Origin of the sequence: Ramlibacter rhizophilus (assembly GCF_004681965.1) — a bacterium.
Taxonomy (GTDB): domain Bacteria; phylum Pseudomonadota; class Gammaproteobacteria; order Burkholderiales; family Burkholderiaceae_C; genus Ramlibacter; species Ramlibacter rhizophilus.
In genome coordinates, this window is the sequence record NZ_SMLL01000003.1 from 665,862 (window position 1) to 722,558 (window position 56,697).

The 56,697-nt window shown below is 69.8% G+C and carries 51 protein-coding genes and 1 tRNA gene (2 of these 52 running past the window's edge); 43 read left to right on the forward strand and 9 right to left on the reverse strand.

Going from position 1 to position 56,697, the window contains the following annotated elements; genetic code table 11:
- Positions 1-1,386: the 3' portion of a 30S ribosomal protein S12 methylthiotransferase RimO gene (gene rimO, locus EZ242_RS09540; RefSeq protein ID WP_135284900.1), read on the forward strand. The gene continues 15 nt to the left of window position 1, outside the view; the window shows 1,386 of its 1,401 coding nt (coding positions 16-1,401); its start codon lies off the left edge, out of view; it ends in the stop codon at positions 1,384-1,386.
- Between the two features lie 172 nt (positions 1,387-1,558).
- Here the strand turns inward: rimO and EZ242_RS09545 are convergent.
- A tRNA-Leu gene (locus EZ242_RS09545) sits at positions 1,559-1,643 on the reverse strand.
- Between the two features lie 18 nt (positions 1,644-1,661).
- Between EZ242_RS09545 and rnr the strand changes: the two genes are divergently transcribed.
- Together rnr and EZ242_RS09555 are read left to right on the forward strand one after the other, a co-directional pair.
- Positions 1,662-3,935: a ribonuclease R gene (gene rnr / locus EZ242_RS09550; protein ID WP_135284901.1), complete on the forward strand. Its 2,274-nt coding sequence runs from the start codon at positions 1,662-1,664 to the stop codon at positions 3,933-3,935.
- Between the two features lie 37 nt (positions 3,936-3,972).
- Positions 3,973-4,725: an SDR family oxidoreductase gene (locus tag EZ242_RS09555; RefSeq protein WP_135284902.1), complete on the forward strand. Its 753-nt coding sequence runs from the start codon at positions 3,973-3,975 to the stop codon at positions 4,723-4,725.
- A 3-nt stretch (positions 4,726-4,728) separates the two neighbouring features.
- Here EZ242_RS09555 and EZ242_RS09560 read toward each other — a convergent pair whose 3' ends face one another.
- From EZ242_RS09560 to EZ242_RS09570, 3 genes are read right to left on the reverse strand one after another with little or no spacing between them, the layout of a single operon-like run.
- Positions 4,729-6,183: an NAD(P)H-hydrate dehydratase gene (locus EZ242_RS09560; protein WP_135284903.1), complete on the reverse strand. Its 1,455-nt coding sequence runs from the start codon at positions 6,181-6,183 to the stop codon at positions 4,729-4,731.
- A gap of 24 nt (positions 6,184-6,207) precedes the next feature.
- A complete protein-coding gene (locus EZ242_RS09565) occupies positions 6,208-7,479 on the reverse strand; it encodes an FAD-dependent oxidoreductase (protein WP_135284904.1) in 1,272 nt (423 codons plus the stop codon).
- Complete coding sequence (locus EZ242_RS09570) at positions 7,480-8,838, reverse strand: amidase (RefSeq protein WP_135284905.1); 1,359 nt, start codon at positions 8,836-8,838, stop codon at positions 7,480-7,482. It abuts the gene before it with no gap.
- A 189-nt stretch (positions 8,839-9,027) separates the two neighbouring features.
- Here EZ242_RS09570 and rpsB point away from each other — a divergent pair, with 189 nt between their 5' ends.
- The 21 genes from rpsB (at position 9,028) to EZ242_RS09675 (ending at position 31,352) form a co-directional block, all read left to right on the forward strand.
- Positions 9,028-9,783, forward strand: a complete 756-nt coding sequence (gene rpsB, locus EZ242_RS09575) for a 30S ribosomal protein S2 (protein ID WP_135284906.1) — start codon at positions 9,028-9,030, stop codon at positions 9,781-9,783.
- Positions 9,784-9,869: 86 nt separating this feature from the next.
- Positions 9,870-10,763 (forward strand): translation elongation factor Ts, encoded by an 894-nt coding sequence (gene tsf / locus EZ242_RS09580; RefSeq protein WP_135284907.1) that lies wholly within the window; start codon positions 9,870-9,872, stop codon positions 10,761-10,763.
- A 119-nt stretch (positions 10,764-10,882) separates the two neighbouring features.
- Positions 10,883-11,602: a UMP kinase gene (gene pyrH / locus EZ242_RS09585; RefSeq protein WP_135284908.1), complete on the forward strand. Its 720-nt coding sequence runs from the start codon at positions 10,883-10,885 to the stop codon at positions 11,600-11,602.
- Positions 11,603-11,639: 37 nt separating this feature from the next.
- Entirely contained in the window at positions 11,640-12,203 is a 564-nt protein-coding gene (frr, locus tag EZ242_RS09590) for a ribosome recycling factor (protein ID WP_135284909.1), read from the forward strand.
- Complete coding sequence (gene uppS, locus EZ242_RS09595; protein WP_135284910.1) at positions 12,203-12,973, forward strand: polyprenyl diphosphate synthase; 771 nt, start codon at positions 12,203-12,205, stop codon at positions 12,971-12,973. The genes frr and uppS overlap by 1 nt, the downstream gene beginning before the upstream one ends.
- 17 nt (positions 12,974-12,990) lie before the next feature.
- Positions 12,991-13,842: a phosphatidate cytidylyltransferase gene (locus EZ242_RS09600; RefSeq protein ID WP_135284911.1), complete on the forward strand. Its 852-nt coding sequence runs from the start codon at positions 12,991-12,993 to the stop codon at positions 13,840-13,842.
- A complete protein-coding gene (gene ispC, locus EZ242_RS09605) occupies positions 13,842-15,032 on the forward strand; it encodes a 1-deoxy-D-xylulose-5-phosphate reductoisomerase (protein WP_135284912.1) in 1,191 nt (396 codons plus the stop codon). The genes EZ242_RS09600 and ispC overlap by 1 nt, the downstream gene beginning before the upstream one ends.
- A gap of 16 nt (positions 15,033-15,048) precedes the next feature.
- Entirely contained in the window at positions 15,049-16,422 is a 1,374-nt protein-coding gene (rseP, locus tag EZ242_RS09610; RefSeq protein WP_135284913.1) for an RIP metalloprotease RseP, read from the forward strand.
- A gap of 61 nt (positions 16,423-16,483) precedes the next feature.
- Positions 16,484-18,778, forward strand: a complete 2,295-nt coding sequence (gene bamA, locus EZ242_RS09615) for an outer membrane protein assembly factor BamA (protein ID WP_135284914.1) — start codon at positions 16,484-16,486, stop codon at positions 18,776-18,778.
- The gene (locus EZ242_RS09620; protein ID WP_135284915.1) at positions 18,778-19,287 is read left to right on the forward strand and encodes an OmpH/Skp family outer membrane protein; all 510 of its coding nucleotides are present in this window, start codon (positions 18,778-18,780) and stop codon (positions 19,285-19,287) included. Before bamA ends, EZ242_RS09620 begins: the two co-directional genes overlap by 1 nt.
- 1 nt (position 19,288) lies before the next feature.
- Positions 19,289-20,263 (forward strand): UDP-3-O-(3-hydroxymyristoyl)glucosamine N-acyltransferase, encoded by a 975-nt coding sequence (gene lpxD, locus EZ242_RS09625; protein WP_135284916.1) that lies wholly within the window; start codon positions 19,289-19,291, stop codon positions 20,261-20,263.
- Positions 20,260-20,703 (forward strand): 3-hydroxyacyl-ACP dehydratase FabZ, encoded by a 444-nt coding sequence (gene fabZ / locus EZ242_RS09630; RefSeq protein WP_135284917.1) that lies wholly within the window; start codon positions 20,260-20,262, stop codon positions 20,701-20,703. Before lpxD ends, fabZ begins: the two co-directional genes overlap by 4 nt.
- A 10-nt stretch (positions 20,704-20,713) precedes the next feature.
- Positions 20,714-21,514 carry an acyl-ACP--UDP-N-acetylglucosamine O-acyltransferase gene (lpxA, locus tag EZ242_RS09635; RefSeq protein ID WP_135284918.1) on the forward strand — a complete coding sequence of 267 codons (801 nt, stop codon included), beginning with the start codon at positions 20,714-20,716 and terminating at the stop codon, positions 21,512-21,514.
- Positions 21,511-22,647, forward strand: coding sequence for a lipid-A-disaccharide synthase (lpxB, locus tag EZ242_RS09640; RefSeq protein ID WP_135284919.1), 1,137 nt, complete (start codon positions 21,511-21,513; stop codon positions 22,645-22,647). Before lpxA ends, lpxB begins: the two co-directional genes overlap by 4 nt.
- Positions 22,619-23,335: a ribonuclease HII gene (gene rnhB / locus EZ242_RS09645; protein ID WP_135284920.1), complete on the forward strand. Its 717-nt coding sequence runs from the start codon at positions 22,619-22,621 to the stop codon at positions 23,333-23,335. Before lpxB ends, rnhB begins: the two co-directional genes overlap by 29 nt.
- Positions 23,332-24,123: a TrmH family RNA methyltransferase gene (locus tag EZ242_RS09650; protein ID WP_135284921.1), complete on the forward strand. Its 792-nt coding sequence runs from the start codon at positions 23,332-23,334 to the stop codon at positions 24,121-24,123. The genes rnhB and EZ242_RS09650 overlap by 4 nt, the downstream gene beginning before the upstream one ends.
- A 98-nt stretch (positions 24,124-24,221) precedes the next feature.
- On the forward strand, positions 24,222-25,610 hold the full coding sequence (gene yjjJ, locus EZ242_RS09655; protein ID WP_135284922.1) for a type II toxin-antitoxin system HipA family toxin YjjJ: 1,389 nt from the start codon (positions 24,222-24,224) through the stop codon (positions 25,608-25,610).
- 177 nt (positions 25,611-25,787) lie between these two features.
- Positions 25,788-26,957: a glutamine-hydrolyzing carbamoyl-phosphate synthase small subunit gene (gene carA, locus EZ242_RS09660; protein WP_135284923.1), complete on the forward strand. Its 1,170-nt coding sequence runs from the start codon at positions 25,788-25,790 to the stop codon at positions 26,955-26,957.
- Between the two features lie 5 nt (positions 26,958-26,962).
- On the forward strand, positions 26,963-30,229 hold the full coding sequence (carB, locus tag EZ242_RS09665; RefSeq protein ID WP_135284924.1) for a carbamoyl-phosphate synthase large subunit: 3,267 nt from the start codon (positions 26,963-26,965) through the stop codon (positions 30,227-30,229).
- A 110-nt stretch (positions 30,230-30,339) separates the two neighbouring features.
- Positions 30,340-30,819, forward strand: a complete 480-nt coding sequence (gene greA, locus EZ242_RS09670; protein ID WP_135284925.1) for a transcription elongation factor GreA — start codon at positions 30,340-30,342, stop codon at positions 30,817-30,819.
- 125 nt (positions 30,820-30,944) lie between these two features.
- The gene (locus EZ242_RS09675) at positions 30,945-31,352 is read left to right on the forward strand and encodes a DUF4149 domain-containing protein (RefSeq protein ID WP_135284926.1); all 408 of its coding nucleotides are present in this window, start codon (positions 30,945-30,947) and stop codon (positions 31,350-31,352) included.
- 117 nt (positions 31,353-31,469) lie between these two features.
- Here the strand turns inward: EZ242_RS09675 and EZ242_RS09680 are convergent, their stop codons facing one another.
- Positions 31,470-31,943 (reverse strand): YhbY family RNA-binding protein, encoded by a 474-nt coding sequence (locus EZ242_RS09680; protein ID WP_135284927.1) that lies wholly within the window; start codon positions 31,941-31,943, stop codon positions 31,470-31,472.
- Positions 31,944-31,977: 34 nt separating this feature from the next.
- Between EZ242_RS09680 and EZ242_RS09685 the strand changes: the two genes are divergently transcribed.
- From EZ242_RS09685 to EZ242_RS09740, 12 genes are all read left to right on the forward strand, one after another.
- On the forward strand, positions 31,978-32,640 hold the full coding sequence (locus EZ242_RS09685) for an RlmE family RNA methyltransferase (protein WP_135284928.1): 663 nt from the start codon (positions 31,978-31,980) through the stop codon (positions 32,638-32,640).
- Positions 32,641-32,757: 117 nt separating this feature from the next.
- Complete coding sequence (gene ftsH / locus EZ242_RS09690; RefSeq protein WP_135284929.1) at positions 32,758-34,668, forward strand: ATP-dependent zinc metalloprotease FtsH; 1,911 nt, start codon at positions 32,758-32,760, stop codon at positions 34,666-34,668.
- A gap of 117 nt (positions 34,669-34,785) precedes the next feature.
- Positions 34,786-35,706 carry an aldose 1-epimerase gene (locus EZ242_RS09695; RefSeq protein ID WP_135284930.1) on the forward strand — a complete coding sequence of 307 codons (921 nt, stop codon included), beginning with the start codon at positions 34,786-34,788 and terminating at the stop codon, positions 35,704-35,706.
- A 37-nt stretch (positions 35,707-35,743) separates the two neighbouring features.
- On the forward strand, positions 35,744-36,601 hold the full coding sequence (gene folP / locus EZ242_RS09700; protein ID WP_135284931.1) for a dihydropteroate synthase: 858 nt from the start codon (positions 35,744-35,746) through the stop codon (positions 36,599-36,601).
- Positions 36,598-37,932: a phosphoglucosamine mutase gene (gene glmM, locus EZ242_RS09705; protein WP_135284932.1), complete on the forward strand. Its 1,335-nt coding sequence runs from the start codon at positions 36,598-36,600 to the stop codon at positions 37,930-37,932. Before folP ends, glmM begins: the two co-directional genes overlap by 4 nt.
- 21 nt (positions 37,933-37,953) lie before the next feature.
- Positions 37,954-38,979, forward strand: a complete 1,026-nt coding sequence (locus EZ242_RS09710; RefSeq protein ID WP_135284933.1) for a M14 family zinc carboxypeptidase — start codon at positions 37,954-37,956, stop codon at positions 38,977-38,979.
- Complete coding sequence (locus EZ242_RS09715; RefSeq protein ID WP_135284934.1) at positions 38,976-39,857, forward strand: alpha/beta fold hydrolase; 882 nt, start codon at positions 38,976-38,978, stop codon at positions 39,855-39,857. Before EZ242_RS09710 ends, EZ242_RS09715 begins: the two co-directional genes overlap by 4 nt.
- A gap of 87 nt (positions 39,858-39,944) precedes the next feature.
- On the forward strand, positions 39,945-40,766 hold the full coding sequence (locus tag EZ242_RS09720; protein ID WP_135284935.1) for a GNAT family N-acetyltransferase: 822 nt from the start codon (positions 39,945-39,947) through the stop codon (positions 40,764-40,766).
- Between the two features lie 6 nt (positions 40,767-40,772).
- A complete protein-coding gene (locus EZ242_RS09725) occupies positions 40,773-41,648 on the forward strand; it encodes a UDP-2,3-diacylglucosamine diphosphatase (RefSeq protein ID WP_135284936.1) in 876 nt (291 codons plus the stop codon).
- Positions 41,645-42,727, forward strand: coding sequence for a glycosyltransferase family 4 protein (locus EZ242_RS09730; RefSeq protein WP_135284937.1), 1,083 nt, complete (start codon positions 41,645-41,647; stop codon positions 42,725-42,727). Before EZ242_RS09725 ends, EZ242_RS09730 begins: the two co-directional genes overlap by 4 nt.
- Before the next feature lie 6 nt (positions 42,728-42,733).
- A complete protein-coding gene (gene ppk1, locus EZ242_RS09735) occupies positions 42,734-44,866 on the forward strand; it encodes a polyphosphate kinase 1 (RefSeq protein WP_135284938.1) in 2,133 nt (710 codons plus the stop codon).
- Positions 44,857-45,318: a SixA phosphatase family protein gene (locus EZ242_RS09740; protein WP_135284939.1), complete on the forward strand. Its 462-nt coding sequence runs from the start codon at positions 44,857-44,859 to the stop codon at positions 45,316-45,318. The genes ppk1 and EZ242_RS09740 overlap by 10 nt, the downstream gene beginning before the upstream one ends.
- On the opposite strand, the gene EZ242_RS09745 is transcribed toward EZ242_RS09740, so the two are convergent.
- The gene (locus tag EZ242_RS09745) at positions 45,319-45,762 is read right to left on the reverse strand and encodes a hypothetical protein (RefSeq protein WP_135284940.1); all 444 of its coding nucleotides are present in this window, start codon (positions 45,760-45,762) and stop codon (positions 45,319-45,321) included.
- Positions 45,763-46,169: 407 nt separating this feature from the next.
- Entirely contained in the window at positions 46,170-47,657 is a 1,488-nt protein-coding gene (ppx, locus tag EZ242_RS09750; protein WP_135284941.1) for an exopolyphosphatase, read from the reverse strand.
- 190 nt (positions 47,658-47,847) lie between these two features.
- Here ppx and pstS point away from each other — a divergent pair, with 190 nt between their 5' ends.
- The 7 genes from pstS to phoR all read left to right on the forward strand — a co-directional run bounded on the left by pstS (position 47,848) and on the right by phoR (position 54,487).
- A complete protein-coding gene (gene pstS / locus EZ242_RS09755) occupies positions 47,848-48,900 on the forward strand; it encodes a phosphate ABC transporter substrate-binding protein PstS (RefSeq protein ID WP_135284942.1) in 1,053 nt (350 codons plus the stop codon).
- 76 nt (positions 48,901-48,976) lie between these two features.
- Positions 48,977-50,008 (forward strand): phosphate ABC transporter permease subunit PstC, encoded by a 1,032-nt coding sequence (pstC, locus tag EZ242_RS09760; RefSeq protein ID WP_135284943.1) that lies wholly within the window; start codon positions 48,977-48,979, stop codon positions 50,006-50,008.
- The gene (gene pstA, locus EZ242_RS09765; protein ID WP_135284944.1) at positions 50,005-50,901 is read left to right on the forward strand and encodes a phosphate ABC transporter permease PstA; all 897 of its coding nucleotides are present in this window, start codon (positions 50,005-50,007) and stop codon (positions 50,899-50,901) included. Before pstC ends, pstA begins: the two co-directional genes overlap by 4 nt.
- 10 nt (positions 50,902-50,911) lie before the next feature.
- Positions 50,912-51,694, forward strand: coding sequence for a phosphate ABC transporter ATP-binding protein PstB (gene pstB, locus EZ242_RS09770; protein WP_135284945.1), 783 nt, complete (start codon positions 50,912-50,914; stop codon positions 51,692-51,694).
- A 26-nt stretch (positions 51,695-51,720) separates the two neighbouring features.
- Positions 51,721-52,422 (forward strand): phosphate signaling complex protein PhoU, encoded by a 702-nt coding sequence (gene phoU, locus EZ242_RS09775; protein WP_135284946.1) that lies wholly within the window; start codon positions 51,721-51,723, stop codon positions 52,420-52,422.
- A gap of 8 nt (positions 52,423-52,430) precedes the next feature.
- Positions 52,431-53,141 carry a phosphate regulon transcriptional regulator PhoB gene (gene phoB, locus EZ242_RS09780; protein ID WP_135284947.1) on the forward strand — a complete coding sequence of 237 codons (711 nt, stop codon included), beginning with the start codon at positions 52,431-52,433 and terminating at the stop codon, positions 53,139-53,141.
- Positions 53,141-54,487, forward strand: coding sequence for a phosphate regulon sensor histidine kinase PhoR (phoR, locus tag EZ242_RS09785; RefSeq protein ID WP_135284948.1), 1,347 nt, complete (start codon positions 53,141-53,143; stop codon positions 54,485-54,487). The genes phoB and phoR overlap by 1 nt, the downstream gene beginning before the upstream one ends.
- Here phoR and EZ242_RS09790 read toward each other — a convergent pair.
- Both EZ242_RS09790 and EZ242_RS09795 read right to left on the reverse strand, forming a co-directional pair.
- Positions 54,447-55,805, reverse strand: a complete 1,359-nt coding sequence (locus EZ242_RS09790; protein ID WP_276606536.1) for an MATE family efflux transporter — start codon at positions 55,803-55,805, stop codon at positions 54,447-54,449. The two genes, phoR and EZ242_RS09790, sit on opposite strands and share 41 nt — an antisense overlap.
- Positions 55,802-56,697 carry the 3' portion of a hypothetical protein gene (locus EZ242_RS09795; RefSeq protein ID WP_420821241.1) on the reverse strand. It continues 775 nt past the right edge of the window, so 896 of the gene's 1,671 nt are visible here — the last part of the coding sequence; its start codon lies beyond the right edge, outside the window — the gene reads right to left on this strand; its stop codon occupies positions 55,802-55,804. The genes EZ242_RS09790 and EZ242_RS09795 overlap by 4 nt, the downstream gene beginning before the upstream one ends.

Below are 56,697 nucleotides of genomic sequence, written 5' to 3' on the forward strand. Positions count from 1 at the left end.
GTCCTGCCGAACACCACTCCCGCGCCCAAGGTCGGCTTCGTGAGCCTGGGCTGCCCCAAGGCCCTGACCGATTCCGAACTGATCCTCACCCAGCTCTCGGCCGAGGGCTACCAGACGTCCAAGACCTTCGAGGGCGCGGACCTGGTCATCGTGAACACCTGCGGCTTCATCGACGACGCCGTCAAGGAAAGCCTGGACACCATCGGAGAGGCCCTGGCCGCCAACGGCAAGGTCATCGTCACCGGCTGCCTGGGCGCGCGGGCGGGCGCCTCCGGCGACAACCTGGTCCGGCAGATGCACCCCTCGGTGCTGGCGGTGACCGGTCCCCACGCCACCCAGGAGGTGATGGACGCGGTCCACGAGCACCTGCCCAAGCCGCACGACCCCTTCATCGACCTGGTGCCCGGCGCTTTCGGCGAAGCCGGGGTCAAGCTCACGCCGCGCCACTACGCCTACCTCAAGATCAGCGAAGGCTGCAACCACCGCTGCACCTTCTGCATCATCCCGTCCATGCGCGGCGACCTGGTCAGCCGCCCCATCGGCGACGTGCTCAAGGAGGCGCGCGCACTGTTCGAAGGCGGGGTGAAGGAGTTGCTGGTGATCAGCCAGGACACCTCCGCCTACGGGGTGGACACCAAGTACCGCACCGGCTTCTTCGACGGCCGGCCCGTGCGCACGCGCATGCTCGAGCTCGCGCAGGCGCTGGGCGAGCTGGCCGAGCCGCACGGTGCCTGGGTGCGGCTGCACTACGTGTACCCCTATCCCTCGGTCGATGAAGTCATCCCGCTCATGGCCAGCGGTCGCGTGCTGCCCTACCTGGACGTGCCCTTCCAGCACAGCCACCCCGACGTGTTGCGCCGGATGAAGCGGCCCGCCAGCGGCGAGCGCAACCTGGAGCGCCTGCAGCGCTGGCGCGAGGCCTGCCCGGAGCTGGTCGTGCGCAGCACCTTCATCGCCGGTTTTCCGGGCGAGACCGAAGCCGAGTTCGAGCACCTGCTGGACTTCATGCGCGAGGCGCGGATCGACCGGGCCGGCTGCTTCGCCTACAGCGACGTGGCGGGCGCGGTCGCCAACGAGCTGCCCGGCATGCTGCCGCTGGAAGTGCGCGAGGAGCGGCGCGCGCGCTTCATGGCCGTGGCCGAGGAAGTCTCGGCCGCCAAGCTGCGCGAGCGCGTGGGGGCGACCATGCAGGTGCTGGTGGACTCGGCCCCGGCGCTCGGCCGCAAGGGTGGGGTGGGGCGCAGCTATGCGGATGCGCCCGAGATCGACGGCGTGGTGCGGCTTCTTGCGCCGCAGAAGATCAGCAAGCAGCTGAAGGTGGGCGAGTTCACGCAGGCGCGCATCGTCGACACGCAGGGCCACGACCTGGTGGCGGTGCCGGTCTGACGCGGCGTCTCGCGCGGAAAGAACAAGCCGGCTCGCGCCGGCTTCGGACCTGGGCCTTTGCAGGCTTGGAATTCACAAGCCCGGGAATCACGAGTCCGGGAATCAAGGGCCCGGGAATGACGAGCCCGGAAACAAACAAAGCCGGCGAAGCCGGCTTTGATGTCTTTATCATTGGTGCCCAGGAGAGGACTCGAACCTCCACGATGTTACTCGCTAGTACCTGAAACTAGTGCGTCTACCAATTCCGCCACCTGGGCATTTCAGGAAAAACAAGATTGTATATCAAGAACACAGCCGCTCCCGACAAGAACCTGCTCGAAGAAATCGAGGGCGTGATCCAGGGGCATCGCGACGGTCATGGCTTCGTCGTGCGCGATGACGGCGAAGCCGACATCTACCTGCCTCCCAACGAGATGCGCGCCGTCCTGCACAAGGACCGCGTCAAGGCCCGCGTGGTGCGCCACGACCGCCGCGGCCGCCCCGAGGGGCGCGTGGTGGAGATCGTCGAACGCCCCCCCAGTCCCATCATCGGCCGCCTGCTGCACGAAAGCGGCGTCTGGCTGGTCGCGCCCGAGGACAAGCGTTACGGCCAGGACGTGCTGATCCCCAAGGGGCTCACCGGCACGGCCAAGCCCGGGCAGGTGGTGGTGGTCGAACTCACGGAACCGCCCAGCCTCTACGGGCAGCCGGTGGGGCGGGTCAAGGAAGTGCTGGGCGAGATCGACGACCCCGGCATGGAGATCGAGATCGCCGTGCGCAAGTACGGCGTGCCGCATGTCTTCTCCGACGCCTGCATCGCCCAGGCGCGCAGCCTGCCGGACAAGGTGCGCCCGCAGGACAAGAAGCGGCGCGTGGACCTGACCGACGTGCCGCTGGTCACCATCGACGGCGAGGACGCGCGCGACTTCGACGATGCCGTCTACTGCGAGCCCGCCAAGGTGGGCCGCGGCAAGGGCTGGCGCCTGCTGGTGGCCATCGCCGACGTGAGCCACTACGTGGAGACCGGCAGCGCCATCGACATCGACGCCTACGAGCGCGCCACCAGCGTGTACTTCCCGCGCCGCGTCATCCCCATGCTGCCGGAGAAGCTCTCCAACGGCCTGTGCTCGCTCAATCCCGACGTGGACCGCCTGTGCATGGTCTGCGACATGCTGGTCACGTCCACCGGCGAGATCCAGGCCTACCAGTTCTATCCGGCGGTGATGCACAGCCACGCCCGCTTCACCTACACGGAAGTGGCCGCCATCCTGGCCAACACGCGCGGGCCGGAGGCGCAGCGGCGCCGCGATCGGGTGCAGGACCTCATGCACCTGCACGACGTCTATGGCGCCCTGCTCAAGGCGCGCCAGACGCGCGGCGCGGTGGATTTCGAGACCACCGAGACGCAGATCGTGTGCGACGAGAGCGGCCGCATCGAGCGGATCGTTCCGCGCGTGCGCAACGATGCGCACCGCCTCATCGAGGAGGCCATGCTGGCGGCCAACGTCTGCAGCGCCGACTTCATCCAGCTGGGCAAGCACCCGGGCCTGTACCGCGTGCACGAGGGGCCGACGCCGGAGAAGAAGGAGATCCTGCGCAACTACCTCAAGGCACTGGCGGTCGGCCTGTCCATCTCCGACGAGCCGCATCCGGCCGAGTTCCAGCGCATCGCCGCCGCGACCAAGGACCGGCCCGACGCGCAGCAGATCCACACCATGCTGCTGCGGTCCATGCAGCAGGCCATCTACACCCCCATCAACAGCGGGCACTTCGGCCTGGCCTACGAGGCCTACACCCACTTCACCAGCCCCATCCGCCGCTATCCGGACCTGCTGGTGCACCGCGTGATCAAGGCCATCCTGAGCCGCGAGCGCTACGCGCTGCCCGCGCTGCCCACGCCGGGCGAGGCGCAGGAGAAGCTGGCCCGCCGGCTGGCGGCGCGCGTGGCTGCGCCCGGGCAGAAGCCGCGCAAGGCGGCCGCGCCGCCCAGCCGCGAGGTCCAGGCCTGGGAGGCCGCCGGCCTGCACTGCAGTGCGAACGAACGCCGCGCGGACGAGGCCAGCCGCGACGTGGAGGCCTGGCTCAAGTGCAAGTACATGCGCGAGCACCTCGGCGAGGAGTATTCCGGCGTGGTCACCGCGGCCACCAGCTTCGGCATCTTCGTCACGCTGGACGCCATGTACGTCGAAGGACTGGTGCACATCACCGAACTCGGCGGCGAGTACTTCAAGTTCGACGAGGCGCGCCAGGAGCTGCGCGGCGAGCGTACCGGCATCCGCTACGCCATCGGCACGCGGGTGCGCGTGCAGGTCAGCCGCGTGGACCTGGACGGGCGCAAGATCGACTTCCGCCTGGTGCACGACAACGAGGACCTCGCCAGCCGTGCCATGCGCGACAAGGGCGTCACGTCGTCCGGCGGCAAGTCCCGCGACAAGGCCGCCGGAAAACGCGCCGCGAAGTCCGCAGCCGAGCCCGGTGAGCAGGCGCGCTCCCCGATCCAGGCTTTGAAGGCCGCGGTCAAGAAGGCCGCGGGCAAGAGCAGCGGCAAGTCGCGCAAGTCTCGCCGATGACGCATCCACGACACGAACAAACAAGAGGAGATTTTCCATGGCAGGCCAACCCAGGATCGCGATCGTCACGGGCGGCGGCACCGGCATCGGCAAGGCGGCGGCGCTCGCGCTGCTCGCGGACGGCTGGCACGTCGCGCTGGCCGGCCGCCGCCGCGAGGTGCTTGAGCAGACCCTGGCCGAGTGCGCGGCCGACCGCACGCTCATCGTGCCCACCGACGTCACCGACCCGGCCTCCGTGAAGGCGCTCTTCGAGACCACCGTGCGCACCTGGGGCCGGGTGGACCTCCTGTTCAACAATGCCGGGATCGGCGCGCCGGGCGTGCCGCTGGAGGACCTGTCCCTCGACGACTGGAAGCGCGTGGTGGACACCAACCTGAGCGGCATGTTCTACGGCATCCAGCAGGCCTTCCGCGTGATGAAGACGCAGTCGCCGCGCGGCGGGCGGATCATCAACAACGGCTCCATCTCCGCCCATGCGCCCCGGCCCAATTCCATCGCCTACACCGCCACCAAGCATGCCGTGGCGGGCCTGACCAAGGCGGCCTCGCTGGACGGCCGCAAGTGGGACATCGCGGTGGGGCAGATCGACGTGGGCAATGCCGGCACCGAGCTGGCCATGCGCATGACGCAGGGCGTGCCGCAGGCCAACGGCGAGATCGCGGCCGAGCCGCTGATGGACGTGAAGCTGGTGGGCGAGTCGGTGCGCTACATGGCCAGCCTGCCGCTGGAAGCCAATGTGCTGTTCCACACGGTGATGGCGACCAAGATGCCCTTTGTAGGAAGGGGCTGAGCCTCAGTCGGGCGCGATCGAGCGGGCCAGCGCCGCAGCCGTGAGCGTCTCGCCCGCGGGCCAGTGGTCCGCGAGCTCGCCATGCGCATGCACCGCGTCACACGCTGCCGCGAACGGCGCCTGTCCCCGCGCCATCCGCGTCGCGACCATCCCGGCCAGCACGTCGCCCGTTCCGGCGATCGCCAGGCGGGCATTGCCGGTCGGGTTGATGCGCGGCACCTCGCCCGGTGCGGCGATCACGCTGCCGGAGCCCTTGAGGACGACGACGCAGCCGAAGGCCTCGACCAGCTTGCGCGCCGCGCTCAGCCGGTCCTGCTGCACTTCGCCGGCCGTGAGCTGCAGCAGGCGCGCGGCCTCGAGGGGGTGCGGCGTGATCACGCTGGGGCGGTCCGCCCGCCCGGAGCGCGCGCGCAGGAGCTTGCCCAATGACGCGTCGGCCGCGATGGCGTTGAGGGCGTCGGCATCCAGCACCAGCGAGCGCGCGCTGCTGATGATCCGCGGCAGCACGGCCCGCACTGCGTCGCCCCCGCCGCATCCACACACGATGTGAAGCCGGGGCAGGTCCAGGGCTTCGGGATCGCGGAACATCAGGTCGGGTTGGAAGGGGTCGAGCGTGGGCTCGCCGCTTGCCTGCAGCGGCGCCACGAAGACGCGGCCCGCACCTGCGTGCAGCGCAGCGCGCGCCGCCAGCAGCGCCGCGCCGCGCAGGCCCGCCGCACCGCCCACGACGGCCACGTCGCCCCAGCTGCCCTTGTGCGATGCATGGGGACGCAGGACCGGCTCGGGCCGTGCGCTCAGCATCGCCGAAGCCGGCTCGCTCGCGGTGACGCCCAGGTCGTCGAACCACACCTGCCCCGCCGCATCGCGGCCCTGCGCCGTGAACAGCCCGGGCTTGAGGGCCAGCAGGCTGAGCGTGTGGTCCGCGCGCACGGGCTGCTCGCCGGTGCCGGTGTCCGCATCCAGGCCCGAGGGCAGGTCCACCGCGAGCACGGGCGTTCCGGCCGCCGCCAGCGTGGCGAGCGCGTCGCGGCACTGCGCCGCGCGTCCCGCCAGCGGCCGCCGCGCCCCGAGGCCGAAGAGGGCGTCGATGGCCAGGCCGCAGCGCGGCGGCGGTGTGTCCGTGAACACCACGCCCGCATGCCGTGCGCGTTCCAGCGAGGCGCGCGCATCGGCCGGAACGCTTTGCTCGTCCCCCAGCCAGGTCACGACCGGCGAGCGCCCCCAGGCCTTCAGGTGCCAGGCCGCTTCGAGCCCGTCGCCGCCGTTGTTGCCCGGGCCGCAGGCCAGCCACACCCCCGGCTCGTGCGGGGCGAGCGCAAGCGCCAGGCGCGCGACCGCGAGGCCCGCACGCTGCATGAGGGCGTGAGGGGGCAGGCCGAGCGCGGCGGCGGATTCGATGCGGCGGATCGCCGCGATGTCGTGCAAGGCCCAGGGAGGGCCGGCGGTCACGCGTTGCATCGGACGATTGTGCCGCCCGGAGTCTTATCGACCCCACCACCTCGTGGCGCCCAGCGGCCCGAAATCGTCGTCGCCCTGGCCGTCGATGGCCTGCGCCAGCCGGCCTGCGCAGCCGAAGGCCAGCGCCCAGCCACAGGCGCCGTGGCCGAGGTTCAGCCACAGGCCCGGCAGGCCGCTGGGACCGAGAACCGGTGCCCCATCGGGCAGCATGGGACGCGCGCCTTTCCACTCCTGCACGGTCACACACTTGCCGGCCAGGCGCGCGGCAGCAGGAAACCATTCCTGCAGCACGCGGTACAGGGATTCGATCACCCGGGGATCGCGCTCGTCGGGCCGCCCGCCGAGCTCGGCCCCGCCGCTCACGCGGACCCGATCGCCCAGGCGCGTGATGAGGACCTTGTGACGTTCGTCGAACACCGCGCTTGCGGGCGCGTTCAGTGGCTCGCCGATGCGCGCGGTGACGCTGTAACCCCAAAGCGGCGCAATGGGCAGGCGCAGGCCGAGCGGGCGCAGCAGCTCTGCGCCCTGGACGCCTGTGCACAGAACCACGGCGTCGAAGCGGTGCGAGCCCGCCCCGCCATCGCCGCGTTGGAGCTGCAGCCGGCGCGGCTCGCCGCGCTCCAGCGGCAGCACCGCGCAGTCGAAGTTGAACTGCACGCCGAGCTGCTGCGCCTGCCGGCGCAGCAGCTGCGCCACCTCGCGGCTATTGGCCACGCCCTCGTCGGGCAGGTGCAGGGCCGATACGAAACGCGCCCGGGCATCCAGTGCCGGTTCGATCGTGCGCGCCTCCTCGGGTGAGACCTCCTCGTGGCGAACACCCATGGCGTCCCATTGGGCTCGCACCGCTGCGAACTGCCGGCGTTCGCGCGCAGACCTCAGCAGGACGAGCAGCCCGGGGCTGCGGTCGTAGTCGAGCTCGAGGGCCAGGGTGAGTTCGTGCAGGCGGACGCGGCTGACCTCGGCGAGCTGCTGCATGGCCTGCCGCCGCTCGTGCCATCCGGTGCCTGCGTTCGCGCGGCGCCAGTCGCGGCGCCACGCCAGCTCGCGCCAGCCGAATGGCCACCGCAGCAGCGGGGCCGGGTGCGGCTCCAGGAAGCTGCGCAGGGTCCGGGCGGAAGCACCCATCGGCGCGCCGGGCGCGAGGCAACCCGGCGCGATCAGGCCGCCGCCGGCGAAGCTCGATGCCTCGGCCACGCCGCCGCGGCGCTCGAAGACGCTCACGGCGTGGCCGCGCAAGGCAAGCTCGTAGGCCGTTGTGACGCCGACCACGCCGGCGCCCACGATGGCGATGTTCATTCAGTGGCCGCGCAGGGGAGCAAGCAGCGCTTCGAGCTGCGAGGCGATCTGCAGCACGGTGTCGTCGCGCAGCGCGCCGTGCCAGACCATGATGCCCGCGGGCAGCTCGCCCGGCACGTGGCAGGGCAGACTGATGGCGCAGCCGTCGAGCATGTTGACCACGCTCGGGTTGCGCAGCAGCAGCGCGTTGGTACGGAAGAAGGCCTGGTCCCGCTGCGCGTCGGCGGCCGGGTCGCGCCCGTCGGCCGGCGCCAGTGAGGCGATGGGCGGCGCGACCATGGGCACGGTGGGCGAGAGCAGGGCGTCGAAGCCGCCGGTGGCGCGCTCCATGTCCGCGATCCAGGCCCGCCGCGCCTTGACCAGATCGAGGTACTCCCAGGCCTTCATGCCGGCGCCGCGCTCGATGCGAAGCCGCACGCGCGGGTCGTATCGCTCGCCCTGCGTGGCCAGCAGTTCACGGTGCCAGGCGTAGCTCTCGGCCGCGGCGAAGCCGCCGCTGGCCTGCAGCCCGGACAGGCCTTGCAGGGCCTCCAGCGGAACTTCCTCGACGCGGGCGCCGCCCTCCCGCAGCAGGCGCAGGCAGCGCTCGAAAGCCCTTGCCACCGTCTCGTCCAGGTCGTCGAGCAACTGCGTGGACGGCACCCCGAGTCGCAGCGACGGCAGCGGACGCGCCTCGCGGCTCACCGTGCGACCGCTCAGCACTTCGTGCGCGAGCACCGCGTCGCGCACCGAGCGGGTGATGGCGCACACCGTGTCCAGCGTGGTGGACAGGGGCAGGGCGCCTTCGGTGGGCGTGAGGCGCGCGGTGTTCTTGAAGCCGACCAGCCCGCACAGCGCAGCAGGAATGCGGATCGAGCCGCCGGTGTCCGAGCCCAGCCCGACGAAGGCCGCGCCGCAGGCGACGCTCACCGCCGCGCCCGAGGACGAGCCGCCGGGGATGCGCGGTACATCGGTGGCGGCGGGGTTGGCCGGCACGCGGAAGTGCGGGTTCGTGCCCACGCCCGAGAAGGCGAACTCGGTCATGTGCGTTCGGCCGACCACGACGCCGCCGGCGGCCTTCAGGCGCGCGACGGCCGGGGCGTCCTGCGCGGCGGGCGGCGCGTCGCGCAGCACCTGCGAGCCGGCCGGCGTGGGCTGGCCGGCGATGTCGAACAGGTCCTTGACCGAGACCGGCAGGCCGCCCAGGGGCAGGTCCGCGGCCCCCTCGGGCGGCTGAACGGCACTGCCCTCGAAGCGCTGGAGGAAAGCGTCGTGGCAGGCGGGCGAACGGGCCGCGTCGAGGGCGGCCGAGAGGGCTTGCGGCGAGGTGAGGCGCCCGGCACGGATGGCCTCGAGCGTGTCGATGAGGTCGGTGGTCATCCGGCTGTGCGGGGGAGGGCTGTGTTAGACTCTTTGGGCTTTGCGGCTTGCCTTACCGGCAGGATCTGGCGGCCTGGCAGTCGCTGCGAAGCAAACACCCGCGAATCCCTCCCACCTAGGTGTCGGAGTCCTCTTGAGAGGCGCCGATTTCGGGGCGGATTTTAGACCCAACCTTCAGGAAACTCAGACATGTCCGCAACCATGCGCGAAATGCTGGAAGCCGGTGTCCACTTCGGGCACCAGACGCGCTTCTGGAACCCCAAGATGGCCCCGTTCATCTTCGGCCATCGCAACAAGATCCACATCATCAACCTGGAAAAATCGCTGCCGATGTTCCAGGACGCGATGAAGTTCGTGAAGCAGCTCAGCGCCAACCGCGGCACCATCCTCATGGTGGGCACCAAGCGCCAGGCCCGCGACATCGTCGCCACCGAGGCCCGCCGCGCCGGCGTGCCCTTCGTGGACCAGCGCTGGCTGGGTGGCATGCTGACCAACTTCAAGACGGTCAAGACCTCCATCAAGCGCCTGAAGGACATGAAGGCCCAGCAGGAAGCCGGCCTGGACGCCATGTCCAAGAAGGAACAGCTGATGTTCCAGCGCGAGATCGAGAAGCTGGAAAAGGACATCGGCGGCATCCAGGACATGAACACCCTGCCGGACGCCATCTTCGTGATCGACGTCGGCTTCCACAAGATCGCCGTGGCCGAAGCCCAGAAGCTGGGCATCCCGCTGGTGGGCGTGGTGGACTCCAACCATTCGCCCCAGGGCATCGACTACGTCATCCCCGGCAACGACGACTCCGCCAAGGCAGTGGCGCTGTACGCCCGCGGCATCGCCGATGCGGTCCTGGAAGGCCGCTCCAGCGCGGTGAACGACGTGGCCCGTGCCGCCTCCGAAGGCAGCGACGACGAGTTCGTCGAAGTGGAAGAAGGCTCCGGCGCCTGATCGGCCCCGGGCACCCGCTTCCCAAGGGGCTCGCGAGCCCCTTTTTTTCCATCGAGTCTGAACTGAACGCTACAGAGGAAAACGAAATGGCAGCAATCACCGCAAGCATGGTCGCCGAGCTGCGCGCCAAGACCGACGCGCCCATGATGGAGTGCAAGAAGGCGCTGACCGAGGCCGACGGCAACATGGAAAAGGCCGAGGAGATCCTGCGCGTCAAGCTCGGCAACAAGGCCGGCAAGGCCGCTGCCCGCGTGACCGCCGAAGGCGTGGTCACCGCCTTCATCGACGGCAAGACCGGCGCGCTGCTCGAGACCAACTGCGAGACCGACTTCGTCACCAAGAACGACAGCTTCCTCGCCATGGCCCGCGCCGCCGCCGAGCTGATCGCGCGCAACAACCCGTCCGACATCGCCGCGCTGGGCGCGCTGCCCTACAGCCAGGACGGCTTCGGCCCCACGCTGGAGGAAGTGCGCAAGGGCCTGATCGGCAAGATCGGCGAGAACATGAGCTTTCGCCGCTTCAAGCGTTTCGACGGCGCCAAGCAACTGGCCGCCTACCTGCACGGCACGCGCATCGGCGTGGTGGTCGAGTACGAAGGCGACGACACGGCGGCCAAGGACGTGGCGATGCACGTGGCAGCCATGAAGCCGGTGGCGCTCACCAGCGCCGATGTGCCGGCCGAGCTGATCGAGAAGGAGCGTTCGGTGGCCACGGCCAAGGCGCAGGAGTCGGGCAAGCCGGCCGACATCGCCGCCAAGATGATCGAAGGCTCGGTGCAGAAGTACCTCAAGGAGGTGTCGCTGTTCAACCAGCCCTTCGTCAAGAACGACAAGCAGAGCGTCGAGCAGATGCTCAAGTCGGCCAACACCCAGGTCAAGGGCTTCACGCTCTACGTGGTGGGCGAGGGCATCGAGAAGAAGGTGGACGACTTCGCCGCCGAGGTGGCCGCGCAGGTGGCCGCCGCCAAGTCGGCCGCCTGAGCGACCGGCGTTCCGCTGCCCGGCGCAACGCCGGGCAGCCGCTTCGATGACAGAATGCGGCGTCGCCCGGCGCCGACCGGTTGATTGCTTCAAGAGTTAGAACCTAGGAATACATCTTCATGCCCGAAGCCCCGGCCCACAAGCGCATCCTGCTGAAGCTCTCCGGCGAGGCGCTGATGGGAGACGATCCCTTCGGCATCAACCGCGCCACCATCGTGCGCATGGTCGAGGAAGTCGCCGAGGTCGTGCACATGGGCGTGCAGGTGGCGGTGGTCATCGGCGGCGGCAACATCTTCCGCGGCGTGGCGGGCGGCTCGGTCGGCATGGACCGGGCCACGGCCGACTACATGGGCATGCTGGCCACGGTGATGAACGCGCTGGCGCTGGCCGACGCCATGAACAAGCAGGGGCTGATCGCGCGCGTGATGTCCGCCATCGCCATCGAGCAGATCGTCGAGCCCTACGTGCGCCCCAAGGCGCTGCAGTACCTGGAAGAAGGCAAGGTGGTGGTTTTCGCCGCCGGCACGGGCAACCCCTTCTTCACCACCGACACCGCCGCGGCGCTGCGCGGGGCCGAGATCGGCGCCGAGCTGGTGCTCAAGGCCACCAAGGTGGACGGCGTGTACACGGCCGACCCCAAGAAGGACCCCTCGGCCACGCGCTACAGCCGCATCAGCTTCGACGAGGCCATCAGCCAGAACCTGGGCATCATGGACGCCACGGCCTTCGCGCTGTGTCGCGACCAGAAGCTGCCCATCCGGGTGTTCTCCATCTTCAAGAACGGCGCGCTCAAGCGCGTCGTGCAGGGTGACGACGAAGGCACCCTGGTTTACGCCTGAACGACCCTCCCCGAGTCCCGAGAAGAGGAATCCCACCATGACCACCATCGCCGAGATCAGGAAGACCACCGAGACCAAGATGGACCAGTCCATCGCGGCCTTCAAGAACAACCTCACCAAGATCCGAACCGGGCGCGCGAATCCGGCTCTGCTGGACACGGTGCAGGTGGACTACTACGGCAGCCTCATGCCGATCAGCCAGGTGGCCAACGTGGCGCTGCTCGACGCGCGCACCATCAGCGTGCAGCCCTGGGAGAAGGGCATGGGCCCCAAGATCGAGAAGGCCATCCGCGACAGCGACCTGGGCCTGAACCCGGCCTCCATGGGCGATCTGATCCGCGTGCCCATGCCGCCCATGAGCGAGGAGCGCCGCAAGGAGATGACCAAGCTGGTCCGCCATGAAGGCGAGAACGCCAAGATCGCCATCCGCAACCTGCGCCGCGACGCCAACGAGCACGTCAAGAAGCTGGTCAAGGACAAGCTCGCCTCCGAGGACGACCAGAAGCGTTCCGAGGCCGACGTCCAGAAGGTGACCGACAAGCACATCGCCGAGATCGACGCGATGGTCGCCTCGAAGGAACAAGAGATCATGGCGGTCTGATGGCAGCCACGCGCCGTGCCGCGGTGGCGGCCAAGCCGCCCTCGGGCTCCAGCAGCACCGTTCCGCACCATGTGGCCATCGTCATGGATGGCAACGGCCGCTGGGCCACGCGGCGTTTCCTGCCGCGCGTGGCCGGCCACAAGGTCGGCGTCGATGCCCTGCGCGCCTGCGTGCGGCACTGCGGCGACATCGGCGTCAAGGTGCTCACGGTCTTCGCCTTCTCGTCCGAGAACTGGAGCCGCCCGCCCGAAGAGGTGTCGGGCCTGATGGAGCTGCTGGCCCTGGCGCTTTCGCGCGAGGTGCCGCAGCTGCGCGCCGAGGGCGTTCGCATCCACTTCGTGGGTGACCGCAACAGCCTCGCGCCCAAGGTGCGGGCCGGGCTGGCTCAGGCCGAGGCGGCCACGGCGGCCAACACACGCCTCATCTTCAACATCTGCTTCAACTACGGCGGCCGCTGGGACATCGTGCAGGCCGCGGCGCGGCTGGCCGCCGAAGGGCGAGCCGTCACGGAAGAGGCCCTGTCGGGCGCCATGGCCCTGGCCCACGTGCCGGACCCGGACCTCGTGATCCGCACCGGGGGCGAGCAGCGCATCAGCAACTTCCTGCTCTGGCAGTCGGCCTACTCGGAGTTCTACTTCAGCAAGAAGCTGTGGCCGGAGTTCGGCCCGGCCGAGCTCGACGCCGCCATCGCGGACTACAACGGCCGCGAACGCCGCTTCGGCAAGACCTCCGAGCAGATCGAACCCAAGGCGACGCGCAAGGCGGCGTGACGCAGCAGCCGCCGTCCATGCTCAAACAGCGCGTCATCACCGCCGTCGTCCTGCTCGCGATCCTGCTGCCGGCGCTGTTCTGGCCCGCGCCTGGTCCGCTGCAGCTCGTCCTGCTCGTCCTCGTGGCCGCCGGCGCCTGGGAATGGGGGCGGCTCAACGGCTTGTCGCAGCCGGCATCGATCGGCCTCGGGCTGGCCTGCCTGCTGCTGTGCAGCCTGGCCTGGTGGGCCGGATGGCCGCAGGGCGTGCCCCCCGGGCTCTGGCTCGGCGCCGGCCTGGTCTGGGTGCTTGGAGGCGCCTTCCTCCTGCAGCGCGGCGTTGCGGGCTGGCCGCGGCTTCCCAGGGCATTGCGCGTGGCCGGCGGTCTGGTCGCGCTCAGCCTGGCCTGGCTTGCCGCCGCGCAGGCGCGCGAGCTCGGCATCAATTTCCTGCTCTCGGTGCTGGTTCTGGTCTGGGTCGCCGACATCGCCGCCTATGCGGCGGGCAAGACCTTCGGCCTGAAGTTCACCCGCAGCCGGCTCGCGCCCGCCATCAGCCCCGGCAAGAGCTGGGAAGGCGTGTGGGGCGGCATGCTGGGGGTGCTGCTGCTGGCGCTGGCATGGGTGCTGATCGATGCATCCGGCCGCGGCGCCACGTCCAGCCTCTACAGCGTGCTCGCGGATCGCTCCTGGGTGTTGCTGGTGCTGGGCAGCCTCTTTCTCGCCGCCATGAGCGTGGTGGGCGACCTGGTCGAATCGCTGGTCAAGCGCAGCGCCGGCGCCAAGGATTCCAGCGGCCTGCTGCCCGGGCACGGTGGCGTGCTCGACCGCATCGACGCCTTGCTGCCCACCCTGCCGCTGGCCATGATGCTGGCAACGCTGTCGTACTGATGAAACCTCAACGCATCACCGTGCTGGGCTCGACCGGCTCGATCGGCACCAGCACGCTCGACGTCATCGCCCGGCATCCCGGGCGCTTCGAGGTCTTCGCGTTGAGCGCGGCGCGCCAGGTCGATCTGCTGCTGGAACAGTGCGCGCGCTTGCGGCCCGCCTTCGCCGTCATGGCCGATGCGGGCGCTGCGCGCAGGCTGGCGGAGCGCCTCGAAGCCGAGCGCCTGCCCACGCGGGTTCTGGAGGGGCCCGACGCCCTGGAGCGCATCGCCGCGCACGAGCAGGTTGATGTGGTGATGGCGGCCATCGTGGGCGCGGCCGGGCTCGCTCCCTGCCTGGCCGCGGCGCGCGCTGGCAAGCGCCTGCTGCTGGCCAACAAGGAGGCGCTGGTGGTCGGTGGCGACTTCTTCCTCGACGCCGTTCGCGCCGGCGGCGCCCGCCTGCTGCCCATCGACAGCGAGCACTCGGCCATCTTCCAGTCGCTGCCCGAGGACCCGGCGAGCTGGGACGAGCAGGTGGACAAGATCATCCTCACCGCCTCGGGCGGGCCCTTCCGCACCTGGGAGCCGGCGCGCCTGCGCGAGGTCACGCCGCAGCAGGCCTGCGCCCATCCCAACTGGGTCATGGGCCGCAAGATCTCGGTGGACTCCGCCACCATGATGAACAAGGCCCTGGAGGTGATCGAGGCGCACTACCTCTTCGGCCTGCCGCCCGAGCGCCTGGACGTGGTGATCCACCCGCAGAGCGTCATCCACTCGATGGTGCAGTACCGCGACACCTCCGTGGTGGCGCAGCTGGGCACGCCCGACATGCGCGTGCCCATCGCCTATGGCCTGGCCTGGCCGCAGCGCATCGCCTCCGGTGCGCAGGCGCTGGACTTCTCGCGCCTGGCCGACATGAGCTTCGAGGCCCTGGACAGCCGCGGCCACCGCGAGCGCTTTCCCGGGCTGCAGCTGGCCTGGGAGTGCCTGCGCGCGCAGCCTGGCAGCACGGCGGTCCTCAACGCGGCCAACGAGGTCGCGGTCGCCGCCTTCCTGGACGAGCGGATCCGCTTCGACCAGATCCATTCGGTGAATCTGGCAACTTTGTCGGCGGTTCAGGTCTCCAAGCCGCAGGACCTGACCGACCTGCTTGCCCTCGACGCGCGGGCGCGCGCCCAGGCTGAGGAATCGATCGCCTGCCTGACCTGAGAAAGACACCGCCACCATGCTGACCGTCATCGCCTTCATCGTCGCCCTGGGATTGCTGATCGCGGTGCACGAGTGGGGCCACTACCGCGTCGCCGTCGCCTGCGGGGTCAAGGTGCTGAAATTCTCGGTCGGCTTCGGCCACCCGATCCTGCGCTGGAAGCCGCGGCGGCAGCGGCCGGGCCAGGACACCGAGTTCGTGGTCGGGGCCATTCCGCTGGGCGGCTTCGTGAAGATGCTGGACGAGCGCGAGGCGCCCGTCGATCCGGCCGAGCGCCACCTGGCCTTCAACACCCAGCCGCTCAAGTCCCGCGCCGCCATCGTGGCCGCGGGGCCGCTGGCCAACCTGCTGCTGGCCGTGCTGCTGTATTCGCTGGTGGCCTGGTGGGGCACCGAGGAGCCCACGCCGGTGGTCGCCAGCCCGGTCGCCGGCTCGCTGGCCGAGCGCGCGGGCCTGGAAGGCGGCGAGCGCGTCGTGGCAGCGGGCTTCGGCGAGGGCGAGCTGGAACCGGTGGAGTCCTTCGAAAGCCTGCGCTGGCTGCTCACGCGTGGCGCGCTGGACGGCCGTGACCTGCGTCTGGCGGTGCGCCAAGGCGAGGGCGCCTCCGCACGCGAGTTGACGCTGCCCTTGTCCACGCTCGGTGCGGCCGATGCGGACCCGACGCTCTTTCGCCGCATCGGCATCCTCGGACCCTGGACCCGCCCCGTGCTCGGCGAGCTGGTGCCGGAGGGCGCGGCCGCCCGCGCCGGCTTGAAGCCCGGCGACGTGGTGCTCTCCGCCGGCGGGCAGGCCATCGTCGACGGGCAGCAGCTGCGTGAATGGATCCGCGGTCAGCTGCGCGGCGGCGAGCCGGTCGCGAGCGACTGGCGCATCGTGCGCGAGGGCCGCGAGGTGACGGTGCAGGTCACGCCCGAGCGCGTGGCCGGGCCCGAGGGCCCGATTGCCCGCATCGGCGCCTACGTGGGAGCCGCGCCCGAGATGGTCACCGTGCGGCGCGGTCCGGTCGAAGGCCTGTGGGGTGGCGTGGTGCGCACCTGGGAGGTGTCGGCGCTCACGCTCAAGATGATGGGTCGCATGGTGATCGGCGAGGCCTCGCTCAAGAACCTGAGCGGGCCGCTGACCATCGCCGACTACGCGGGCAAGTCCGCAAGCCTGGGACTGTCGCAGTACCTCGTGTTCCTGGCCCTCATCAGCGTGAGCCTGGGCGTGCTGAACCTGCTGCCGCTACCGGTCTTGGATGGCGGACACCTGATGTATTATCTTTGGGAGGTCGTGACGGGCAGGGGTGTGTCGGACGCCTGGATGGAGCGCTTGCAGCGCGGGGGTGTGGCGGTCCTGCTGGTCATGATGTCGATTGCGTTGTTCAACGATGTGACGCGCCTCTTCGGATAACAACACACCTGGCCGGACCCGCCGCGAAGCGCCTCCACGCTGGCGCGGCCCTTCAGAATCCATGAAGCAACATTTCAGGCGCTTTCGCGCGCGTACGTTGGCGAGCGTGATGGCGCTGGCATTCGCGGCCTCCACCTGGGCGGTCGAGCCCTTCACCCTCGGGGACATCCGCGTCGAAGGCCTGCAGCGGGTCGAGCCCGGCACGGTCTTCGCATCGCTGCCGTTCCGGGTCGGCGAGGAGTACACGGACGAGAAGGGCACCGCCGCCATCCGGGCGCTGTTCGCACTCGGCCTGTTCAAGGACGTGCGGCTCGAGGTGGCCGGCAATGTGCTGGTCGTGGCCGTGGAGGAGCGGCCCACCGTGGCCAACGTCGATTTCGTCGGCGCGCGCGAATTCGACAAGGAAGCCCTCACCAAGGCGCTGCGCGAGATCGGCCTGGCCGAAGGCCGCCCCTATGACCAGGCTTTGGCCGACCGGGCCGAGCAGGAACTCAAGCGCCAGTACATCAGCCGCAGCCTCTATGGCGCGGAGGTGGTGACCACCGTCACGCCCATCGAGCGCAACCGGGTCAACCTCACCTTCACCGTCACCGAAGGCGAGACGGCGCGCATCAAGGACATCCGCATCGTCGGCAACGACGCCTTCAGCGACGCCACGCTGCTCGGCCTGTTCGAGATCGACACCGGCGGCTTCCTCAGCTGGTACACCAAGTCCGACCGCTACTCGCGCGTCAAGCTCAATGCGTCGCTGGAGGCGCTTCGCTCCTACTACCTGCAGCGCGGCTTCCTGGAGTTCCGCATCGACAGCACGCAGGTCGCGATGTCGCCGGACAAGCAGGACATCACCATCACGGTCAACGTCACCGAGGGCGACCGCTTCGTGGTCAGCGGCGTGACGCTGGAGGGCAACTACCTCGGCAAGGAAGACGAGTTCAAGTCGCTGGTGACCATCCGCCCGGGCGAGCCCTACAACGCGGACCAGGTCGCGGCCACCATCAAGGCCATGACCGACTACTTCGGCAACTTCGGCTACGCCTTCGCGCAGGTCGAGGCCCGTCCGGAGATCGACCGGGCCAGCAACCGCGTGCAGCTGTCGCTGGTGGCCGAGCCCTCGCGCCGCGCCTACGTGCGGCGCATCAACATCTCGGGCAACGTGCGCACGCGTGACGAGGTGATCCGCCGCGAGTTCCGCCAGCTCGAATCGAGCTGGTACGACGCCGACCGCATCCGCCGCTCGCGCGACCGCGTGGACCGCCTCGGGTTCTTCCGCGACGTGAACATCGAGACCGTGGAAGTCCCCGGCGCGCCGGACCAGGTGGACCTGAACGTCGGCGTGGTCGAGAAGCCCACCGGCAGCCTGCAGCTCTCGGCCGGCTTCTCCAGCGCGGAGAAGCTCGGCCTGGGTTTCACCGTGCGCCAGGAGAACGCGTTCGGCTCGGGCAACTACCTGAGCCTGGACCTGAACACCAGCAAGTACAACCGCACGCTGGCCCTGACCACCATCGATCCGTACTTCACCCAGGACGGCATCTCGCGCACGCTGGAGGCCTACTACCGGCGCTCGCGCCCCTACGAGGACCAGGGCGGCAACTACTCGCTGGCCACCATGGGCGGCGCCATCCGCTTCGGCGTGCCCTTCAGCGAACTGGATACCGTGTTCTTCGGCGCCGGCGTCGAGAGCACCGAAATCCGTCCGGGCACGAACATCCCCGCCGCCTACCTGGCCTATGCGGAGCGCTTCGGTTACCGCAGCACCGCGCTGCCCCTGACGCTGTCCTGGACGCGCGACGACCGCGACAGCGCGCTGGTGCCCACCAGCGGCCGGCTGCAGCGGCTCACCGGTGAACTCGCCGCGGCGGCTGACGCGCGTTACTGGCGCGGCAACTACCAGGTGCAGCAGTACTTCGCGCTGGGCAAGCAGTACACCCTGGCCTTCAACGGCGAACTCGGCTGGGGTCAGGGACTGGGCGATCGCCCCTTCCCCGTGTTCAAGAACTTCTACGCGGGCGGCCTGGGTTCGGTGCGCGGCTTCGACCAGGGCACGCTGGGTCCGCGCGACGTGACCGGATCGTCCATCGGCGGCCCGAAGAAAGTGGTCTTCAACGCCGAACTGCTCACGCCCTTCCCCGGTGCCGGCAACGACCGCACCTTGCGCCTCTACGGCTTCACCGACGTGGGCAACGTCTTTGGCGAGGACGAGCGTCCCGCCTTCGGCGACCTGCGGGCCTCCGCGGGCGTCGGCCTGGCCTGGCTCTCACCGCTGGGCCCGCTGCGCCTGGCCTATGCCGTGCCGTTCAAGAAAGAGGCCGGCGATAGAATCCAGAAAATCCAATTCCAGATCGGGACCTCCTTCTAATGTCATATCTGACTCGCCAGTGGTACGCCTGCCTGCTCGGGCTGGCCGTGCTGTCCGCGCCGGTCGCCGCGCAGGAATTCCGCGTCGGCTTCGTCAACACGGACCGCATCTTCCGCGAGGCGAACACCGCCAAGGCCGCGCAAACCAAGCTGGAGCAGGAATTCTCGCGGCGCGAAAAGGAGCTGGCCGAACTCGGCAATGCGCTCAAGACCGCCTCGGAGCGTTTCGAACGCGAAGCGCCGACGCTGCCCGAAACGCAGCGCATGTCCCGCCAGCGGCAACTCGTGGAACAGGACCGCGACTTCCAGCGCAAGCGCCGTGAATTCCAGGAAGACCTCAACGCGCGCAAGAACGAGGAACTGCAGCAGGTCCTGGACCGGGCCAACCGCGTGGTGCGCCAGGTCGCCGAACAGGAAAAGTACGACCTCATCCTGCAGGAAGCCGTGTACATCAATCCCAAGCACGACATCACCGAGAAGGTGATCAAGGCGCTCAACGCGAGCAAGTGACGTGGGCCTCGCTCTGGGCGAGCTCGTCGCAGAGCTCGGCGGCGAACTGCATGGCGACCCCGCTCGCCTCATCGAGGGCCTGGCTCCGCTGGAGTCCGCCCAGTCGGGCCAGCTGAGCTTCCTGAGCAATCCGCGCTACCAGCCGCAGCTGGCCGTTTCGCAGGCGGGCTGCGTCATCGTTGCGCCGGCCCTGCGTGAGGCCGCGCTGGCGCGTGGCGCCGCGATCGTCGCGGATGACCCCTACCTCTATTTCGCGCGCGTCACGCAGCTGTGGAAGCGGCGCGTGCTGCAGCGGGGCTTCGTGCCCGGCATCCACCCCAGCGCCGTCGTCGATCCAGAGGCCTTCGTCGATCCGAGCGCGCGCATCGGCCCCTTGTGCGTGGTCGAGCGGGGCGCGCGCATTGGCGCCTTCACGGAGCTGAAGTCCCGCGTCACGGTGAGCGAGGGCTGCACCATCGGCGAGCGATGCATCCTGCACCCGGGCGTGGTGATCGGCGCCGACGGCTTCGGCATCGCGCCGCACCAGGGTGCCTGGGAGAAGATCGAGCAGCTCGGCGCCGTGCGCATCGGCAACGACGTGGAGATCGGCGCCAACACCTGCATCGACCGGGGCGCGCTGGCCGACACCGTCATCGAAGACGGCGTCAAGCTCGACAACCTGATCCAGATCGGCCACAACGTGCGCATCGGCCGCCACACCGCCATGGCCGGCTGCGCCGCGGTCGCGGGCAGCGCCACCATCGGCGAGCACTGCACCATCGGTGGCCGCGCGGGCATCCTGGGCCACCTCAGCATCGCCGACCACGTGCACATCTCGGCCACCTCGCTGGTCACGCGCTCCATTCACAAGCCGGGCCACTACACCGGCATCTTCCCGCTCGACGAGAACGCCGCCTGGGAGAAGAACGCGGCCACGCTGCGTCAGCTCCACGGACTGCGCGAACGCGTCAAGGCCCTCGAGAAAAAATCCTCATGATGGACATCCACCAGATCCTCAAGCTCCTGCCGCACCGCTACCCCATCCTGCTGGTGGACCGGGTGGTCGAGCTGGAAAAGGGCCAGCGCATCCGCGCGATCAAGAACGTCTCCATCAATGAACCGTTCTTCACGGGGCACTTCCCGCACCGGCCGGTCATGCCCGGCGTGCTCATGCTCGAAGCCATGGCCCAGGCCGCCGCGCTGCTGTCCTTCGCGACCCAGGGCGTCACGCCGGACGACAAGACCATCTACTACTTCGCCGGCATCGACGCGGCGCGCTTCAAGCGGCCGGTGGAGCCGGGCGACCAGCTCGTGATGGACGTGACGCTGGAGCGCGCCAAGGCCGGCATCTTCAAGTTCAAGGGCATCACGCGCGTGGGCGAGGAGGTCGCCTGCGAGGCCGAGCTCATGTGCACCATGCGGCGCATCGATTCCTGAGGGCCGGTCCATGGAAGGCCCGCAGATCCATCCGAGCGCCATCGTCGCCGAGGGCGCCCGCATCGACCCCACGGCCAGCATCGGGCCGTACACCGTCATCGGCCCACACGTGAGCATCGGCGCCGGAACCACCGTGGGGCCGCACTGCGTGATCGAGGGCCACACCACCATCGGCCGCGACAACCGCATCTTCCAGTTCGCCTCCCTCGGCGCGATTCCGCAGGACAAGAAGTACGCAGGCGAGCCCTGCGAGCTGGTGATCGGCGACCGCAACACCATCCGCGAGTTCTGCACCTTCAACATCGGCTCGCCCGCGGGCGGCGGCATCACGCGCGTGGGCAACGACAACTGGCTCATGGCCTACGTGCACCTGGCGCACGACTGCATCGTGGGCGACCACACCATCTTCGCCAACAACTCGCAGCTGGCCGGGCATGTCGAGGTGGGCGACTGGGTGATCCTGGGTGGTTTCACGGTGGTGCACCAGTTCGTGCGCATCGGTGCGCACGCCATGACGGCCATGTGCTCGCTGCTCTTTGCCGACCAGCCGCCCTTCGTCATGAGCCAGGGGCAGCCGGCGCAGGCCCGCTCCATGAACTTCGAGGGGCTGCGCCGCCGCGGCTTCGGTCCGGTGCGCGTCTCGGCCGTCAAGGCCATGCACAAGGCCTTGTACCGCGACGGCCTGACCCTGGAGCAGGCACAGGCGCGCATCCGCGGCATCGCCACCACCACGCCCGAGGCCTCGCCCGACGTGGACCTCATGCTCGGCTTCCTGGCCGGCGTGTCGGCGCAGCGCGGCATCGTGCGATGAGCCTGTGCGCGGCCCTGGTCGCCGGTGAGGTCTCCGGCGACCTGCTGGCCGGCCTGCTGCTGGGCGGCATGAAGCAGCGCTGGCCCGAACTGCGAAGCTGGGGGATCGGCGGTCCGCACATGGCGGCGCAGGGGTTCCGGGCCGACTGGCCCTACGAGAAGCTCGCCGTGCGCGGCTACGTGGAAGTGCTGCGGCACTACCGCGAGATCGTCGGCATCCGCCGTGCGCTCAAGGCGCGCCTGCTGGCGCAGCGGCCCGACCTCTTCATCGGCGTCGATGCGCCCGACTTCAACCTCGACCTGGAAGCCGACCTGCGCGCGCAGGGCGTGAAGACGGTCCACTTCGTCTGTCCCTCGGTCTGGGCCTGGCGCGCCGGCCGCATGGCCAAGATCCGCCGCAGCGTCGACCACATGCTGTGCCTCTTTCCCTTCGAGCCGGCGCTGCTGCAGGCCGAGGGCATCGCGGGGACGTTCGTCGGGCACCCCCTGGCGGGCGTCATCCCGCAGCAGCCCGATCGCGCCGCCGCTCGCCGCCGCCTCGGCCTCGCGGAAGACGCCGAGGTGCTGGCCGTGCTGCCCGGAAGCCGCAGCTCCGAGATCCGCTACCTGGCCGAGGTGTTCTTCGCGGCGGCGGCGCGCGTCGCGCGCGCACGACCCGGCCTTGGCGTGGTGGTGCCGGCGGTGCCGCGCCTGCGTGCCGAGATCGAGGCGGCCGCTCGCCGCGCCGGCCTGGCCGAGGGCCTGAAGATCGTCGAGGGGCGCTCGCACGAGGTGCTGGCCGCCTGCGACCTGACCCTCATCGCCAGCGGCACCGCCACGCTGGAGGCGGCCCTTTTCAAGCGGCCCATGGTGATCGCCTACCGCATGAACGCGATCAGCTGGCAGATCATGCGACGGCAGGCGCTGCAGCCCTGGGTGGGCCTGCCCAACATCCTGCTTCGCGAGATGGCCGTGCCCGAGCTGCTGCAGCACGAAGCCTCGCCCGAGCGACTCGCGCGCGCCCTCTTGGACTGGCTCGACGCGCCTGACAGAATGGCGGCCGTCCAGACGAAATTCGACGCCCTGCACCACGCGCTGCGGCGTGACACACCCCAACTCGCCGCCGATGCCATCCAGCAAGTCCTCCAGGCCTGAGCCCCCCGCGCGCGCCGCGCGGAGGCCCGCCCGCAGCCGTGTGCAGGCGCGCCTGGACTGGGACCCCATCGGCCTGGTCTGCGGCGTCGACGAAGCCGGACGCGGCCCGCTCGCCGGCCCCGTCGTGGCAGCCGCGGTCATCCTCGACGACAGCAAGCGCATCCGCGGCCTGGCGGACTCCAAGGTGCTCACGCCCTTGCAACGCGAGCGCCTGTACGACCAGATCCGCGAGAAAGCGCTGTGCTGCTCGGTGGCCGAAGCCAGCGTGGCGGAGATCGACACGCTCAACATCCTGCACGCCACGATGCTCGCCATGAAGCGGGCCGTCGAAGGCCTGCGCCTGAAACCCGCCAAGGTGCTGGTGGACGGCAACCGCCTGCCGCAGATCGACGTGCTGGCCGAGGCCATCGTCGATGGCGACGCGCTGGTCAAGTCCATCTCGGCGGCGTCCATCATCGCCAAGGTCCACCGCGACCGGCTCTGCGCCCAGCTGCACGAGGAGTTCCCGCACTACGGCTTCGCCTCGCACAAGGGCTACAGCACGCGCGAGCACCTGCAGGCCCTGCGCGAGCACGGCGCCTGCCGGCATCACCGGCGCTTCTTCGCGCCGGTGGCCGCGGCCCTGGCCGGCGAGCTGCACGCCATCGATCGCTTCGAGCGCAGCGACCCGGACCGGCTGGCTGCGTGAACCCGGCGCGCATCGACCTCATCCAGTCACGCGACAACGCCTGGCTCAAGCAGCTGCGGCGCATCGCGCAGGACGCGAATGCCTACCGGCGCGCGGGGCAGGTCTGGCTGGAGGGCGAGCACCTGTGCCGGGCCGCCCTGGCGCGTGGCGTCCAGCCCGAGACCGCCGTCTTCGCGGAGAGCGCATGGGCGCGCGAGGCGGGCCAGTGGGCGCTCGGGGCCGCCCGCATCGTGGTCCTGCCCGATCCGCTCTTCGCCGGCATCAGCGGGCTGGAATCGCCCGCGTCCATCGGCTTCGTGCTGCCACTGGCGCCCCATCCGGCCATCGATCCGCAGGCGCCCTCGGTGGTGCTGGACCGCCTGCAGGACGCCGGCAACGTCGGCGCCATCCTGCGCTGCGCGTCGGCCTTCGGCTTCGGCCAGGTGATCGCGCTCAAGGGCACCGCTGCCCTCTGGTCGCCCAAGGTGCTGCGCGCGGGCATGGGCGCGCACTTCGGGCTGAGCCTGGTGGATGCGGCGGACCCGCAGGCCCTGGACGCTTTGGGCGTTCCGCTGCTCGTGACCAGCTCGCACCGCGGCCAGTTCCTGCACGAAGCCCAGGCCCGGCTGCCCTGGCCCTGCGCCTGGGTGTTCGGCCACGAAGGGCAGGGCGTCTCGGCCGCGCTGGAGGTGCGCGCGGCGGCGGCCGTGCGCATCGTGCAGCCCGGTGGAGAGGAGTCGCTCAACGTGGCGACGGCCGCCGCGATCTGCCTGCACGCGAGCGCCGCCGGGCGCGCGATCGCCGGCTGAATCTTCTCGGGACGATCAGGGTGGTTTTCCCCAAGTCGTTGATTGTTATCGACTTTGTGCCATAGAATCTTCTCGACAATCTTCTCAAGGAGGCTGTCGTGGAAGCACATGCGGACCTGAGCAAGCTGCGCCTCGCCTTGGCGCGGTGGGTGCCCGCGTCCGCCGGCGCCCTGGCGCAGGCCCTGCAGGTCAGCGTTCCCACCGTCCACCGCATGCTGCAGGCCTTGCCAGCCGGCGAGCTGCACACGGCGGGCAAGGCGCGCCGCACGCGCTACGGCTTGAAGCGTGCGCTCCGGGGCGGGCAGGGCGAATGGCCCGTGTATGCCATCGACGCCGCAGGGCAGGCGCACGAGGCCGGGCGGCTGGTCCTGCTCCGACCGGACCGCAGCTGGCTCGACCTGAAACCCAGTGGCTGGCCCGTGCCCGACGAGGCACGCGGCGGCTGGTGGCCCGGCCTGCCGTATCCGGTCCTGGACATGCGCCCGCAGGGCTACATGGGTCGGCTGTTCGCGCGCGCCGAGCATGAGCAGCTCGGCGTCGCGCCCGACCCGCGCGCATGGACGGATGACGACGTGCTTCACGTCCTGCTGCAGCGGGGCAGCGACGCCAGCGGCAACCTCGTCATCGGCGATGTGGCCTTTCGCGCCTGGCAGCGCAGCCGGCGGGACGCCGCGCCGCCGCTGGAAGCTGGCCAGACGGCGCAGGCCTATGCCCGCCTGGCCGAGCAGGCGGTCACCGTCGGCGTGCCCGGATCGAGCGCGGCGGGCGAGTTCCCGAAGTTCGCCGCGCGCCGCCTCGCACCTGAAGGCAGGGACAGCGACACGCCCCACGTGCTGGTGAAGTTCTCGGGCGCCGACGACTCGCCCGCCGTGCGGAGATGGTCCGACCTCCTGGTCTGCGAGCACCTGGCCCTGGCGCACATGCGCGCGCTGCCGGGCGTGCTGGCGGCGCGCAGCCGCATCCTCGCGCACGCCGGCCGCACCTTCCTGGAGGTCGAGCGTTTCGATCGCCACGGCGAGTTCGGTCGCAGCCCGCTCGCGACGCTGGACAGCCTCAACGCGGCCCTGATCGGCATGCACGTGAGCGACTGGAGCGCCGTCGCGCGACACCTGGCGGCCGAGCACCTGATCGCGGGCGAGGACGTGCTGCGCCTGCAGCGCCTCTGGTGGTTCGGCCGCCTGATCGCCAACACCGACATGCACGCCGGCAACCTGAGCTTCCGCCCCCACGCGGGTCGGCTCGAACTGGCACCCGCCTACGACATGCTGCCCATGCTGCAGGCGCCGCTGCCCGGTGGCGAGGCGCCCACGCGGGAATTCGATCCGCCGCTGCCCCTGCCGGGCGAGCGCACGGCCTGGCACGAGGCCTGCCGGGTCGCCCTGGATTTCTGGGAAGCCGCCGCGCAGGACACCCGGATCAGCGCGCCGTTCCGTACGGAATGCGAGCGCGCCGCCTCCGCCTTGCGCCGCGCCTCCAGCGTGGCGTGACGAGCTTTCCGGCGGCAGCGCCGATGAGGCCCAAGGCTATAATCGGCGGCTTTCCCGCAAATCCGTACGCCTAGCGCAGCCCCCGCCAATCCCTGAACAAAAGCGGCTTCGAGCCCACGCTCTTTCGAGCGGCTCGACGCGCGTTTGGGCGTACCCGTCAATCATTCGGAGAACCCAGTGCTTTTGTCTCAACAGGCCTCGCAGCCTTCCGCCATCCTGGCGCTCGCGGACGGCACGGTCTTTGTTGGCAATTCGATCGGAGCCACCGGCTCCACCACCGGCGAAGTCGTCTTCAACACCTCGCTCACCGGTTACCAGGAAATCCTCACCGACCCCAGCTACGCGCGGCAGATCGTGACGCTCACGTACCCGCACATCGGCAACTACGGAGTCAACGAGGAGGACGTCGAAGCCGCCAAGGTCCATGCCGCGGGCCTCATCATCCGCGACCTGCCGCTCATCGCCTCCAACTTCCGCGAGACGCTCACGCTGTCTGCGTACCTGCAGCGCGAAGGCACCGTGGGCATCAGCGACATCGACACCCGCAAGCTCACGCGCATCCTGCGCGAAAAGGGGGCGCAGAACGGCTGCATCCTGGCGCTTCCGGCCGGCCAGGAGGTCACTCCCGCGCACCTCGAGGAGGCCGTCGCCCAGGCCCGGCAGGCGCCGGCCATGAACGGCCAGGACCTCGCCAAGGTCGTCTCCGCCACCCGGCCCTACGAGTGGACCGAGACCGAGTGGCAGCTCGGAAGCGGCTACGGCAAGCTGGAGAACCCCCGCTACCACGTGGTCGCCTTCGACTACGGCGTCAAGAAGAACATCCTGCGCATGCTGGCCGAGCGCGGCTGCAAGGTGACCGTGGTGCCCGCGCAGACGTCCGCCGCGGAGGTGCGCAAGCTCAGCCCGGACGGTGTCTTCCTCTCCAACGGTCCCGGTGACCCGGAACCCTGCGACTACGCCATCGAAGCCACGCGCGAGCTGATCGAGGACGGCTACCCCACCTTCGGCATCTGCCTGGGCCACCAGCTCATGGCGCTCGCCTCGGGCGCCAGGACCTTCAAGATGAAGTTCGGCCACCACGGGGCCAACCACCCGGTCAAGGACCTGGACAACGGCCGCGTTTCCATCACCAGCCAGAACCACGGCTTCGCGGTGGACGAGAAGACGCTGCCCGCCAATGTCCGCCCCACGCACGTGAGCCTCTTCGACGGCACCCTGCAGGGGCTGGCCCGCACCGACAAGCCCGCCTTCTGCTTCCAGGGCCACCCCGAAGCCTCGCCGGGCCCCCATGACATCGGCTACCTGTTCGACAAGTTCACGGGCCTGATGGACCAAGCCAAGAAATAAAGCCCATGCCCAAGCGTCAAGACATCAAGAGCATTCTCATCATCGGGGCGGGCCCCATCATCATTGGCCAGGCCTGCGAGTTCGACTACTCCGGCGTGCAGGCCTGCAAGGCGCTGCGCGAGGAGGGCTACAAGGTCATCCTGATCAACAGCAATCCCGCCACGATCATGACCGACCCGGCCACGGCCGACGTCACCTACATCGAGCCCATCACCTGGCAGACGGTCGAGAAGATCATCGCCAAGGAACGGCCCGACGCCATCCTGCCCACCATGGGCGGCCAGACCGCGCTGAATTGCGCCTTGGACCTGTGGCGCCATGGCGTGCTGCACAAGTACAAGGTGGAGCTGATCGGCGCCACGCCCGAGGCCATCGACAAGGCCGAGGACCGCCAGAAGTTCAAGGAAGCGATGACGCGCATCGGCCTGGGCTCGGCGCGCTCGGGCATCGCGCACACGCTGGACGAAGCATGGGCCGTGCAGAAGACCGTGGGTTTCCCGGCCGTCATCCGCCCCAGCTTCACCCTGGGCGGCACGGGTGGCGGCATCGCCTACAACCCCGAGGAATTCGAGACCATCTGCAAGCGCGGCATCGAGGCTTCGCCCACGAACGAGCTGCTGATCGAGGAGTCGCTCCTCGGCTGGAAGGAGTACGAGATGGAAGTGGTCCGCGACAAGGCGGACAACTGCATCATCGTGTGCTCCATCGAGAACCTCGACCCCATGGGCGTGCACACGGGCGACTCCATCACGGTCGCTCCCGCGCAGACGCTCACCGACAAGGAATACCAGATCATGCGCAACGCCTCGCTGGCGGTGCTGCGCGAGATCGGCGTGGACACCGGCGGCTCCAACGTGCAGTTCTCGATCAATCCGCAGGACGGACGGATGATCGTCATCGAGATGAACCCGCGCGTCTCGCGCTCCTCGGCGCTGGCCTCCAAGGCCACGGGCTTTCCCATCGCCAAGGTGGCGGCCAAGCTGGCCGTGGGCTACACGCTCGACGAGCTGCGCAATGAGATCACCGGCGGCGCCACGCCCGCGAGCTTCGAGCCGAGCATCGACTACGTGGTCACCAAGATCCCGCGCTTTGCCTTCGAGAAGTTCCCCCAGGCCGACAGTCGCCTGACCACGCAGATGAAGTCCGTGGGCGAGGTCATGGCCATGGGCCGCACCTTTCAGGAAAGCTTCCAGAAGGCGCTGCGCGGCCTGGAAGTCGGCGTGGACGGCATGAACGAGAAGACCCAGGACCGCGAGGTGCTGGAAAAGGAGCTGGGCGAGCCGGGCCCCGAGCGCATCTGGTACGTGGGCGACGCCTTCGCCGCCGGCTGGAGCGTGGACGAGGTGCACGACCTCACCAAGATCGACAAGTGGTTCCTGGTGCAGATCGAGGAGATCATCAAGATCGAACTCGAACTCGACCGCATCGCCGAGGCCAAGGGCCAGGGCGCTCTGTCCTCGCTGGATGCGAAGCAGCTGCGCATGCTCAAGCGCAAGGGTTTTTCCGACCGGCGCCTGGCCAAGCTGCTCAAGACCACCGACAAGGCCGTGCGCGAGCAGCGCCGGGCGCTGAAGGTGCGGCCGGTGTACAAGCGCGTGGACACCTGCGCGGCCGAGTTCGCCACCAACACGGCCTACATGTACTCGACGTATGAAGACGAGTGCGAGGCGCAGCCCACCGACAAGAAGAAGATCATGGTGCTCGGCGGCGGCCCCAACCGCATCGGCCAGGGCATCGAGTTCGACTACTGCTGCGTCCATGCCGCCCTCGCCCTGCGCGAGGACGGCTACGAGACCATCATGGTCAACTGCAACCCCGAGACGGTCTCCACCGACTACGACACCTCCGACCGCCTCTACTTCGAGCCGCTCACGCTGGAGGACGTGCTGGAGATCGTGGACAAGGAAAAGCCCACCGGCGTCATCGTGCAGTACGGCGGCCAGACCCCGCTCAAACTCGCGCTGGGCCTGGAAGCCGAAGGCGTGCCCATCATCGGCACCAGCCCCGACATGATCGACGCGGCCGAGGACCGCGAGCGCTTCTCCGCGCTGCTGCGCGAGCTGGGCCTGAAGCAGCCGCCCAACGCCACCGCCCGCACGGAAGCCGAGGCTTTGGAGAAAGCCTCTTCGCTGGGCTACCCGCTGGTCGTGCGCCCCAGCTACGTGCTGGGCGGCCGCGCCATGGAAATCGTCCACGAGCAGCGCGACCTGGAGCGCTACATGCGCGAGGCCGTCAAGGTCTCTAACGACTCGCCGGTGCTGCTGGACCGCTTCCTGAACGACGCCATCGAGTGCGACGTGGACTGCCTCTCGGACGGTGAGCGCACCTTCATCGGCGGCGTCATGGAGCACATCGAGCAGGCCGGCGTGCACTCTGGCGACTCGGCCTGCTCCCTGCCGCCGTACTCACTGTCCAAGGCGACGGTGGACGAACTCAAGCGCCAGACCGCCGCGATGGCCAAGGCGCTGAACGTGGTGGGCCTCATGAACGTGCAGTTCGCCATCCAGGAGATCGACGGCCAGGACGTGATCTACGTGCTGGAGGTGAACCCGCGCGCCTCGCGCACGGTGCCCTACGTGAGCAAGGCCACCGGCATCCAGCTGGCCAAGGTGGCCGCCCGCTGCATGGTGGGCCAGTCGCTCGATTCGCAAGGCATCGGCGAAGAGGTCACGCCGCCATACTTCAGCGTCAAGGAAGCGGTGTTTCCCTTCGTCAAGTTCCCGGGCGTGGACACCATCCTCGGCCCCGAGATGAAGTCCACCGGCGAGGTGATGGGCGTGGGCAAGAGCTTCGGCGAGGCCTTCGTCAAGAGCCAGCTGGGCGCCGGCACGCGCCTGCCGCTGCCGCGCGATGCGGACGGCAAGTCCACCGGCAAGGTCTTCCTCACGGTCAAGAACAGCGACAAGCCGCGTGCCGTCGAGGTCGCGCGCCAGCTGGTGGACATGGGCTTCGAGCTCGTGGCCACCAAGGGCACGGCAGCGGCCATCGCGGCGGCCGGCATCGCCTGCCAGACCGTGAACAAGGTGACCGAGGGCCGCCCGCACGTGGTGGACATGATCAAGAACAACGAGATCATCATGGTCGTCAACACGGTGGAGGAGCGCCGCAACGCCATCGCCGACTCCCGCGCCATCCGCACCTCGGCGCTGCTGGCTCGCGTGACCACCTTCACCACCATCGCCGGCGCCGAGGCGGCCGTCGAGGGCATGAAGTACATGGAGAACCTGGACGTGTACTCGGTCCAGGAGCTGCACGCGCAGCTGGCGGCCTGAGCCCACCCCACCCCGGGGCGGCCCATCCGCCTTGGGCATAATCGTGCGAACGCACCGCCGGTTGGCAACGACCGGCGGTTTCGCTTTTGAACCTGATAACTGCAAGAGACATGGCCACCACCATCCCCCTCACCAAGCGCGGCGCCGAGAAGCTCAAGGCCGAGCTGCATCGGCTGAAGACCGTGGACCGCCCGGCGGTGATCGCCGCCATTTCCGAAGCGCGCGCCCAGGGCGACCTGTCGGAGAACGCCGAGTACGACGCCGCCAAGGACCGCCAGGGCTTCATCGAAGGGCGCATCCAGGAGATCGAGGGCAAGCTCGCGGCCGCGCGGGTCATCGACCCGTCCGACCTGGACGCGGGGGGCAAGGTGGTGTTCGGCGCCACGGTGGACCTGGAAGAGGAAGCCAGCGGCGAGCAGGTCACCTACCAGATCGTGGGCGAGGACGAGGCCGACCTGAAGGAGGGCCTGATCAACGTGTCCAGCCCCATTGCCCGCGCGCTCATCGGCAAGGAAGAGGGCGACACCGCCGAAGTGCAGGCGCCCGGCGGGCTCAAGCACTACGAGATCATCGCCGTCCGCTACGCCTGAAGGTGTGAATGAACCTGCTGCGCGTCCCGATCTGGCGCCTGCGCTTCTCGCCGTACGCTCGTACGGCTGCGATGCTCCGCGCCACCTCGGGCCGCTCGCTGCGGTTCCTTCACGCCTTCTGAATCATGGCCGCCCGCGAGCGACTGGCCCTGTTCACGGCTGCCCTGTGGTGGGGCAGCCTGAGCGCCGTCGGGTTCTGGGTCGTGCCGCTGCTGTTCGCCCACCTGCCCAGCCCGGCCCTGGCCGGCGGCACGGCGGCCCGGCTTTTCAGTGCGCAGACCTGGGTGGCCGTCGGCTGCGCGCTCGTGCTGCTGCTGGCCACCCGCGACGCTTCTGCTTCGATGGCGAGGCCCCTCCAAGGCTTGGTGATCGCCGGCCTGCTGCTCGCACTGCTGGTGGAGTTCGGGGTGGCGCCGCGGATCGTGGCGCGCGAGAACCTGCGGGTGTGGCACTCGGTTGGGAGTGCGATGTACTTGCTGCAGTGGGTGTGCGCGGGCCTCGCGCTGTGGAGACTGGCCGGCGCGAAGGAATAAAGCCCCTCCCCCTGTGGGGGGAGGTTGGGAGGGGGGCCTGCGGAGGCGAGAAGAAGTGGGGTCTGCGCCCGTGGCCCCCACCCCAGCCCTCCCCCAGAGGGGGAGGGGGCCGCGAGGTCAGCCCAGGCGGCCCTTCTTCACCGACTTCTGCTTGGGCTTGGCCCGCTTGACCTGCCCGCCCGGCGTGAGGCGCTGGTTGCCCAGCACGCGCACCGTCGTGACCTCCGGCCGCTGGCCGCCGCGCTTGCTGTACTTGAGGACCTTGAAATCGCGCGGGCCGGGTTTGCGGTCCTCGTCTTCGGCGCGGACCTTCTCGGGCTTGGGCCGCCAGAGGACCAGCAGCTTGCCGATGTGCTGGATGGGCGCGGCGTTCAGCTCATCGGCGAGCTCGCGGTAGATCGCCTCGCGCTGGACGCGGTCGTCGCCCAGCACGCGGATCTTGATGAGGCCGTGCGCGTTGAGCGCCGCATCGGTCTCTTTCTTGACCGCCGGCGTGAGCCCGTCGTTGCCGATCATGACCACGGGGTCGAGGTGGTGGGCTTCGGCCCGATGCGCTTTGCGCTCGGCAATGGAAAGTTCGAGGGCGGACATAAGCCGCCTATTATCTTCTGACGCAGGAAGCGCCATGAAAGTCAAAACCAAAAGCAGGAAGGTCAACAAGGCCTGGCTCAATGACCACGTCAACGACCCCTACGTCAAGCTCGCGCAGAAGGAGGGCTACAGGGCCCGCGCCGCGTACAAGCTCAAGGAGATCGACGAGGCGCTGGGCCTCATCCGCCCCGGGCAGCTGGTGGTGGACCTCGGTTCGGCGCCGGGCGCCTGGAGCCAGTACCTGCGTCGCAAGCTCTCGCCGGGCGGCGCGGCGGTGGGCGCGCTGGACGGCACCATCATCGCGTTGGACATCCTGCCCATGGAGCCGGTCGAGGGCGTCGCCTTCCTGCTGGGCGATTTCCGCGAGCCCGAGGTGCTGGCCCGCCTGGAGGCCGCGATGGCCGGCCGCAAGGCCGACGTGGTGGTCTCGGACATGGCGCCCAACCTCTCGGGCGTCGAATCCTCCGACGCGGCGCGCATCGCGCACCTGGTCGAGCTGGCCATCGAGTTCTCCACGGCCCACCTGAAGCCCGAGGGCGCACTGGTCACCAAGGTCTTCCACGGCAGCGGCTACAGCCAGCTGGTGAAACTGTTCAAGGAAACTTTCCGCATCGTGAAGCCTCTGAAACCCAAGGCGTCGCGGGACAAGTCTTCCGAGACCTTCTTGGTCGGCATCGGGCCGAAGCCGCCGCGCTGAACCCGGGCAGTGGCTATGGGCGCTGTAGCCTTTTGGAATGGCTGCCCTGCTTGAAACACCTAGAATGAGCCGCAATATGGCCGTTATGGCCGAAGTACTCTCTTCCCGGAGATCGCGTTGAACAATCAGTGGTTTTCTAAGGTGGCCGTGTGGCTGGTGATCGCCCTCGTGCTGTTCACCGTCTTCAAGCAGTTCGACACGCGCGGCGCCGCCGGGGCGAGTGTGATGGGCTATTCCGACTTCCTGGAGGAGGTCAAGAACCGGCGCATCAAGAACGCCGTCATTCAGGAAAGCCCCAGTGGCACCGAGATCGTGGCCGTCACCAATGACGACCGCCGCATCCGCACCACCGCCACCTACCTCGACCGCGGACTGGTCGGCGACCTGATCGCCAACGACGTCAAGTTCGACGTCAAGCCGCGCGAGGAGGGCTCGCTTCTCATGACCCTGCTGGTGAGCTGGGGCCCCATGCTGCTGCTGATCGGCGTGTGGGTGTACTTCATGCGCCAGATGCAGGGGGGCGGCAAGGGCGGTGCGTTCAGCTTCGGCAAGAGCAAGGCGCGCATGCTGGACGAGAACAACAACCAGATCACCTTCGCTGACGTTGCAGGCTGTGACGAAGCGAAAGAAGAGGTAAAGGAGGTCGTGGACTTCCTCAAGGATCCGCAGAAGTTCCAGAAGCTGGGCGGTCGCATTCCGCGCGGCCTGCTGCTGGTCGGCCCCCCCGGCACCGGCAAGACGCTGCTGGCCAAGGGCATCGCGGGCGAAGCCAAGGTGCCGTTCTTCAGCATCTCCGGTTCGGACTTCGTCGAGATGTTCGTCGGCGTGGGCGCGGCCCGCGTGCGCGACATGTTCGAGAACGCCAAGAAGAACGCGCCCTGCATCATCTTCATCGACGAGATCGACGCCGTGGGTCGCCAGCGTGGCGCGGGCCTGGGCGGCGGCAACGACGAGCGCGAGCAGACCCTCAACCAGATGCTGGTCGAGATGGACGGCTTCGAGACCAACCTGGGCGTGATCGTGGTGGCCGCCACCAACCGCCCGGACATCCTGGACGCCGCCCTGCTGCGCCCGGGCCGCTTCGACCGCCAGGTGTACGTGCAGCTGCCCGACATCCGTGGTCGCGAGCAGATCCTGAACGTGCACATGCGCAAGATCCCCATCGGCACGGACGTCAACGCGAGCATCATCGCCCGCGGCACGCCGGGCATGTCCGGGGCCGACCTGGCCAACCTCTGCAACGAAGCCGCCCTCATGGCCGCCCGCCGCAACGCCCGCGTGGTCGAGATGCAGGACTTCGAGAAGGCCAAGGACAAGATCTTCATGGGTCCCGAGCGCAAGAGCATGGTCATGCCGGAGGAAGAGCGGCGCAACACCGCCTACCACGAGTCCGGCCACGCCATCATCGGCAAGCTGCTGCCCAAGTGCGACCCGGTGCACAAGGTCACCATCATCCCGCGCGGCCGCGCCCTGGGCGTGACCATGAGCCTGCCGGCGCAGGACCGCTACAGCTACGACCGCGAGTACATGCTCAACCAGATCAGCATGCTCTTCGGTGGCCGCATCGCGGAAGAGGTGTTCATGAACCAGATGACCACCGGCGCCAGCAACGACTTCGAGCGCGCGACCAACCTGGCCCGCGACATGGTCATGAAGTACGGCATGACGGACGCCCTCGGTCCCATGGTCTATGCCGAGAACGAGGGTGAGGTCTTCCTCGGCCGCTCGGTCACCAAGACCACCAACATGAGCGAGCAGACCATGCAGAAGGTCGATGGCGAGGTGCGCCGCATCATCGACGAGCAGTACGCCCTGGCGCGCAGGCTGATCGAGGACAACAAGGAAAAGATGCACGCCATGGCCAAGGCGCTGCTGGAGTGGGAAACCATCGACAGCGAGCAGATCGACGACATCATGGCCGGCAAGCCGCCGCGCCCGCCGCGCGACTTCACGCCCCGCACGCCGTCCTCCGGCGGCGGTGACTCCGGCGGCGCCCCCGTCGCCGACCCCGCGCCGCACGCCGCCTGAGGCGTGCCCGGAAGGCGGGAAGGGCGCAGCAGACCGCCCCTCGCGCTCTAACAAACTGCTGCCCAACGGACCCGGCATGTCACACATGCCGGGGCCGATTTTCATCACACTGGGCGCATGGATCTTCTGCGACTGGTGGCCGGCGAACTGCGGGCCGAAATCGTCCCGGAGGTGGGTGGTTCGCTGGCCGGCTTCTGGACCGAGGGCGGCGGGCATCGCCGCACGCACTGGGTGCGGCCGGCCGACCGGCAGTGCATCGAGCTGCGCCATCCCCTGGGCATGTCCAGCTTTCCGCTGGTGCCGTTCTGCAACCGCCTGCGCAACGGACTCGCGCGGTTCGAGGGGCGCGAGATCCGCTTTCCCTCGAACCACCCGGGCAACAACTCCCCGCATCCACTCCACGGCATCGGCTGGCAGCGCCCCTGGACGGTGGACCATGCCAGCCGGCACGCGATCGACCTGAGCCTGCAGGTGGAGGCGAGCCCGGCCTGGCCCTGGCGCTTTCTCGCGCAGCAGCGCTACGAGCTGGACGAGCGCGCGCTGAAGGTCACGGTGAGCGTGACCAACCAGGACGATGCGGCCATGCCCGCCGGCATCGGCCACCATCCCTACTTCCCGCACCCGCCCGGCACGCGCCTGTCCGCCAACCTCGCGGCCATGTGGCGCAGCGACGAGGAGCTGCTGCCCACCGTGCTGGAGACGGGCGAGGTGGTGGACCGGCTGCGCACGGGGGCCGTGCTCGGCGAACTGGTCCTGGACAACAACTTCGTCGGCTGGGACCACGCCGCGCGCATCGACTGGCCGGCCGACGACAACGGCCCGGTGCGCAGCCTGCTGATGCGCTCGGACCCGCTGCTCGCGTACTTCGTGGTCTACAGCCCCGCGCACGCCGACTACTTCTGCGCCGAGCCCGTGAGCCAGTGCACCGACTGGCTCAACCTCCTGCCCCGTTACGGCCGCGGCCCGGTGGGCGGCTCGCGCGTGGCGCCGGATGAGCGCCTGGCCGCCAGCTTCACCCTGCTGCCCTCGCTGACCTGAAGCCTTGACGGGCGCCGGCGCCGCGCACAATCCGCGCATGCACTGGCAGACCACGCGCTTTCGCATCGACCTGGGTCGCCCCCGGGTGATGGGCATCGTCAACCTCACACCCGATTCCTTCTCCGACGGCGGCCACCTCGCCGGCCCGGCCGACGCGCTGGCGCACTGCGAGCGGCTGCTCGAGGAGGGTGCCGACATCCTCGACCTCGGTGCCGAATCCAGCCGCCCCGCCGCGGCGCCCGTGCCCCTGGAGGAAGAGCGCCGCCGCCTGCTGCCCGTGCTGCGCGAGGCGCTGCGCCTGGGCGTGGCGATCTCGGTGGACACCTACAAGCCGCAGATCATGCGCGAGGCCCTGGACCTGGGCGCGGACATCGTCAACGACATCTGGGCCCTGCGCCAGCCGGGTGCGCTGGATGCGGTGGCCGCGCACGGCGCCTGCGGCGTGTGCCTGATGCACATGCACGGCGAGCCGCGCACCATGCAGCTCGCGCCCATGGAAGGGGACCCGCTGCCCGCCGTGCGGGCGGTGCTGGCGGCCAGCACCGCGGCCCTGCAGGCGCGCGGCGTGGCGGCCGATCGCATCGCCTGGGACCCGGGCATCGGCTTCGGCAAGACGCCCGGGCAGAACTTCGCGCTGCTCGCGCGCCAGACCGCGCTGGACGCCGGTCCGCATCCGCTGCTGGTCGGCTGGTCGCGCAAGTCCTCGCTGGGCACCGTCACGGGCTGCGCGCCCGGCGAGCGGCTCGTGCCCAGCGTGGCGGCAGCCCTGCTGGCGGTGGAGCGGGGCGCGCACCTCGTGCGCGTGCACGATGTCCGCGAGACGGTCGCGGCCCTGCGCGTACGCGACGCCGTCCTAGCCCAGGCGGGCGCCCCAGCCACGACAATCGCCCCATGACCCGACAATACTTCGGCACGGACGGCATTCGCGGCACCGTCGGCCAGCCCCCCATCACCCCGGACTTCGTGCTTCGCCTGGCCCACGCCGTGGGCCGCGTCCTCAAGCGGCGCGAGGCGCGCCCCACGGTCCTGATCGGCAAGGACACGCGCATCTCCGGCTACATGCTGGAAAGCGCGCTCGAATCCGGCTTCAACTCCGCGGGGGTCGACGTGGTGCTGCTGGGCCCCTTGCCCACGCCCGGCGTGGCCTACCTCACGCGGGCCCAACGCGCCAGCCTGGGCGTGGTGATCAGCGCCAGCCACAACCCCTTCGCCGACAACGGCATCAAGTTCTTCAGCGGCCAGGGCACCAAGCTCTCCGACGAATGGGAACGCGAGGTGGAGGCCGCGCTGGCCGAGCCGCCCGTCTGGGCCGATTCCGCCTCCCTGGGCAAGGCGCGCCGGCTGGACGACGCGGCCGGCCGCTACGTCGAGTTCTGCAAGAGCACTTTCGATCCCCGGCTGAGCCTGCGCGGCATGAAGATCGTGGTCGATGCCGCCCACGGCGCGGCCTACCAGATCGCGCCCATGGTGTTCCACGAGCTCGGGGCCGACGTGCACTGCATCGGCTGCGCGCCCGACGGGCTGAACATCAACCGCGAGGTGGGCGCCACCCATCCCGAGGCGCTGGCGCACACCGTGCGGGAGCAGGGCGCCGACCTGGGCGTCGCACTGGACGGCGACGCCGACCGCCTGCAACTGGTGGATGCGCAGGGCCGCCTCTACAACGGCGACGAACTGCTCTATGTCATGGTGGACGACCGGCTCGCACGCGGCGAAGCGGTCGCGGGCGCGGTCGGCACCCTCATGACCAACATGGCGGTGGAACTGGCCTTCAAGGCCCGCGGCCTGGAGTTCGTGCGCGCCAAGGTCGGCGACCGCTACGTGCTGGAAGAACTGGAGCGGCGCGGCTGGCTGCTGGGCGGCGAAGGCTCGGGCCACCTGCTGGCCCTGGACCACCACACCACGGGCGACGGGCTGGTCAGCGCCCTGCAGGTGCTCAAGGCCTGCGCCCGCAGCGGCAGGACGCTGGCGCAGCTGCTGGAGCCGGTGCGCCTGTTCCCGCAGACGCTCCTCAACGTGCGGCTCGCGCCGGGGCAGGACTGGCAGGCCAGCCCCCGGCTCGCGCAGGCGCGGCAGGCGGTCGAATCCGAACTGGCGGGTAGCGGCCGGGTGCTGATCCGCGCCAGTGGCACCGAGCCGGTGCTGCGGCTCATGGTCGAAGCGGCGGACGAGGGGCTGGCCCGGCGCAGCGCCGAACGCCTGGCGCAGGCGCTGCAGGCCTCCTGAGGCCCCCGCGAGGAGCCGCGCATGCCTGCCGCGACGCTCCCCGAGCTGGACACGCTGCACACCGTGCTCGCCCAGGGCGGCGAGTGGCTCCATGTGCGCGAGCACGCGGTGCCGCACGAAGGCGGTGCGCCGCTTTCGCTGTACGAGATCGCACTGGGAAACGGCGCGCCCGAGGTGCCGGCCGTGGGCTTCTTCGGCGGCGTCCACGGCCTGGAACGCATCGGCGCGCGCGTGGTGATCGAGTACCTGCGCAGCCTGGTCATGCGCCTGTCCTGGGACGACAGCCTGCACCGCTTGCTGGAGCAGGTGCGCATCGTCTTCATGCCCGTGGTCAACCCGGGCGGCATGCTGCGCGGCACCCGCGCCAACCCTGCCGGCGTGGACCTGATGCGCAACGCGCCGCTGCAGGCGCGCGAGCGCGTGGCGCCGCTGGTCGGCGGGCAGCGCCTGTGGTCGGGCCTGCCCTGGTACCGCGGCCGCGCGGATGCCGCCATGGAGCCGGAAAGCGCCGCCCTGTGCGAACTGGTCGAGCGCGAGCTGCTCGGGCGGCCCTTCGCCCTCGCGCTGGACTGCCACTCCGGCTTCGGCATGCGCGACCGGCTGTGGTTTCCCTACGCGCACCGGCGCGGGCCCATCCCGCACCTGGACGCGCTGCATGCGCTGCACCGCATCTTCGAGAACAGCCACGGCCACCACCCCTACCTCGTGGAGCCGCAGAGCGCGCAGTACCTCACCCACGGTGACCTCTGGGACCACCTGTACCTGCGCGCCTGCGCGGCGGGGCAGGGGACCTTCCTGCCGCTGACGCTTGAGATGGGCTCCTGGCTGTGGGTGCGCAAGAACCCGCGCCAGCTGTTCTCGCGCGCGGGCATCTTCAACCCGCTGGTGGCGCACCGCGAGCATCGCGTGCTGCGGCGCCATTTCCCCTTGCTCGACTTCCTGGTGCGCGCGTGTGCGTCAAGCCATCGCTGGCTGCCCCAGGGCGAAGCTCGCGAGGCGCACCGGCAGGCGGGGCTGCAGCGCTGGTGGGGCGGCAAGCCGGCATGAGGGCGCCAGGCACGTGGGTGCTGCTGCGTGGACTGGCACGCGAGAGTGGCCATTGGGGCGACTTCGCGCAGCGCCTGGCGGGCGCCCTGGGGCCCGGCCACCGCGTCCTCACGCCCGACCTGCCGGGCCTGGGCGCCCGGCACGCAGAGCCGAGCCCGGCCAGCGTGCGCGCCATGGTCGCCGCGCTGCGCGAGTCGCTCGCGCGCGAGCGGGCGGACGGCCCCATGCAGGTCGTGGCCCTGTCCCTGGGCGCGATGGTGGCGCTGGAGTGGGCGCGAGTGGCGCCGCACGAAGCCCGGGCCTGCGCCCTGGTCAACACCAGCCTGGCCCGCTTCAGCCCGCCCTGGGCGCGGCTGCGGCCGGTGCACTGGCCGCGCATCCTCGGCCTGCTGCTCCCGGGCGTGGGCGCGCCGAGGCGCGAGCGCGCCATCCTGGGCATGACCAGCGCGGCTCCCGAGCGGCACGGCCAGGCGCTCGCGCGCTGGACGGCCCTCGCGCAGCAGCATCCGGTCACCAGCGCCAACGTGCTGCGGCAGCTCGTGGCGGCCGCCCGCTATCGCGCGCCCGCCCGGCCGCCGGTCCCCTTGCTGGTGCTGTGCTCGGCAGGCGACCGGCTGGTGTCGCCGCGCTGTTCGCACGATCTGGCGCGCCATTGGGACCTTCCCCTTCGGGAGCACCCCTGGGCCGGACATGACCTGCCTCTGGACGATCCCGCGTGGCTCATCGGCGAACTGCGGGGCTGGGCTGCCGCGCGTGGCCCCCACCCCGGCCCTCCCCCAGAGGGGGAGGGGGGGTGTCACCTTCCCCCCCTGGGGGAAGGCAGGGATGGGGGCCGCGCGAGAAGCTGCATCGCTTCGCCGCCCGCTCCGCCCCCGTGACGCTGTCATCCAACTGCCACGCAACTGCCACCGTCGAGTCACTCTTTCTTCGCACACTGCCGCCAACCCGTAGCGAGGAGAGTCACCGTGAAAGAGCTTCCCACCCCGACGCTGCCGCTGTCGCCCGCCACCCTGCCCAGGGGGTCACTTCACCGGGCGGATCGCGCACCTGATCCGTCACCGGCCCCGATTTCGGTGGCCTGGGCTCAACACGAGGACGAAGTCCGCGAGGCGCAGCGCCTGAGGTTCGACGTCTTCGCCACCGAGATGGGCGCGCGCCTGAGCACGCCGCTCGCGGGCCACGACATCGACCTCTTCGACGACTTCTGCGAGCACCTGCTGGTGCGCGAGCAGGCCAGCGGCGCGGTGATCGGCACCTACCGCGTGCTCACGCCGGCCCAGGCCCGGCGCGTCGGCAGCTTCTACAGCGACACCGAGTTCGACCTGGTGCGCCTGCGCCCGCTGCGCGAGCGCATGGTGGAGCTGGGCCGCAGCTGCGTGCACCCGGACCACCGCCCCGGCGGCGTGATCCTGGCGCTCTGGGGGGCGCTTGCCGGCTTCATGGTGCGCAACCGGCTCGACACCATGATCGGCTGCGCCAGCATCCCCATGCTGCACGAGGGCGTGGTCAGCGGCGACGTGGCCGCGAGCGTGTGGGAGCAGCTGCGCCGCACGCACCTCGCCCCGGTGGAGTACCAGGTTCGCCCACGGCTGCCGCTGCCGGTGGAGCAGCTCGATGGGACCCTGTTGGTGGAGCCCCCGGCGCTCATCCGCGGCTACCTGCGCCTGGGCGCCAAGGTGCTGGGCGCCCCGGCCTGGGACCCGGACTTCAACACCGCCGACCTGCCCATGCTGATGCGCATCGGCGACCTGCCGCCGCGCTACCGCAAGCACTTCCTCGGGGCCTGAGCAGCCATGCGGGCCGCCTTCGACGCGCTGGGTGCCGAGACCTTCTTCGCGTCGGCTGCCGACGCGCCGGACGAGGGCGGCGAGACCCCGCCGCTGCGCGCCGTCTTCATCTCCGACCTGCATTTGGGCACGCCCGGCTGCCAGGCCGAGGCGCTGCTCGACTTCCTGAAGCAGCACCCCAGCCAGGTGCTGTACCTGGTGGGCGACATCGTCGACGGCTGGCAGCTGCGCCGGCGCTGGTTCTGGCCGCAGGCGCACAACGACGTGGTGCAGAAGATCCTGCGCCGCGCGCGCAAGGGCTGCCGCGTGGTGTACGTGCCGGGCAACCACGACGAATTCGCGCGGCAGTTCGCCGGGCATCTCTTCGGCGGCATCGAGGTGCTGCAGGAGGCGGTGCACGTCACGGCCGACGGGCGGCGCCTCTGGGTCATCCACGGCGACCACTTCGACGGTGTCATCCAGTGCGCGCGCTGGCTCGCCTACCTGGGCGACAACCTCTACGAATTCACCCTGCGCCTGAACCGGCACCTGAACTCCCTGCGCGCGCGCCTGGGCCTGCCGTACTGGTCGCTCTCGGCCTACCTGAAGGGCCGCGTGAAGAAGGCGCTCAACTATGTCAACGACTTCGAGGCCGCCGTCGCGCGCGAGGCGCGGCGGCGCGGCCACCAGGGCGTGGTCTGCGGCCACATCCATCGCGCCGAGATGCGCGAGATCGAGGGCGTGCTGTACTGCAACGACGGCGACTGGGTCGAAAGCCGCACCGCGCTGGTCGAACACCATGACGGCCGCCTGGAGGTGCTGCACTGGACGCCGATCGGCCACGCGCGCACACCGGCTGCGCGCCACGACATCCACTCCCCGGCCGAGGAGGCCACCGCATGAAGATCGCCCTGGTCACCGATGCCTGGACGCCCCAGGTCAATGGCGTGGTCACCACGCTCATCGAGCTGTGCGCGGAACTGGCCGCGCTGGGCCACGAGGTGCGCGTGTTCGAGCCCGGGCAGTTCCGCACCCGTCCGTGCCCCGGCTACCCCGGCATCGAGCTGGCCCTGTTCCCCGGCCGCGCGCTCGCGCGCGGGCTGGATGCGTTCGCGCCGGACGCGGTGCACCTGGCCACCGAGGGCCCGCTGGGCTGGGCCGGGCGGCGCCACTGCCTGCGCCGGGGCTGGGCCTTCACCACGGCCTTCCATACCAAGTTCCCGGAGGTCCTGCACGCCGCCGCGCGCGTGCCGCTGTCCTGGGGCTATGCCTTCATGCGGCACTTCCACCGGCCCTCCTCGGGCGTGATGGTGCCCACGGCCAGCGTGCTGCGCATGCTGCAGGCGCGCGGCTTCGCGAACCTGCGGGCCTGGACGCACGGCGTGGACTGCGCGCTGTTCAGGTTCCGGTCCGCGCCTGAATGCCACGAAGTCCTGGGGTCGGTGGCGCGCCCGGTGGCGCTCTTCGTGGGCCGCGTGTCCTACGAGAAGAACATCGACGCCTTCCTGCGGCTGGACCTGCCCGGCACCAAGGTGGTCTGCGGCGTGGGCCCGGTGGAGGCGCAGCTCAAGGAGCGCTACCCCCATGTGCGCTGGATCGGCCTTCTGCCGCGCGACGAACTCGCGCGGGTGTACGGTGCGGCGGACGTCTTCGTCTTTCCCAGCCATGCCGACACCTTCGGCCTGGTGATGCTGGAGGCCATGGCCTGCGGCACGCCGGTGGCCGCCTTTCCGGTGGACGGGCCCCTGGAAGTGCTGGGCCGCCGCGACGAACAGGGGCGTACACTGGGCGGCGCCATGAGCGAGGATCTGCTGCAGGCCTGCCGCGACGCCCTCGGCGTGCCGCGCCACCAGGCGCGCCGGCGCGCCGAAGACTTCAGCTGGCGCGAAGCCACCCGCCTGTTCGCCAGCTTCCTCGTGCCCGCACGCAGCGGCCGTGCCGTCCCCACCGCCGTGCCCGGCGGGGTGCCCACCGGCCAGTGAGAACCGATGAACGCGCTCCTGTCGTCTGATCCGTTCACCCAGCCGGCGCTCGGCCCCGAGGCCGCCGACATCCCTCTTCTCGACCGCGACCACAGCATCCTGGCCTTCAACGACCGGGTGCTGGACTGGGCGCGCCGCACCGACGTGCCGCTGCTGGAGCGCCTGCGCTACCTGTGCATCGTCTCGTCCAACCTCGACGAGTTCTTCGAGGTGCGCTCGGCCCCCTACGTGGTGGCGCAGAAGCCCGGGCAGGTCAAGGACAGCTACAGCCTGGAGGCCATCGCCGCTTTCTCGGAGATCGTGCACCGGCTGGTCGGTGAGCAGTACGCGCTCTACAACGAGCAGCTCATGCCGGCGCTGGCCGAGCACGGCATCGCCATCGTCTCGCACGGGGAGCGCACGGCGGCGCAGCGGCGCTGGGTGCAGGAGTACTTCGAGCGCGAGGTGCGGCCGCTGCTGATTCCGGTGGGGCTGGATCCGGCGCACCCCTTTCCGCTGGTGGCCAACAAGTCGCTCAACTTCATCGTGCAGCTGGGGGGCAAGGACGCCTTCGGCCGGCAGAACGACATCGCCATCGTCAAGGTCCCTCGCGTGCTGCCGCGCCTGATCCGCATGCCGTCCAAGGTGGCCGACGGCAAGACCCTGTGCGTGCTGCTGTCCAGCGTGATCCGCGCCCACCTGCAGGACCTCTTTCCTGGCCGCGAGGTCGGTCAGTTCTCTCAGTTCCGCGTCACGCGGCACTCGGACCTGGCCGTGGACGAGGAGGAAGTGCGCAACCTGCGCACCGCCCTGCGCCTGGGCCTGCAGCAGCGGCACTACGGCCAGGCCGTGCGGCTGGAGGTGTCGGCCGGTTGCTCGGAGCGGCTGGCGGAGTTCCTGCTCAATCAGTTCGGCCTCGCGGCCGCGGCCCTGTACCGCGTGCCCGGGCCGGTGAACCTGGTGCGGCTGCAGCAGCTCATCGAGCTGGTCGATGCGCCCAAGCTCATGTTCCCGCCCTACAAGGCCAGCTACCCGCGCCAGCTGGTGGAGGGCCAGCCGATCTTCGAGCGCCTGCGCCAGGGCGACGTGCTGATCCACCAGCCCTTCGAGAGCTTCGACGGCGTGATCGACTTCCTGCGCCAGGCGGTGCGTGATCCGCAGGTGCTGGCGATCAAGCAGACCATCTACCGCACCGGCTCCGACTCCGTGATGATGGACCTGCTGCGCGAAGCCGTGCAGCGCGGCAAGGAGGTCACCGCCGTCGTGGAGCTCAAGGCCCGCTTCGACGAAGAGGCCAACATCAACTGGGCCGAGCAGCTCGAAGCCATCGGCGCGCAGGTGGTCTACGGCGTGGTCGGGCTCAAGACCCACGCCAAGATGCTGCTGGTCACGCGCCGGGAGGGCAAGCACCTGGTGCGCTACGCGCACCTGTCCACCGGCAACTACAACCCGCGCACCGCGCGCCTGTACACCGACCTGAGCGTGCTCACGGCGCATCCGCAGCTCACGGCCGACGTGGAGAACGTCTTCGTGCACATCGCCAGCCAGGTGCGCCTGCCCAAGCTGCACCTGGCCTGGGTCGCGCCCTTCCACCTGCAACGCCGGCTGATCGAGCGCGTGCAGGAAGTGGGCGCGTCGGCCGCGCGGGGCGAGGATGCCCGCGTCATCCTCAAGATGAACGCACTGACCGACGTGCCCCTCATCAACGCGCTGGTGCGCGCCGGCAAGCAGGGCGCGCGCATCGACCTGCTGGTGCGCGGCGGCTGCATGCTGCCCGCGCGCGTGGCGGGGATGACCGACAACATCCGCGTGCGCTCGGTGATCGGCCGCTTCCTGGAGCACTCGCGCGTCTTCTACTTCCGCCACGGCGAGCAGGAGAGCCTCTACCTGTCCAGCGCGGATTGGATGAACCGCAACATGCTGCGGCGCGTGGAGCTGGCCTGGCCGGTGCTGGACCCGGTGCTGCGCCGGCGCATCGTCGACGAATGCCTGGTCGCCTACCTGCACGACGCACGCGACGCCTGGGACCTGATGGCCGACGGCCTCTACCACCGCGTCGAGACCGCGCTGGACCCCGCCAGCCCCGGGGCGCAGCAGGCCCTGATGGAGCGCTATGCCGCGCGCACGGCGCTGGCGGAGAAGGAGGTGCGATGGACCTGATCCTGTGGCGGCACGCGCATGCCGAGGACGCCGATGCCGAAGGCGAGGACCTGGACCGCGTGCTCACCGGGCGCGGCGAGAAGGAGGCTGCCCGCATGGGCGCCTGGCTGGACCGCCGCCTGCCCGAGGGGACCAAGGTCCTGTGCAGCCCGGCACGCCGCTGCGAGCAGACGGTGCTGGCGCTGGGACGCAAGTACAAGCTCAGCGAGGCGCTCGCGCCGGACGGCGAGGTGGACCCCCTGCTGGCACTGGCGCAGTGGCCCGATGCTCGCCAGCACGTCGTCCTGGTGGGGCACCAGCCGACCCTCGGGCGCACGGTGGCGAAGCTGTTGGAGCTGCCCGGCGGCGAGTGCCCGGTGCGAAAAGGCGGCCTCTGGTGGCTGCGACGGCGGGACCGCGACGGCGAGCCGCAGACCGTCGTCGTGGCGGTGATGACGCCCGAGCTGGCCTGATCAGCCTTTGGCCGGCCGCCCGGTCTTGATGGTGGGCACCTGTTTCATCGCGTTGGCGAACGCCGCATCGTCCAGGGAGGCCAGCAGCTTGATGCCGGCGCGCAGCAGCTCGCTTTTCTTGGCCGGGCTGCCGCCGCGCGCAGCGCGTTCCTTGAGCGCGTCGATCACCGCGTACTCGGTCTTGGGAATGGTGAAGCTGTCACGCACCAGCTTGGGCTTGCGAGGCTTCTCCTCGCCGGCGGTCTTTGCCAAGGCCTTCGACGTGGGCTTGGCCTTGGCATTGGCGCTCGCCGGCGGCTTGCTGCTTTGCTCCGGCGCGGTGGGGGCGGGCGGCCGGGCCTTGGGCTTGGCCGGCGAGGGCGCCACGGCCTTCTTCGAAGGCTTGCTGCTGCCTGCGGCGGCGGAGGGGTTGCGGGACGGGGCGGCGGCGCGCGAAGTGGGCATGGGCTTCCTCTGGTGAACGGTATATACGGTTTATACCGTTACTGACGAGTTGCGCCAAGGGGCTTCGACAGGGTCATGCCCAAGCAACGCAGATCCGTTCGCCCTGAGCCTGTCGAAGGGCTAGCGTGGTGAGTCTCGCGCGATGGGCTTCGACAAGCTCAGCCCGAACGGTTTGGGGGCTTCGGGCAAGCAAACCCCCCCGAACGGGGAGGGTCAATCGTCGAGCGGAAAAACTCCGTTGGCCCGGAGAAGGTGTGAAGGAATCGTAGCGAGCGGCCCGAGGTGGTGCGGAGCATCGCAGCCGTACAAGCGTACGGCGAGAAGCGCAGGCGCCAGATCGGGACGCGCCGTAGATTCATTCACACCTTCTGAACCTGTCGAAGGGCGCGCGCACGGGTCTGCGCCTCTCAGCCCTCCACGCTCAAGCTGCGTCCCGTCTTCTGCCAGGCGACGGCCTCCTCGCGCAGCAGGTGGGCCGACTGCGGGTAGCGCCGCGCCCATTCCGGCGCCATCGAGAGCGTGATCTGCCGGCCGCGCGTGGACAGGGAGATCCCCGAAAGATCCGGGTCGCGCCGCGCGTGGCACAGGATCACGGCAAGCCGCAGGGCCAGCAGCTGGTGAACGAAGACGTCGTCCTCGAAGTCCGCCTCCAGCTTGCGCAGCTTGCCGCGGTGGCCCAGCACCAGCAGCCCCAGGCGGTGCAGCTCCCATTGCGCAAAGCCCGGCGCGTCGGCGTTCTCCAGGACATAGGCGCCGTGGCGGTGGTAGTCGGTGTGCGAGATGCGCGTGCCGATCTCGTGCAGCTGTGCGGCCCAGGAGAGCTTGCGGCGGCGCCGGTCGGCTTCGGCCGAGCGGCCGCTGCCGACCAGCGCATCGAGCAGCTGCACGGCCACCGCATCGACCCGCTGGGCCTGCGCTGCATCCACCTGGAAGCTGGAGGCGAGGCGGCGCACGGTGGCCCCCCGCAGGTCGGTGTCGCCGTGCTCGCGATCGAGCAGGTCGTAGAGCACGCCCTGGCGCAGCGCGCCCAGCGCCTCGTGCATCACGTCGATTTCCAGCAGCTCGAAAATCGCCAGCAGCACGGCCAGGCCGCCGCCGATCACGGGCCGGCGGTCTTCCTTCAAGCCGGCCAGCTTGACGCGGTCGGCATGGCCGGCCTGCAGCAGCGTCTCGCGCAGCCACAGCAGGCCGTCGCGCGGGATCTGCCCGGGCGGCCAGCCGGCGGCGGCCAGCACATCGACCACGGCGCCGATGGTGCCCGAGGCCCCATAGGCGTGCTCCCAGTCGCTGCGCGCGTAGCGGTCCACCGCCTCGTCGAGCACGGCCTTGGCCGCCACCTCCGCGCGTTCGAAGCCGGCGGGCGTGAACTCGCCGTCGGGAAAGTACTTCTGCGACCAGGACACGCAGCCCACGCGGTAGCTCTCGGTCACCTCGGCTTCGAAGCCGCGGCCCAGGATCAGCTCGGTCGAGCGCCCGCCGATGTCCACCACCAGGCGCTTCTCGTCGGACTGCGGCAGCAGGTGCGCGACGCCGAGATAGATGAGGCGTGCTTCCTCCCGTCCGGCGATCACGTCGATCGGGAATCCCAGCACCTGGTGGGCACGAACCAGGAACTCGTCCCGGTTGCGGGCCTCGCGCAGGGTCTGCGTGGCCACGGCCCGCACCTGCGTGCGCGGGAAGCCCGCCAGCCGCTCGGCGAAGCGCGCCAGGCAGTCCCAGCCGCGCTGCATGGCCTCGGGCGTGAGGCGGCGTGCATCGTCGAGGCCGCTGCCCTGGCGGATCGTCTCCTTGCGGTATTCCACCCGCTCGATCAGGCCCTGCTCGTAGCGGCCGATCTCGAGGCGATAGCTGTTGGAGCCGAGGTCGACCGCGGCCAGGAGCGTTCCGTTGTTCATGCCCGGGCCAGCATAGCAAAGCGCGGTGACACGCGGTGCCGCGGGCGGCCGGGCTGCGTGACGACTTCGTGAACATGGCGTGACAGTCCCGGCAGAACCCCGCCTGCGCGGCAGTGTCACAAGCCTGTCACCAAGCCTGCCTACAGTCCGCTGCGTCAACCCAACCACCTCTTCCAAAGTGGAGCGACTCATGAAAACCATCTTCAAGACGGCCATGCTCGGCCTGGCCTCCGTGTCCTTCGCCGGCATCGCCAGCGCCCAGAACGCCAGCGCCCAGGACATCACCGGCGCCGGCGCCAGCTTCCCGGCGCCGCTCTACTCCAAGTGGGCGGCCGAGTACAACAAGGCCACCGGCAACAAGGTGAACTACCAGTCGGTGGGCTCCGGCGCCGGCATCCGCCAGATCGACGCCAAGACCGTCGCTTTCGGCGCCTCCGACATGCCGCTGAAGGACGAGGAACTCGAGAAGAAGGGGCAGGTCCAGTTCCCGACCGTGATCGGCGGCGTGGTGCCGGTGATCAATATCAAGGGCATCGAACCCGGCCAGCTCAAGCTCAACGGCCAGGTGCTCGCCGACATCTTCCTCGGCAAGATCACCAAGTGGAACGACCCGGCCGTCAAGGCGCTCAACCCCAGCCTGAACCTGCCCGACGCCGCCATCGCCCCGGTGCGCCGCGCCGACGGCTCCGGCACCACCTTCATCTTCACCAACTATCTCTCCAAGGTCAGCCCCGACTGGAAGTCCAAGGTGGGCGAGGGCACGGCCGTGAATTGGCCGACGGGTGCCGGTGGCAAGGGCAACGAGGGCGTCGCCGCCTTCGTGGGTCGCCTGCCCAACTCGATCGGCTACGTGGAGTACGCCTACGTCAAGCAGAACAAGATGAACTACGCCCAGATGCAGAACGCCGCGGGCCAGTTCGTCTCCCCCGACGACACGGCCTTCAAGGCCGCCGCCGCCGGCGCCGACTGGAGCAAGAGCTTCCACCAGATCCTCACCAACCAGCCGGGCGCGCAGTCCTGGCCCCTGACCGGCGCCACCTTCATCCTGATGCACAAGCAGCAGGACAAGCCGGAGCAGGCCGCCGCCGCGCTGAAGTTCTTCGACTGGGCCTACAAGCAGGGCGACAAGACCGCCGCCGACCTGGACTACGTGCCCATGCCCGACAACGTCAAGCAGCAGGTGCGCAAGCTCTGGTCCACCGAGATCAAGGACGCCTCCGGCAAGTCCGTCGCGCAGCTCTGATGCCTTGACCTTCAGCGAATGGCGCCGCCCTCGTGCGGCGCCTTTGCGCGTGTGAACCGAACCGACCAAGAGCCTCATGTCCACTAGACTCCCGGCCCATGAGGCTTCTTTCGATCTGAGTGCGCCCGTGCAAAACGAGCGTACGAGCATTCCCCCGGTCGGACGGCCGGGCCGGGGCAGCGCCTTCGCGGACCGCCTTTTCGGCTGGACCGCGGCGGCGGCCGCCTTCTTCACCCTGAGCGTCCTGGTCGCCATCCTGCTGTCCCTGGTGGTGGGCGCCTGGCCGGCCATCGAGAAGTACGGCCTGGGCTTCCTCACCAGCAGCGTGTGGGACCCGGTGGCCGAGGAGTTCGGTGGGCTGGTGATGATCTACGGCACGCTGGCCACTTCGGCCATCGCGCTCATCATCGCCGTGCCGGTCAGCTTCGGCATCGCGCTGTTCCTCACCGAGCTGTCGCCCAAGTGGCTCAAGCGCCCGCTGGGCACCGCCATCGAGCTGCTGGCGGCGGTGCCCTCCATCGTCTACGGCATGTGGGGCCTGCTGGTCTTCGGTCCGCTGCTGGCGCAGTACGTGCAGCAGCCCCTGCAGGCCGCCTTCGGCGACGTGCCCTACCTGGGCGCGCTGTTTTCCGGACCGCCCGTGGGCATCGGCGTGCTGGCGGCCGGCATCATCCTGGCGATCATGATCATCCCGTTCATCGCGGCGGTGATGCGCGACGTCTTCGAGGTCACGCCCCACATGCTCAAGGAGTCGGCCTACGCGCTGGGCTCCACCACCTGGGAGGTGATGTTCAAGGTGGTGCTGCCCTACACCAAGAGCGGCGTCATCGGCGGCATCATGCTGGGCCTGGGCCGCGCACTGGGCGAGACCATGGCCGTGACCTTCATCATCGGCAACTTCAACCAGCTCGACAGCCTGAGCCTGTTCGCGCCGGCCAACAGCATCACCTCGGCCCTGGCCAACGAGTTCGCCGAAGCCACGGCGGGCCTGCACCAGGCGGCGCTGATCTACCTGGGCCTGGTCCTCTTCTTCATCACGTTCGTGGTGCTGGCGCTGTCCAAGCTGCTGCTGTCGCGCCTGCGCCGCAACGAAGGCCGCAAGACATGAGCGCCATCTCCTCCTCCAACCGCGGCGCGGCTTCCGCCGCCGACATCGAGCGTGCGCGCGCGGCCAAGTTCCGGGGTCGCAAGCGCGTCAATTACGTGGCGCTCACGCTGTCGCTGGCGGCCATGGCCTTCGGCCTGGTGTGGCTGCTGTGGATCCTCTTCGAGACCGCGCGCCTGGGCCTGGGCGGCATCACCTGGGCGGCGCTCACGGAGATGACGCCCGCGCCCAACGAGCCCGGCGGCCTCGCCAATGCCATGCTGGGCTCGCTCATGATGGTGCTGGCGGCCACCTTCATCGCCACGCCCATCGGCATCATGGCGGGCGTGTACCTGGTGGAGTACGGCACGCGGGGCTGGCTCGGGAACGTCACGCGCTTCGTCAACGACATCCTGCTGTCGGCGCCTTCCATCGTCATCGGCCTGTTCGTCTATGCCGTCGTGGTGGCGCGCTTCAAGCAGTTCTCGGGCTGGGCGGGCGTGGCGGCGCTGGCGCTGATCGTCATCCCGGTCGTGATCCGCACCACCGACAACATGCTGGCCCTGGTGCCCTCGGCGCTGCGCGAGGCGGCGTACGCACTCGGCGCCCCGAAGTGGAAGGTGATCATCAGCATCACGCTGCGCGCGGCGCGCGCGGGCGTGGTGACGGGCGTGCTGCTGGCCGTGGCCCGCATCTCGGGCGAGACGGCGCCGCTGCTCTTTACCGCCCTGAACAACCAGTTCTTCACCGCCGACCTGTCCGAGCCCATGGCCAGCCTGCCGGTGACCATCTTCAAGTTCGCGATGAGCCCCTACGAAAACTGGCAGCAGCTCGCCTGGGCCGGCGTGGCGCTGATCACCATCGCCGTGCTGGGCCTGAACATCCTGGCCCGCGTGCTCACTCGCGCAAAGATCTGAGGCACTCACCATGAACCAAGCCACTCCCGTTGCGGCGACCCAGCCCAAGCTCGCGGTGCGCAACCTGAACTTCTATTACGGCAGCTTCCACGCGCTCAAGTCCATCAACCTGGACATTCCCGAGAAGAAGGTCACCGCCTTCATCGGCCCGTCCGGCTGCGGCAAGTCCACGCTGCTGCGCACCTTCAACCGCATGTTCGAGCTCTATCCCGAGCAGCGGGCCGAGGGCGAGATCGTCCTGGACGGCGAGAACCTGCTCACTTCGCGCAAGGACGTCGCGCTGATCCGCGCCAAGATCGGCATGGTCTTCCAGAAGCCCACGCCCTTTCCGATGTCCATCTACGACAACATCGCCTTCGGCGTGCGCCTGTTCGAGAACCTGGGCAGCAGCGACATGGACGAGCGCGTCGAATGGGCGCTGCGCAAGGCGGCCCTGTGGAACGAGGTCAAGGACAAGCTGGACCAGAGCGGCGCGGGCCTGTCCGGCGGACAGCAGCAGCGCCTGTGCATCGCGCGCGGCATCGCCATCAAGCCCGAGGTGCTGCTGCTGGACGAGCCCTGCTCGGCGCTGGACCCGATCTCCACCGCCAAGATCGAGGAACTCATCGCCGAGCTGAAGGACGAATACACAGTGGTCATCGTCACGCACAACATGCAGCAGGCGGCGCGGTGCAGCGACTACACCGCCTACATGTACCTGGGTGACCTGATCGAGGTGGGCGAGACCGAACAGATCTTCTTCAAGCCCAAGCGCAAGGAAACCGAGGACTACATCACCGGCCGCTTCGGCTGACCGCACTCAACAGAAGAAGACCCACCATGCCCGACAAGCACATCTCCGCCCAGTTCGACAGCGAGCTCAACGGCGTCTCCTCCCGCGTGATGGAGCTCGGCGGGCTGGTCGAGTCGCAGATCCACCAGGCGGTTTACGCGCTCTCGCACTTCAGCACCGAGGCGGCCAGCCAGGTGATGGAGATCGAGACCCGCGTCAACGGCATGGAAGTGGAGATCGACCGCGACCTGGCCTCCATCATCGGCCGGCGCCAGCCCACCGCGCGCGACCTGCGCCTGCTGCTGGCCATCTCCAAGACCACGGCCAACCTGGAGCGCGTGGGCGACGAGGCGACCAAGATCGCGCGCATGGTCAAGTCCATCATCGAGAGCGGCTCGGCGCGGGCCCTGCCCACCAGCGACCTGCGCACCTCCGCGGACTTGGCCGCAGGCCTGCTGCGCAAGGCGCTGGATGCCTTCGCCCGCCTGGACACGAGCGCCGCGGTGACCATCCTGAAGGAAGACAACCTGATCGACGAGGAGTTCGACGGCTTCCACCGCAAGCTCATCACCTACATGATGGAAGACCCGCGCACCATCTCGGCCAGCCTGGACCTGCTGTTCCTGGCCAAGGCCATCGAGCGCATCGGCGACCACGCCAAGAACATCGGCGAACTCATCATCTACGTGGTCAAGGGAGCGGACGTGCGGCACTTCTCGATGGAGCAGATCGAGTCGGCCGTGCGCTGAACGAAGGCATGAAACTGCACCCCCGGGTCCTCATCGTCGAGGACGAGCCGCACATCGCCGAGCTGATCGCGGTCAACCTGCGGCACAACGGCTTCGCGCCCACCTGGAGCGAGGACGGCAGCGCCGCCCAGCGCGAGCTCGATGCGGCGCTGCCCGACGTCATCCTCCTGGACTGGATGCTCCCGGGCCAGAGCGGCATCGCGCTGGCCCGCAAGTGGCGCGCCGACGCCCGCACCAAGGGCATCCCCATCCTCATGCTCACCGCCCGCGGCGACGAGCCCGACAAGGTCGCGGGCCTGGATGCCGGCGCGGACGACTACATCACCAAGCCCTTTTCCACGCAGGAGCTGCTGGCGCGAATCCGCGCCGTGCTGCGCCGCCGCGCGCCGGAGCAGGTCAACGACGCCGTCACGCTCGGCGAGCTCACGCTCGACGCCGCCACGCACCGCGTGAGCTGGCGCGGCCAGCCGCTCAAGCTCGGGCCCACGGAATTCCGGCTGCTCAACTACCTGATGAAGCATCCCGAGCGCGTGCACAGCCGCGCGCAGCTGCTCGACAAGATCTGGGGCGACCACGTCTATATCGAGGAGCGCACCGTGGACGTCCACGTCAAGCGCCTGCGCGAAGCGCTGGGCGAGGCGGGCAGCATGGTCGAGACCGTGCGCGGAGCCGGCTACCGCCTGGCCAGGCCCGTGACCACGGACACCCGCAGCGCCTGATGGCCTGGCGCCTCGCAAGCTTCCTGCTGCTGCTCGCGGTCGGTGGGTCGCTGGGCGCCTACTGGATGCGCGGCTGGGGGGCCGCCCTGGGCCTCGCGTTGGCGGCCACGCTGTGGGTGCTGATGGACCTGTGGCGCGGCCTGCGCGTGCTGCGCTGGCTGCGCCGCCCCGAGGCCGGCCCGCCGCCCCGGCTCTGGGGTTTGTGGGGCGACGTGGCTGACCATGCCCGCCGCGCGCTGCGTGCCCGCGAGAAGGACACCGCCCAGGCCCAGCTGCGCCTGCAGGAATTCCTGGCCGCCATCCAGGCCTCGCCCAATGGCGTGGTGCTGCTCGACGCTGCGGGCCACATCGAGTGGTGCAACCAGACCGCCGCCCTGCACCTGGGTTTCGACGCGCAGCGCGATCTGATGCAACTCATCGGCAACCTGCTGCGCGACCCGGGCTTCGCCGCCTATTACGCCAGCGGCGACTACGGCCACGACATCGTGATCCCGGGGCGCGGTGGCCCGGCCTCGCGCCCGAGCCGCATCTCCGTGCAGCTGCATCCCTACGGCGAGGGCCGCAAGCTCCTGCTCTCGCGCGACGTCACGGCCCTGGAGCAGGCCGAGACCATGCGGCGCGACTTCGTCGCCAACGTCTCGCACGAGATCCGCACGCCGCTCACGGTGCTCACCGGCTTCGTGGAGACGCTGCAAAGCCTGCCCCTGTCCGCCGAGGAGCGCTCGCGCTACCTGGGCCTCATGGCCCGGCAGGCCGAGCGCATGCAAGGCCTGGTCAACGACCTGCTCACCCTCTCGCGCCTGGAAGGCAGCCCCATACCCGGCCTGGGCGAGTGGGTGGGCGTGGGCTCGCTGGCCGCGCAGTGCGAGGCCGATGCCCGCGCGCTCACGGAGTCCCTGGGCAAGGGTCACACGCTGGTGTTCGGCCCGGCACCCGCCCTGGAGGTCGCCGGCATGGCGACCGAACTCCTGAGTGCGGTGAGCAATCTCGTGGGCAATGCCATCCGCTACACGCCGGCCGGCGGCCGCATCGAGGTCACCTGGAGCGGCAGCGCCGAAGCCGGCCTGGCCTTCAGCGTGCGCGATACCGGCCCGGGCATCGAGGCCGAGCACCTGCCGCGCCTGACCGAGCGCTTCTACCGCGTGGACCGAAGCCGCTCGCGCGAAACCGGCGGCACCGGCCTGGGCCTGGCCATCGTCAAGCACGTGGTGCAGCGCCATGGCGGCGAACTGCGCATGGCCAGCACACCGGGTGCGGGATCGACCTTCGGCTTCCAGCTGCCGCCCGCGCGCGTGCGGCCGGCCGTCACCGCGTCGCGCGCGACGCTCGCCAGAGCAGCGCCATGAACGACAGCGCCGTGAGCACCAGGGCGAGGGCACCGGCGCCCCAGAAGGCCCGCGGCGACTGCAGCGGCGCGATCCCGGGCAGGCCCTGGTAGGCCAGCAGGTAGCCGCCCCCCAGCCCCACGCCCCAGAGCAGCAGGCAATACACCACCAGCGAGGCCGTCGCGATGCCGAAGCTGCGCAGGACGAACACGCACACCGCCTGCAGCGAGTCGAACACGTGGTAGGCCGCCACCCAGGGCAGCAGCGCCGCGGCGAGGGCGACCACCGGCGGGTTGGGCCCGGCGAACAGGCGCGCGAGCGGCTGCTGCAGCAGCACCAGCGCCAGTGCGCTGGTCAGCGAGAGCGACAGCGCCAGTTGCAGCCCCAGGCGCAGCGCCTGCCGTGCCCGTGCGGGCTCGTTCGCACCCAGCCAGTAGCTCACGCGCGCGCTGGCCGCAATGCCCAGGGACAGCGGCATCATGTACAGCAGGCCCGTGAGGCTGGCCGCCACCTGGTGGCTGGCCGCGGCCACGGTGCCCAGGCGAGCGATGAAGAGCGCCATGAGCGTGAAGGAGGTCACCTCCACCATGATCGCCAGCCCCGTGGGCACGCCCAGGCGCAGGAAGCCGCGCAGTGTCGGCACGTGGGGAGGCTCCAGGCGACGCCAGATGTCGTAGGGCCGGTACAGGGCCGCGCCGCGCAGCAGCAGTACCGCCACCCCCACCATGAGGCTGTTGACGGTGAGCGTGGCCCAGGCCGCGCCCGCAAGACCCTGGGCGGGCAGGCCGAGCCCGCCGAAGACGAACCAGATCGACAGCGGCACCTTCACCGCCAGCGAAGCGACCTGGATCCAGGTGACCAGGACCGGCTTGCCCAGGCTCTGGTTCAGCGTGCTGTAGAGGCGAAAGAGCAGGGCCGGCGGCAGCGCGAAGGCCAGGATGGCCAGGTAGTCGCGCACCGGTCCCTGCAGCTCGGGTGGCACCTGCGTGGCGCGCAGCAGCGGCCCGGGAAAGAGCAGCGCCAGCATCCCCACGGCGGCCGTGAGCGCCGACAGGTACAGCGACTGCCGCACCGAGCGGCCGAGTTCCTCGTGCCGTGCCGCGCCGCGCAGGTGCGCCCAGACCGGCAGCTGGGCCTGCAGCACGCCCATGAGGCCCACGAACACGCTGATGAACACGGCCGAGGCCACCGACAGCGCAGCGAGCGCCTGCGGTGCGTAGCGGGCTGCGACCAGCGTGTCGGTGACGCCGAAGGCCATCACCGCCACCTGCCCGGCGAACACCGTGCCGGCGTGCCGGGCGATGGTGCGGACTTCTCCTGCGCGCGTGCCCGTCGTCACGGCGATGCGCGGCGGTACAGGCGCAGGGTGTCGTCGGCGTCGCGCGGACGGCGCACCGTGGTCACCCATTGCCAGCGGTCCATGGCCAGGGCCGCCTCCTCGTCCGGCGTCACGGCCGCGGCCAGCACGCGCCAGGGGCACTGCGGGCTGGCCCCGGCCTCGCGCAGCCGCAGCTCGCCGTGGTGGCGCAGGGCCGCCACCTGCGCGCGCGTGAGGCCGGCCACCTCGACGCAGCCCGGGCGGTCCAGGGCCGCCACGATGCCGCTGACCGAAGGCACGTAGCTGCGCGCGTAGTCCAGCACCGGCAGCCACAGCGACATCACCAGCAGCCAGCACAGCGCCGCGCCGCCGGCCGGCAGCACCAGCGACTTCCACAGCGCCGAACGGTGGCGTCCCACGCGCCAGCGCACCAGCCAGCCCCAGGCGAGAGTCCCGGCGAGGGCGGCCGCGAAGGCGACCACCGTGAAGCGGGGCTCGAAGCCCGGCAGCAGCCGCAGCACGTTGGCAGCCGGCTTGGCCGGCACGCCCGTCTGCAGCGAAATCCACACGACCCAGATCACCAGCACGCAGCCCGTGAAGAAGAGGAGCGTGAACCAGTCCACCAGCGCGGAAACCGTCCGGCTCAGCGTGGGCAAGGCAAAAGCCGCGAGTGCGGCGAGCGCCGGCAGGCCCAGCAGCAGGGCGCGGTCACTCGGTACGCTGGCGAGCGCGAATCCGAGGGTGATGACCCCGAAGCCCAGGGGCAGCGCCACGTGGCGGCTCTGCAAGCGGTGCCGCCAGCGCCACACGGTCCAGGCCGCCAGCGGCCAGGCCGGCCAGGTGAACCACAGCAGCAGGCGGGCGAAGCTGGGCCAGTCGCGGTCCCAGCCGTCCAGGCGCCAGCGCCACAGGT

What these genes read in the sequence shown, in the direction of transcription:
- EZ242_RS09555 (WP_135284902.1), top strand. Translation starts at nt 3,973, where the DNA reads ATGGCAGGCCAACCCAGGATCGCGATCGTCACGGGCGGCGGCACCGGC.
- EZ242_RS09560 (WP_135284903.1), bottom strand. Translation starts at nt 6,183, where the DNA reads ATGCAACGCGTGACCGCCGGCCCTCCCTGGGCCTTGCACGACATCGCG.
- EZ242_RS09565 (WP_135284904.1), bottom strand. Translation starts at nt 7,479, where the DNA reads ATGAACATCGCCATCGTGGGCGCCGGCGTGGTCGGCGTCACAACGGCC.
- EZ242_RS09570 (WP_135284905.1), bottom strand. Translation starts at nt 8,838, where the DNA reads ATGACCACCGACCTCATCGACACGCTCGAGGCCATCCGTGCCGGGCGC.
- rpsB (WP_135284906.1), top strand. Translation starts at nt 9,028, where the DNA reads ATGTCCGCAACCATGCGCGAAATGCTGGAAGCCGGTGTCCACTTCGGG.
- tsf (WP_135284907.1), top strand. Translation starts at nt 9,870, where the DNA reads ATGGCAGCAATCACCGCAAGCATGGTCGCCGAGCTGCGCGCCAAGACC.
- pyrH (WP_135284908.1), top strand. Translation starts at nt 10,883, where the DNA reads ATGCCCGAAGCCCCGGCCCACAAGCGCATCCTGCTGAAGCTCTCCGGC.
- frr (WP_135284909.1), top strand. Translation starts at nt 11,640, where the DNA reads ATGACCACCATCGCCGAGATCAGGAAGACCACCGAGACCAAGATGGAC.
- uppS (WP_135284910.1), top strand. Translation starts at nt 12,203, where the DNA reads ATGGCAGCCACGCGCCGTGCCGCGGTGGCGGCCAAGCCGCCCTCGGGC.
- EZ242_RS09600 (WP_135284911.1), top strand. Translation starts at nt 12,991, where the DNA reads ATGCTCAAACAGCGCGTCATCACCGCCGTCGTCCTGCTCGCGATCCTG.
- ispC (WP_135284912.1), top strand. Translation starts at nt 13,842, where the DNA reads ATGAAACCTCAACGCATCACCGTGCTGGGCTCGACCGGCTCGATCGGC.
- rseP (WP_135284913.1), top strand. Translation starts at nt 15,049, where the DNA reads ATGCTGACCGTCATCGCCTTCATCGTCGCCCTGGGATTGCTGATCGCG.
- bamA (WP_135284914.1), top strand. Translation starts at nt 16,484, where the DNA reads ATGAAGCAACATTTCAGGCGCTTTCGCGCGCGTACGTTGGCGAGCGTG.
- EZ242_RS09620 (WP_135284915.1), top strand. Translation starts at nt 18,778, where the DNA reads ATGTCATATCTGACTCGCCAGTGGTACGCCTGCCTGCTCGGGCTGGCC.
- fabZ (WP_135284917.1), top strand. Translation starts at nt 20,260, where the DNA reads ATGATGGACATCCACCAGATCCTCAAGCTCCTGCCGCACCGCTACCCC.
- lpxA (WP_135284918.1), top strand. Translation starts at nt 20,714, where the DNA reads ATGGAAGGCCCGCAGATCCATCCGAGCGCCATCGTCGCCGAGGGCGCC.
- lpxB (WP_135284919.1), top strand. Translation starts at nt 21,511, where the DNA reads ATGAGCCTGTGCGCGGCCCTGGTCGCCGGTGAGGTCTCCGGCGACCTG.
- rnhB (WP_135284920.1), top strand. Translation starts at nt 22,619, where the DNA reads ATGCCATCCAGCAAGTCCTCCAGGCCTGAGCCCCCCGCGCGCGCCGCG.
- carB (WP_135284924.1), top strand. Translation starts at nt 26,963, where the DNA reads ATGCCCAAGCGTCAAGACATCAAGAGCATTCTCATCATCGGGGCGGGC.
- greA (WP_135284925.1), top strand. Translation starts at nt 30,340, where the DNA reads ATGGCCACCACCATCCCCCTCACCAAGCGCGGCGCCGAGAAGCTCAAG.
- EZ242_RS09675 (WP_135284926.1), top strand. Translation starts at nt 30,945, where the DNA reads ATGGCCGCCCGCGAGCGACTGGCCCTGTTCACGGCTGCCCTGTGGTGG.
- EZ242_RS09680 (WP_135284927.1), bottom strand. Translation starts at nt 31,943, where the DNA reads ATGTCCGCCCTCGAACTTTCCATTGCCGAGCGCAAAGCGCATCGGGCC.
- EZ242_RS09685 (WP_135284928.1), top strand. Translation starts at nt 31,978, where the DNA reads ATGAAAGTCAAAACCAAAAGCAGGAAGGTCAACAAGGCCTGGCTCAAT.
- EZ242_RS09695 (WP_135284930.1), top strand. Translation starts at nt 34,786, where the DNA reads ATGGATCTTCTGCGACTGGTGGCCGGCGAACTGCGGGCCGAAATCGTC.
- folP (WP_135284931.1), top strand. Translation starts at nt 35,744, where the DNA reads ATGCACTGGCAGACCACGCGCTTTCGCATCGACCTGGGTCGCCCCCGG.
- glmM (WP_135284932.1), top strand. Translation starts at nt 36,598, where the DNA reads ATGACCCGACAATACTTCGGCACGGACGGCATTCGCGGCACCGTCGGC.
- EZ242_RS09710 (WP_135284933.1), top strand. Translation starts at nt 37,954, where the DNA reads ATGCCTGCCGCGACGCTCCCCGAGCTGGACACGCTGCACACCGTGCTC.
- EZ242_RS09715 (WP_135284934.1), top strand. Translation starts at nt 38,976, where the DNA reads ATGAGGGCGCCAGGCACGTGGGTGCTGCTGCGTGGACTGGCACGCGAG.
- EZ242_RS09725 (WP_135284936.1), top strand. Translation starts at nt 40,773, where the DNA reads ATGCGGGCCGCCTTCGACGCGCTGGGTGCCGAGACCTTCTTCGCGTCG.
- EZ242_RS09730 (WP_135284937.1), top strand. Translation starts at nt 41,645, where the DNA reads ATGAAGATCGCCCTGGTCACCGATGCCTGGACGCCCCAGGTCAATGGC.
- ppk1 (WP_135284938.1), top strand. Translation starts at nt 42,734, where the DNA reads ATGAACGCGCTCCTGTCGTCTGATCCGTTCACCCAGCCGGCGCTCGGC.
- EZ242_RS09740 (WP_135284939.1), top strand. Translation starts at nt 44,857, where the DNA reads ATGGACCTGATCCTGTGGCGGCACGCGCATGCCGAGGACGCCGATGCC.
- EZ242_RS09745 (WP_135284940.1), bottom strand. Translation starts at nt 45,762, where the DNA reads ATGCCCACTTCGCGCGCCGCCGCCCCGTCCCGCAACCCCTCCGCCGCC.
- ppx (WP_135284941.1), bottom strand. Translation starts at nt 47,657, where the DNA reads ATGAACAACGGAACGCTCCTGGCCGCGGTCGACCTCGGCTCCAACAGC.
- pstS (WP_135284942.1), top strand. Translation starts at nt 47,848, where the DNA reads ATGAAAACCATCTTCAAGACGGCCATGCTCGGCCTGGCCTCCGTGTCC.
- pstC (WP_135284943.1), top strand. Translation starts at nt 48,977, where the DNA reads ATGTCCACTAGACTCCCGGCCCATGAGGCTTCTTTCGATCTGAGTGCG.
- pstA (WP_135284944.1), top strand. Translation starts at nt 50,005, where the DNA reads ATGAGCGCCATCTCCTCCTCCAACCGCGGCGCGGCTTCCGCCGCCGAC.
- pstB (WP_135284945.1), top strand. Translation starts at nt 50,912, where the DNA reads ATGAACCAAGCCACTCCCGTTGCGGCGACCCAGCCCAAGCTCGCGGTG.
- phoU (WP_135284946.1), top strand. Translation starts at nt 51,721, where the DNA reads ATGCCCGACAAGCACATCTCCGCCCAGTTCGACAGCGAGCTCAACGGC.
- phoB (WP_135284947.1), top strand. Translation starts at nt 52,431, where the DNA reads ATGAAACTGCACCCCCGGGTCCTCATCGTCGAGGACGAGCCGCACATC.
- phoR (WP_135284948.1), top strand. Translation starts at nt 53,141, where the DNA reads ATGGCCTGGCGCCTCGCAAGCTTCCTGCTGCTGCTCGCGGTCGGTGGG.